Origin of the sequence: Mesorhizobium sp. M0514 (genome assembly GCF_040321145.1) — a bacterium.
Classification (GTDB): Bacteria; Pseudomonadota; Alphaproteobacteria; order Rhizobiales; family Rhizobiaceae; genus Mesorhizobium.
Genome location: NZ_JAMYQZ010000009.1, coordinates 1 through 55122, shown reverse-complemented (window position 1 = coordinate 55122; position 55122 = coordinate 1). Strand labels below are relative to the sequence as shown.

The following is a 55122-nucleotide window of genomic DNA, read 5'->3' as shown; positions in this document are numbered from 1 at the left end:
CGGTGCGGATCATTTCCATCATGGCGGGGTAGCGGTAGGCCTGCATGCCGTGGCTGCCGAGGATTTCCAGCTCGAAGGCGATCACCTTGTCCATGGGCACTTGCGGGCGGGCGTGTTCGCCCAGCATCAGGCCGACCTGCACATGGCGGCCGCGCCGGCGCAGGTTCGCGATCGAATTGAACGAGGTCGTGGAGTGGCCGAGCGCGTCCATCGACATATGCGCGCCGCCATTGGTGATCTGCTTGACCGCCTTGACCACGTTCGGCGTGGTCGAGGCGTTGATGGTCGCCACGGCGCCGATCTTTTTGGCGAAGTCCAGTTTCTCGTCGGTGAGGTCGATGGCGATGACATTGGCGCCCATGGAACTGGCGATCATGATCGCCGACAGGCCGACGCCGCCGCAGCCATGCACCGCCACCCATTCCCCCGGCGTCACCCGGCCCTGGTCGACAATGGCGCGAAACGAGGTGACGAAGCGGCAGCCGAGGCTGGCGGCGGTGGCGAACTCCATCTCCTCGGGCAGGCGTACGAGATTGGTGTCGGCATGCTCGATAGCGACATATTCGGCAAACGATCCCCATGCGGTGAATCCCGGCTGCGTCTGGTGTTCGCAGACCTGATGATTGCCCGAATTGCATTCGAAGCAGCGGCCGCAGCCGACGCAGAACGGCACGGTGACGCGCTCGCCGGCCTTCCAGCGGGTGACCTGCTTGCCGACGGCGACGACGATGCCGGCCAGTTCATGGCCCGGCACATGCGGCAGTGTGATACCATCGTCATGGCCCATCCAGCCATGCCAGTCGCTGCGGCAGAGCCCGGTCGCCTCGACCTTGATGACGACGCCGTCGGCGGCCGGTTTAGGATCCGGCACGGTCTGGATTCTCGGCGCTTCGCCGAATTTTTCGAAGACGACGGCTTTCATCGGCAACTCTCCGTGCTCTGCTCCGGCATTGTGAGCCTATTCGGCATCTATCTGATTCTCCGGCGCTGCCTTCTGAAAGGCCGGCAGCGCCATGCAGGCGGCGTGGATGCGCGAGATCTCGGGGTAGGGTGTCAGGTCGACTCCGAAGCGGGCGTTGCTGGCGATCTGGGCGACCAGGCAGATGTCGGCGAGGCCCGGTGCGTCGCCATGGCAAAATGTGCCGGTCTCATCCGATGAAGCCAGAATCTTTTCAAGCGGCTGGAACCCTTCGTTCACCCAGTGGCGAAACCAGTGGATGACATCCTGGTCGCCGGCGCCGAACAAAGTGCGCAGCGAGGTCAGCACGCGCAGATTGTTCACCGGGTGGATGTCGCAGGCGATCATCTGCGCCAGCATTCGCACGCGCGCCCGGCCGAGCGCGTCCTTCGGCAACAGCGGCGGTTCGGGATGGGTCTCGTCGAGATATTCGATGATCGCCAGCGACTGCGTCAAAAGCGTGCCGTCGCCCAGGATCAGCGCCGGCACCAGCCCCTGCGGATTGACCGCTAGGTAAGCCGGCTCCAGATGGTCGCCATGACGCAGATGATGCGGCACGTAATCGTAGGTCAGGCCCTTCATCTCGAGCGCAATGCGTGCGCGATAGGAGGTGGAGGAGCGATAATAGTTATGGAGGACCAGATCGCTCATCGGATTACGGCTTGTCGGTGGAATTTTGGCCGATGGGATCTTGGCCGATGGTGATCTCGATGGTGCCGATGCTGTCGACACCGCCGGTCACCGTCTGACCCGGCACTACCGCGCCGACGCCGGCCGGCGTGCCGGTGAAGATCAGGTCGCCCGGTTGTAGTACAACCGACTCGCTGCAAATCGAAACGATATCGGCAATCGGCCAGATCAGTTCGGCGAGGTCCCCATCCTGCTTCACCGCGCCGTCGACGGCGAGCCAGATGCGGCCCTTTTGCAGGTGGCCGGATTTGGCGGCTGATACCAACGGGCCGCAGGGCGCCGAGCGGTCGAAGGCCTTCGACCAGTCCCACGGCCGGGCTGCTTTCTTGGCCTCGTCCTGCAGGTCGCGGCGGGTGAGGTCGATACCGACGCCGTAGCCCCAGACATGGTCGAGCGCCTGCGCGCGAGGAATGCGGAAGCCGGCCTTGCCGACCGCCGCGACCAACTCGATCTCATGGTGCAGGTTCTTGGTCAGCGGCGGGTAGGGGATCGTGGTGCCGGAATCGACCACCGCATCGGCCGGCTTGGTGAAAAAGAAGGGCGGGTCGCGCTCGTCATTGCCGAGTTCGCGGGCGTGCGCGGCGTAGTTACGGCCGACGCAGAATATGCGGCGCACCGCAAAGCGCTCGGCCGAGCCTTCTATGGCGACCGATGGTGTTGCGGGCAGGGGAAGGACGAAGTCTGTCATGCGCGGGTCTCTGCTTGGGATCTTGACGGCACATTTGACCGATTTGAACCGCCGGGCAAGGCATCAGCGTCCGCAAAAGCATCGGCTGCGCCTTGATTGTCTGATAAAGTCGGCTTCGCCTCCGGGGGTTAAGATGGCGATAGACTATTTGCCAATAAGCTGCCCATACCAGCGGGAGTATCCTGCCCAGGGAGGACTGAAACGAACACCATGACCGCAGTGAACGATCGCGCCCGGTTTCTGATCATCGACGACCATCCGCTGTTTCGCGAGGCGCTGCACAGCGCCGTGCAGATGGCGTACCCGGAAGTCGACACGGTGGAGGCGCGCTCGATCGCCGAAGCGCTTGATCTCCTGGGTGGGATAAAACCGTTCGATCTGGCGCTGCTCGATCTCAACATGCCCGACGTTCATGGCTTCGACGGCTTGCTGCAGCTCAGGACCCGCCATCCGCGACTGCCGGTGGTTGTCGTCTCGGGCTATGAGGAGCCGAAGATCATTTCAGAGGCACTGTCCTATGGTGCGGCCGGCTTCATCCCGAAGTCAGCGCGCAAGAGCGATCTCGCCGCCGCCATCCGCTCGGTGATGGAAGGCGCGATCTATGTACCTGAAAACTATGAGGGACAGCCGCCGGACGCCGACAGCACAGACCGCGCCGACATGGTGCAGCGGCTGGCGAAACTGACGCCGCAGCAGCTGCGGGTGCTGCAGATGCTGCGCCAGGGCCTGCTCAACAAGCAGATCGCCTACGAGCTGCAGGTCGGCGAGACCACGGTGAAGGCGCATGTCTCGGAGATCCTGCGCAAGCTAAACGTCTACAGCCGCACGCAAGCGGTGATCGAGGTGTCGAAGCTGGACAATGCGGAGTTGTTCAGGGATCAGGCGGGGTTTTGATCTTACCCTCCCCCTTGTGGGGAGGGTCGATCCGCGAAGCGGAGCGGCGTGGGGGAGCTTGGCGCTGCACCCCGCCCCGGCGCTGCGCGCCGACCCTCCCCATCGAGGGGAGGGTATGGGGCTCAAGCCAGCAGATGCGCCAGCAGCGCCCTTAGCTGCGCCGGCTTTAGCGGCTTCCGCATCAGCTCTATGCCTGCGGCGCGGGCTGCCTTGGCGACGGCCTCCGATCCGTCGGCGGTGACGATCAGCGCCGGCACGGCGCGGCCGAGATAGTTGCGGACTTCGGCTATTGTTGCGGTGCCGAGGTCGCCGTCGTCGAGATGCTGGTCGGCAATGACGATGTCGGGCACCCAGTCGGTGTCGCCAAGCAGGCTGAGCGCATCCTCGGTCGAGGTCGCGGCGCGCACCAGGCACTGCCAGCGCTCGAGCAGGAAGGTCATCGCCTGCAACACGTCGGCGTCATTTTCGACCAGCAGGACCTTGGTGCCGAACAGGCCGTAGCCGCGCGGCCGCTCCATCTCGGCAAGGCTGGCGATGGCGTCGGCGCTGGCGCCGATGCCGACCGGCACGTCGATGTGGAAGATGGTGCCGCGCCCAACCCTCGAGGAGAACGTCACGGGATGACCGAGCGCGGCGGCCATGCGCCGCACGATGGCAAGGCCCAGGCCCAGCCCGCCGCCGGAGATCCCGGTGTCGGCTGGAATGGCGGAGCCGCGATGGAACTCCTCGAACACCGCCTCGCGCTGGTCGTCGGGAATGCCGCAGCCGGTGTCGGCGACATCGATGCGGATGGTATCGCCGCGATGCCTTGTGCCGACAAGCACGCCGCCCGAAGGGGTATAGCGCAGCGCATTGGACAGGATGTTCTGCAGGATGCGGCGCAAGAGCGTGCGGTCCGAACGCACCACGGCGCTGACCGGGCGGAACTTCAGCGCCAGCCCCTTCATCTCGGCCACCGGCAGGAAATCCGACCGGAGCGAGGAAAACAGCGTCTCCAGATTGACGTCGCCAATGTCGGGCCGGACCACGCCGGCGTCGAGCTTGGAAATGTCGAGCAGCGTGCGCAACAGGTCTTCCATCGTCTCCAGCGAGCGCTCGACCTGACGGACGAGTTTCTTGCCCTCGTCGCTGGTCTGCACTTCGGCCAGTGCCGAGACCGAGAGGTGGGCGGCGTTCAGCGGCTGCAGCACGTCATGGCTGGCGGCGGCCAGGAACCTGGTCTTGGACAGGTTTGCCAGCTCGGCGTTTTCCTTGGCGGCGCTGAGGTCGATGTTCGACTGTTCGAGCCGGCGCAAGGTCGAGTGCAGTTCCTCGGTGCGGATGCGCACCCGGTTTTCAAGTGAAATCGCGGTCTGGAACAGCGAGAAGGCATTGCCTTGCTGGTCCATCGAGCGCTCGACGCGGCTGACCAGAGCGGCGTTGATCTTCTTCAGCCTGTCGACGTCGTCGATGTCCCTGAGCGGCATGGGCTATTCCGCCGCCTGGCGTTCGCCGAAGGCGATGCCGGTGAAGGTTTGGTTCAGATGCATCGAGCGGTACTGTTCGCCATAGGTGCCGAAGCCGATGACATTGTTGACCCGGTAGAGCTCCGAAATGTCGCGGAACACCTGGCGGTTGCGCGCATCGAGCCGGCGCAGCACGCAATCGAAGCCGAGGATCATGTCGATGCCGCCGAGCCGCTCCTCGACGTCGCGCAGTGCGGCGCGCGTGGATTCCACCATGTCCTTGGGCTGGGCGATGGACAGCACGACGCCGTCGTCTATGGCGCAGAAGAATGACAGCGAGCCGTCGGGATGCATCTTCTGGATCGAGCGGCAGTAAAATTCGCCACCCACTTTCACCACCACCGGGTGCGAAGCGAAGCTCATCGGCGTCAGGTTCTGCGCAACGATGCCGACGGAGGCTGCATACTCCTCAGCCGCATTGGTGGCGTTGAATTCGCGCACGGTGCGGTGGTCCGGATCGGATGCCGTCACCACCAGCTTCTCGTCGGTGGGGATGAAATTGTCGGTCTTGAAGACATGGAACGGAATCTCGGTGGCGACCAGCACAATGATGGCGCTGTCTGACGCTACCTTGCCGTTCGAAATCAGCCTGGTGGTTTCGAATTTCAAATCGTCGCCCGCCGAACCGCCGATCAGCGGGATGTCGTCCAGCCCCCAATGGATGGCCGAGGTCACCGCTTCCTCTGCAAAGGACAGGCCGTCGATGAAGCAGAGCGCGAAAGTGCTTTTGGCATGGCAACTGCCAGTGCGTCCGCGCAGCAGGCGCCGCAAGGCCTCGACTTCATCAGTGATCCTGTCCATGCCCGACGAGGAGAGATTGTCGACCATGGTGCTGACCGCCGAAAACGACGCGGAGGGAAAGAGCAGCGCCAGCACATGGCCTTCCTCCAGGCCCTGGGGGGTAATCTCGCCGGCGGTCGAGCAGGCGGCGTAGGCCAGCGTCGGCGCGTGGGTCTTCAGCCCTTGCGAAAGGACGCTCGCGTCAAACAGGCTCTGGGAGAAGAACAGCAGGGCAAAGCCGGCATCGATGGCTGCGGCCTCGACGGCGACCGCGAGGGCGAACGCATCGGCGTCGGGCTCGTCGGTGGTGAGCGCCGACAGACCGGATGCATAGCTCGTCCGTGAACTGGCCAGAGGCTTCCTCCCGATATCCTCCGACGCTTCCTGCGCGCGCCCGTTTTCTGTCTCTCGGCGCGCTGGCGTCGAGGGCATTGTTGCCCCCTATTCGCTCTTTGGCAATGGGGCGGACAGGCCCATGATTTTCGTTTTCTCCATGACCGAAAGTACAATGAGCGCCGTGTGTTTTTTGCGCTTTGTGCAGTGTACCAATAGCTCATGGCCGAGCGCCAAAGCCGCATCGGCAGCATGACTACCAAGGTCATACCCAGGGAGGATGCATGTCGGACGTTTCGTTTGTCGTGAACGGAAAACGGATCAGCGGCGCTGCCGAGGACCGAACGCTACTGGTTCATTTCCTGCGCGAAAATCTTGGTCTCACCGGAACGCATGTCGGTTGTGACACCTCTCAATGCGGCGCCTGCGTCGTGCATGTCGACGGCAGGGCGGTGAAGTCCTGTTCGATGCTGGCCGTGCAGGCCTCCGGGTCGACCGTGGTGACGATCGAAGGACTTGCCAATGGCGGCGACCTGCATCCGATGCAGGCCGCGTTCAAGGAACATCATGGGCTGCAATGCGGCTTCTGCACGCCGGGCATGATCATGACGGCGACCGACATGATCGCGCGCCATCCCGAAGGCCTTGACGAGGCGACGGTGCGCGCCGAGCTCGAAGGCAACATCTGCCGCTGCACCGGCTACCACAACATCGTCAAGGCGATCCTCGCCGCATCGCAGACGATGGCGAAGGTGCCGAAGGGCAGGGCGAAACAGGCAGCGTAAGAAAGAAGCGAGTAGTGAATAGTGAATAGCGAGTAGTCGGTTTAGCCGAACCGCTCCGAGCACAATTCCCTACTCACTGTTCACTATTCGCTACTCACTATTCGCTATTCCGGAGGAATTCCTATGGGCATTGAAGGCATCGGCGCTCGGGTCGTGCGCAAGGAAGACAAACGGTTCATCACCGGCGCCGGCCGCTATGTCGACGACATGGTGGTTCCCGGCATGAAGCATGCCGCTTTCGTGCGCAGCCCGCACGCGCATGCTCAGATCAAGAAGATCGACGTCAGACGAGCGCAGGCGATGCCCGGCGTCATCGGCGTCTTGACCGGCAAGGAGCTCAAGGCCGACGGCATCGGCAACCTGATCTGCGGCTGGATGATCCATTCCAAGGACGGCTCGCCGATGAAGATGGGCGCGTGGTCGCCGCTGGCGGTCGACAAGGTGCGCTATGTCGGCGATGCGGTCGTCATCGTGGTGGCGGAAACCAAGGGCCAGGCCCGCGACGCGGCCGAAGCGGTCGAGATCACCTACAAGGAATTGAAGGCGGTGGTCGATGCCACCAAGGCGCTGCAAAAAGGTGCGCCGCAGGTCCATGCCGATGCCGAGGACAATCTGATCTTCGACTGGGAGATCGGCGACGCCAAGGCGACCGACGCGTCGATCCAGGCGGCGGCCCATGTCACCCGCATGAAGATCGTCAACAACCGGCTGGTTCCCAACGCCATGGAGCCGCGCGCGGCCCTTGGCCATTACGACAAAGCCGAGGACCATTTTACCTGCTGGACGACGTCGCAGAACCCGCATGTCGCGCGGCTGGTGATGAGCGCCTTCTACAATGTCGCACCGGAAAACAAGCTGCGCGTCATTGCGCCCGATGTCGGCGGCGGCTTCGGCTCGAAGATCTACATCTATCCCGAAGAGATCGTCTGCCTGTGGGCGTCGAAGAAGACCGGCGTGCCGGTCAAATGGGTTGCCGACCGCACCGAAAGCTTTCTCACCGACGCGCATGGCCGCGACCATGTCTCGACAGTCGAAATGGCGTTCGACAAGAACAACCGGATCACCGGCTTCAAGGTAGACACCATCGCCAATCTCGGCGCCTACATGTCCCTGTTCTCGTCTTGCGTGCCGACCTATCTCTACGCGACGCTGCTGTCGGGCCAGTACAATATTCCCGCAATCCACGCCAATGTGCGCACCGTCTACACCAACACGGCACCCGTCGATGCCTATCGTGGGGCAGGGCGGCCGGAAGCGACCTATTTGCTCGAACGCACAATGGAGACCGCCGCACGCGAACTCGGGGTCTCTCCGGCGGAGTTGCGGCGCATCAATTTCATCACCGAGTTTCCGCACCAGACGCCGGTCATCATGAATTATGACGCCGGCGATTACGGCGCTTCGCTCGATGCGGCGACAAAGGCGTCCGACTATGCCGGCTTTGCCGAACGCAAGGCTGCCGCCGCCAACCAGGGCAGGCTGCGCGGCATCGGCATGAGCTGTTACATCGAGGCCTGCGGCATCGCGCCGTCGGCGGCCGTCGGCTCGCTCGGCGCCGGCGTCGGCCTGTGGGAATCGGCCGAGGTGCGGGTCAATGCCGTCGGCACGATCGAGGTGCTGACCGGCTCGCACAGCCATGGCCAGGGCCATGAGACGACCTTCGCGCAACTCGTCAACCAGCGTTTTGGCGTGCCACTGGACTCAGTCTCGATCGTCCATGGCGACACCGACAAGGTGCAGATGGGTATGGGCACCTACGGTTCGCGCTCGGGCGCGGTCGGCATGTCGGCCATCGCCAAGGCGCTCGACAAGGTCGAGGCCAAGGCCAAGAAAATCGCCGCCCATCTGCTCGAAGCCGACGAGGGCGACATCGTCATCGAGAATGGCGAGGTGAAGGTTGCCGGCACCGACAAGAGCCTGCCCTGGTTCCAGGTGGCGCTTGCCGCCTACACCGCTCACAATCTGCCGGCAGGCATGGAGCCGGGACTGAAGGAAACCGCCTTCTACGATCCGGCGAACTTTACTTTCCCGGCGGGCTGCTACATCTGCGAGGTCGAGATCGATCCGGAAACCGGCACGACCGAGATCGTCCAGTTCGTTGCGGCGGACGATTTCGGCAACATCATCAACCCGATGATCGTCGAAGGCCAGGTCCATGGCGGCATCGCGCAAGGCATCGGCCAGGCGCTGCTGGAAGGCGCGCACTATGACGATAGCGGGCAGCTGCTGACGGCGAGCTACATGGACTACACCATGCCGCGCGCGGACGACCTGCCGTCATTCAAGGTGTCGACCTCGAACACGCCGTGTCCGAGCAATCCGCTTGGCATCAAGGGCTGTGGCGAGGCCGGCGCCATCGGCTCGCCGCCGGCGGTCATCAACGCCATCACCGACGCTTTGGGGATTGTGGACATCGCCATGCCGGCCTCGCCGTCGACGGTGTGGGCGGCGATTAGGGCGAAGAAATGAGTGAGTAGGGAGTAGTGAGTAGGGAATGGGCATTACCGGAGATGACAGCGTCCCTATTCCCTATTCCCTACTCACTACTGCCTAACCACTTCAGGGGAGGATCCCATGTACGCAGTCAACTACCACCGCGCCGCCTCGGTCGCCGACGCCGCCAAGCTGGTGAAGAGCGGCGACGCCAGGCTTTTGTCGGGCGGCATGACGCTGATCCCGGCGATGAAGACGCGGCTCGCCGCACCCTCCGACCTGGTCGACCTGTCGCGGATCAAGGAGCTGCAAGGCGTCAAGGTGTCGGGCAAGACCATCACCATCGGCGCCGCCACAACCCACTACGACGTCGCCAATGACGAGAAGCTGCGGAAGGCCTGTCCGGCGCTTGCGCACCTTGCGTCGCTGATCGGCGACCCGGCGGTGCGCCACAAGGGCACGATCGGCGGCTCGGTCGCCAACAACGATCCCGCCGCCGATTATCCGGCGGCGCTCTTGGCGCTGGGCGCCACCATCGTCACCAACAAGCGCGAGATTTCAGCCGCGAAATTCTTCACCGGCCTGTTCGAAACGGCGCTGAAGGAGGGCGAGATCATCACCGCGGTGAGTTTTACCGCGCCGGCCAAGGCTGCTTACGAAAAATTCCGCAACCCGGCCTCGCGCTATGCGATCGTCGGCGTGTTCGTGGCCAAGGGCAAAGACGGGGTCAGCGTTGCCGTTACCGGCGCCGGAGATGACGGTGTGTTCCGCTCGAAGGAGATCGAAGCCGCACTGGCGAAGAATTTTGCCACATCGGCGCTCGACGGCGTGAAAGTGCCGGCGAAGAATTTGATGACCGACCTCCACGCTTCGGCCGAATACCGCGCCAATTTGATCGCCGTGATGGCCAAGCGCGCGGTGAACGCCGCCAACGCTTGACATCATAAAGCTACTGACAAGGAAAGGGGCCATCGCGGCCCCTTTGTTCGTCTGCGGCGGGCTGTAACTGCCCAGTCCTTGCGGGTTCGCTGCCACGCGCAAATCCGTTGTTTAGGTAATTCCCGTGCAAGAACAGGCGCATACTTCCCAAGGGACTGCCCAGCCCCATTCTCGCACTTGCACAATCTGATATTGCACTGCAATATGTATAGCTAGGCGGAACACGGGGTGGATTCTGCGCGCGGCGGTGTGAGCTGCGCCAAGATCTTGCGTCGTAGAGGATCGGCATGGCCGACATCTCCGCAGCGTCTGTTGCCCTGCCGCGGGCCACAGCCGACAAAGCAGCCAGAGCAAGACTGGCCTATCTCGATGGCTGGCGCGGGCTTTCGATCGCACTGGTGCTGATCGGCCATTTCTTCCCCGTTCCCGGGATCAATCTCGGCGTGCTCGGCGTCGAGTTCTTCTTCGTGCTCTCAGGCCGGCTGATGGGCGAGATACTGTTCATCGAACGCTTTCCGCTGAAAAAATTCTTCAAGCGCCGCTTTTCGCGCATCTATCCCGCGCTGCTGGTGTTCGTGACATCAGCCATGATCGGGCTCTCCGGCACCTTTATCGCCTTCAAATGGAAGGCGGCGCTGACGGCGCTGACATTCACCTACAACTATGCCGGAATTCTCATCACCCGCGCCGGCGCGCTCGACCACATCTGGTCGCTATGCGTGGAAGAGCACGCCTACATCATCCTGGCGCTGATCAGCGTGGCGGTGACCGGGCGGGGCAATGTCGTGCGGCTGCTGGTGACGCTGTCGCTGCTGGCGATGGCCAATGGCGCCATTTCGTACTGGGTGCTCGGCATGGATTACGAGCACAGCTATTGGCGCACCGACGTGCATATCGCCTCGATCCTGCTGTCGGCATCGATCTGCCTGCTCAGGCACGATGACCGGCTGCCGGCATTCCTGAAGGGTCCCTATGTCAGTCTGGTGTCGGCGGCCGCCGCCATTCTGCTGTTCCTCGATCCGGTGCCGACGCCGGTCCACTATCTCCTGGCGGTGCCCTTGCTGGCGCTTGCCGTCAATACGCTGGACACCAGCAGCTGGCATCTGACCGGCCTGCTTTCATCCAGGCCGATGGTGATGATCGGGCTGTGGTCGTACTCGCTCTATCTCTGGCAACAGCCCTTCTACAAATTCGTCGCCGAGCAGGGCAGTGCGCCGATCCCGATGCTGGCGGCTGTCTTCGCCTGTGCATTATGCAGCTACTATCTGGTCGAGAAGCCCGCGCGGGCCTGGCTGAACCGGAATTGGTGAGGGCTACGGACTCCTAATCTTATGCCGCCGTGGCGATCTGCTTGCCGATCATCAGCCGGCGACCCATCAGCCGGCGATCTCCTTGAGGTAGTAGCGCACCGCCTTCTTGCCGCCATGGATCACCGCGTCACCGACCTCGGCAAAGCCAAGCGCCGCATGGAAGGCGTCCGAAGCCGGATTGGGCGGTTCGACATTGACCTCGCAGGTGACGATGCTGTGGCCCGCGCGTGCGACTTCCCCGAACAGATCCTCGTAGAGCCGGCGGGCATGGCCGCGGCCGCGCGCTTGCGCCGCGACGACGACGCGGTCGACATAGACGAAGCGTGGATAGCGCTCGCGGAACCAGAGGAAATTCGGGCTGTCGTAGGCCGCATTCTGGTCGAAGGTCATGATGAAGGCTTCGAGCGTGCCGATGCGCCTGACGTAAAACGCTTCGCCAAGCAGGAAAGACAGCCGTTCGGGCTCGAGCCATGACAGTTCGGCGGCGTGCTCATTGTTGAGTGCGAGGATGGCCGCTTCGTCCTGAGGCGAGACACGGCTGATCGGCGACGGCCCAGTCACGGCTTCGCTCATCATGCTCTGGCCGCCGCAATCGTCGCGGCAACCAGCGCCCCATCGGTGACTGTGGTGCGGTATTCGCGGTCCAGATCGCCGCCGCCCATGCCGACTTGCGGGTTGCGGTAGGCCATGGCGCTCGGTACGTCCTTGAGCGCGGCGAAATGCAGTTCCGTCAGCCCGGTTGATGCCAGCACCCCGGCGATGTTTTCGGGGTCCAGCGCGCCGCAGCCGAGGATGATGATGCGGCCGTCGGCCTGGCGGACGAGATCCGCCAACAGGCCGGCGCCTTCCACCGCGGTGTCCCTCTGGCCGCTGGTCAGCACGCGGCCGACCTTGCAGCGGATCAGCGCTTCCAGCGCCTCGGCCGGGTCGCGGGTCATGTCGAAGGCGCGGTGGCAGGTGACGGCGAGCGGACCGGCGGCATGGACCAGCGCGCCCATGCGGGTTTCATCGATGGTGCCGTCGGCATTGAGGCAACCGACAACGACGCCGGCGACGCCGAGGTCACGAAGCGCTGCGACATCGGCGAGCATCGAGCTGTATTCGGCCTCGCTGTAGAGGAAATCGCCGCCGCGCGGCCGCACGATGACATGGAAGGGAATTGTCGCGCTCTCGAGTGCGGCGCGCACCGTGCCGAGGCTGGGCGTGATGCCGCCTTCGACCAGGCTGGCGCAGAGCTCGACCCGGTCGGCGCCGGCGGCCTGCGCAGCCAGCAGTCCATCGATGCCTTCGACGCAGATTTCGATCAGGGGGCGAGCATTTCCGGCCAAGGGGCGATCCTTCATGATTGCATGACGGCCAGCCCTAGCATCGGCTCGGTTGGTGGGGAAGCCGGAACAGCCAGTCGCTGCTTGGGCCAGCCCGGCAACCCGGCCGATCCGCAATTACTGGCGCAGCACCGTGTTCTTGGCGCCTTGTTCGACCTGGTCGATGACCAGCAGCTTGACCGGGCCGTCGCCGATGTTGGTGGCCTGGTGCCACTGGCCGATCATCTCGATGATGAAATCGCCCGTCTTGTAGGTGTTGCTGTTGCCGGTCTCGACATTCGTCACTTTGAGTGTCCCGGCTTCGACATAGGCGTAGCGGGCAAACGGGTGCTTGTGCACCGGCAGAGTGGCACCGACCGCAATGTCATAGGTTGAAACCAGGACCTGGACATTTTTCTGCGGCAGCACGATCGGCTGGCCGGACGCCGTCTGGCTGCGATCGGCAAGCGGTGTGACGACAACCGGCGGGATGGTACTGTCCAGCGCCCGAGCGGGGTTTGCCGATAGCGCTGCCGCGAACAGCAGCATCGATGCCAGGATCTTTCGCATGGTTCCTCCAGGTTTTACCGCCACCGCGCGGCGCGACGCCAAAGTTCTAACTCTCGTCAGTTACTGGAGACACAACGTCATCCGCCGGTGCCGTCGTCCATCATCGTATTCGTGAGCGCTTCATAGATGTTGCTGCATACCTGAGACCGCGGACAGTGTTTTACGATGAATGCCGGCACGACAGTCAGTGCGGCGGCGATCAGGATTTGCAGGAAGAGAGGAGCAGGCTCGAAGCGTTTGCCAAACAAGGCTCGGCAAGCGAAGTAGAGACTTTGAGCCAGGCATGCCCAGACAAGGACATGCAACAGCGTGCTCGTTGCTCGGGCATAGGGCGTTATGTATCCGTCGGGAAAGCCGACCATGCCAAGGTCGACGAGCCACTGCAGAGCCAGAACGCAGGACAGGCATGCCCACAGAAAGAGCGCCACGCGGGTAACCAAAACTCTGCTGCGATCCACGCTCATATGCAATCGAAGCACAACTGCGCTCGGCCTTCCAGAGCGGCTGCTGCGTGGCTTGGAGTATCGCCTATTTAAGAGTGCGCAGCGTGATCGAATAGCGGTGCCCGGCGACCGGCGGAATGCTGTGCTCCCATTCGTGGCGCGCTGGGCCATTCATGAGATAGACAGATCTCGGCTGAACCTCAATCGTCTCGCGATTCCATTTCGAGCCGTTTTTGCGGCGCAGCCGAAAGCTGCAGGACGCCAGCAGCGAGACGCCGGCGACGAGATCGAAATGCGGCTTGTCGCGATGCCAACCTATGCCCGCGCCCGGCCGATACTCGTTGATGAGCACTTGGGCGAATTCCGTGGCCTGCCTGCCGGCAAAATCCGCGACCTTGTCGCGAAGCGGCAGCAGGAATTTCGGGATGGGCGGCGCTTCGACGACCTGGCGCCGGTCGTAGTCGTAGCGCCAGCCGAAGCCGGCGACCAGCCGGTTGGCAATATGGCCATGGAAATCGAACGGCTTGAAGGACAGTTCATTGAGGTGACGGACCAGTTCCGCCTCTTCGTCCGTTGTGATCAGGCTAGGCCGGTAAGAAAATCCTTCCGGCAACGCGTCGGCCGCGCCGAAGAGATCGCCCTGGCTGGCATATGCTGTTGTGCTGGATTTCGTCTGTGCCATCTGACGGAGAGATAGGAAGCCTCGCCGCCCGGGCAAGATTGTCGGCGTTGTGGTGCGCCTCCCTCTCGGAACCTCCGCATCGTTGCGGCATTACGCATGTTCGAAGCAGGATTTGGGGCGAAAGATTTGGGGACGAAGCAGGATTTTCGACATGCCGTCCACTGCCATTCGCAACACCCACTACGACCCGTCGACGAAAATCCTCTCGGTCTGGTTCGTCCCGAGCGGAGCCCGCTACGACTATGAAGAGGTCGAGCCCGAGACCTATGCGGCGTTCCGCGCCGCCTTCTCGAAGGGGCAATTTTTCAACGAGTTCATACGCGATCGCTACCGGTTTCACCTGGTTGAAGAAGGGCGCCGGCGCGTGACTGGATCCTGAAGGCGCTACCAGGAGTCGCAGCGCAGGGCTAGTTTTCGGGCTGAGAAGACCAGGGACCCAGGCAGCTATAGGCCCGCCAAGCGCGAGTGGAATGCCAAACGGGCCCGTATAGCCGCTCATCAAAGCCCTGTTCAACTCCTCAATTCGTGGTAAGGTGATTATACCAGTTAATAACATGACGATCGGCGCGGCCGTCGTTTAATGCGGGAGTAAGGATAGATGACGACGATTGCGCTGTTCGGTGCCGGCGGCAAAATGGGTTACCGCCTGTCGACCAATTTTCGCGGATCGCCCTACACGGTACGCCATGTCGAGGTCAGCGAGGCCGGCCGCGAGCGGCTGAAGACCGGACTGGGCTTCGACGCGGTCAGTGCCGATGCGGCGCTCGACGGGGCGGATATTGTCATCCTGGCCGTTCCCGACACGCATATCGGCAAGGTGGCGGCTGATATCGAGAGCAAACTGGCGCCAGGCACAATGGTGATAGTGCTCGATGCGGCCGCACCCTTCGCCGGCCATCTGCCCAACCGGCCGGACCTGACCTATTTCGTCACCCATCCCTGTCATCCGCCGATCTTCAACGACGAGACCGACATGGCGGCCAAGAAGGACTATTTTGGTGGCGTCAAGGCCAAGCAGCATATGGTCAGCGCGCTGATGCAGGGACCGGAAGCGGATTACGCCAAGGGCGAGGCGGTCGCGAAAATCATCTGGGCGCCGGTCATGCGCTCGCACCGTGTCACCGTCGAGCAGATGGCGCTGCTGGAGCCCGGTCTATCGGAGACGGTGTGCGCATCACTGCTTGTCGTCATGAAGGAAGCCGTCGACGAGGTCGTCGCGCGTGGCGTCGACCAACAGGCGGCGCTCGATTTCCTGCTCGGCCACATGAACGTGCTCGGCGCCGTCATTTTCGGCGAGACCAAGGGTGTGTTTTCCGACGCTTGCAACAAGGCGATCGAGTTCGGCAAGCCGGTGCTGATGCGCGACGACTGGAAGCGGGTGTTCGAGCCGGAAGAGATCGCCGCGAGCATTCGGCGCATTACCTGAGGCAGGCCGAGTCAGGCGCTGGCCGGAGTGCCTCGATCGCTCGACACACCCGCCATGACAGCCACATGTTTTTGCTCAGTGGCACATGTCACCTCAATTAGTGATTGACTCATCATACCAGTTGGCTTAGCTGTTGATGGCTTGGACAAGGGTTCGCGGGAAGTACGAAGCCTGGGCGAGTGGAGGGACGGCGGGGGAGCAGCGATCGTTTGGGAAGCCGGCACCGGCATTCAGCCTGAACCGATCGGCGGCCCGCGTTGCGCGACGAATTCGAGTGCAGAGGCCTTGATTGATCAAGGCAATTTTTCAAACGGGAGGACATCATGAAACTCACACGCAGAATGACACTTGCGGCTTTTGCCGGCATGCTGGCGCTTGGCACGGCGGCGCCCGCCTATGCGGCCGAGCTCATTGCCATCATCACGCCCTCGCACGACAATCCGTTCTTCAAGGCGGAAGCCGTCGGCGCCGAAGCCAAGGCCAAGGAACTCGGCTACGAAGCGCTTGTGCTCGTCCATGATGACGACGCCAACAAGCAGTCCGAATTGATCGACACGGCGATCGGTCGCGGCGCCAAGGCGATCATCCTCGACAATGCCGGCGCCGACGCCACCGTCGCTGCCGTGCAGAAGGCCAAGGACGCCGGTGTTCCGTCGTTCCTGATCGATCGCGAGATCAATGCCACCGGCGTCGCCGTGGCGCAGATCGTCTCCAACAACTACCAGGGCGCCCAGCTCGGCGCGCAGGAGTTCGTCAAGCTGATGGGCGAGAAGGGCAATTTCGTCGAACTGGTCGGCAAGGAATCCGACACCAATGCCGGCATTCGCTCGAAGGGCTATCATGACGTCATCGACGATTATCCGGATCTGAAGATGGTCGCCCAGCAATCGGCAAACTGGAGCCAGACGGAAGCCTATTCCAAGATGGAATCGATCCTGCAGGCCAACCCGGATATCAAGGGCGTCATCTCCGGCAATGACACGATGGCGATGGGCGCCTATGCGGCGCTGGTCGCGGCAAACCGCAAGGACGTCATCGTCGTCGGCTTCGACGGATCCAATGACGTGCGCGACTCCATCACCGCGGGCGGCATCAAGGCAACCGTCCTGCAGCCGGCCTATGCGCAGGCGCAGATGGCGGTCGAGCAGGCCAACGACTTCATCAAGAACAAGAAGTCGCCGGCCAAGGAAAAGCAGTTGATGGACTGCGTCCTGGTCAATGGCGACAATGCTGCCAAGCTGGAAACGTTTGCGCTGACCAACTGAGCCGGCGTGACATGAACAGCGAGGGGCGACCCAAGGGTCGTCCCTCGTCGCCATTTTCCGTGGGTACTGATCACCATGCTCAACAAGCCATCATGCTGAACAACAAGCCGACCTGGCCGATCCTTGCCGTGATACTCGGCATCAGCCTGACCGCATGTAAGATTTTGCCGACTCCCTCGGGGGATAGCGGCAACGGCTTCAATCCTGACAGGATGGTCGAGGAGATCTGGGCCGCGAAGGTCGTACCTTACCTCCAGCAGAAAGCCGGGCCGTTTGCCCAGGTCCACGCTCTGGCGAAAACCGATCCTGCTTCCGCCGGCGCCAAATATGGCAATCCGAACAAGCAGGCGAATTCGCCCTGGACCTTCGCGGTTCGCGTCGAGGGCAAGATCATCGCAGCCAACACGCAGTCGCGGGCCGCGACCATGGATATCGATGTGGACGGCGACGGCAAGGCCGATGCGCGGGTACAGATCGGACCGGCCATGCGCGGAACCGCGCTGCGCGACAGCCTCGATTTCATCCAGTTCAACGATTTTACCAACCAGATCGACTTCGCCCAGTTCGGCAAGGCGTTCAACGCCTATGCCGTCAAGGCCGTGCTTGCCAAACTGCCGCGTGACGCCTTGGAGGGCCGGACCGCCAAGGTCCTCGGCGCCTATACGCTCGAAAACGGCCAGGACCTGCCGCTGGTGACGCCGGCGGAGGCAGAAATCGGGCCGAAGCCATGAGCGCTGCGGTTGCTCACGATGTCATCCTGAAACTGGAGGACGTCTCCAAGGTGTATTCAGGCACCGTCGCGGTCAAGCGCGCGAATTTCGAGGTGCGCAAGGGCGCGGTCAATGTGCTGGTCGGCGAAAACGGCGCCGGCAAATCGACGCTGATGAAGATCATCGCCGGCGTCGAACAGCCGACGCTTGGCCGGATCCTCCTGGAAGGGGAGGAGGTCTCCTTCTCGTCATCGGGCGATGCGGTGAACCGCGGCATTGGCATGGTGTTCCAGGAGCTGAACCTGTTTGGCAATATGACCGTCGCCGAGAACATCTTCGCCACGCGCGAGATCACCAACCGGTTCCGCAAGATCGACCGCAAGGAGCAGGAGCGTCGCGCGGCGCAATTTCTCGAACGCCTGCAGGCCGGGATAAGGCCCGACATGCTGGTCGAGGATCTGCGCATCGGCCAGCAGCAGCTGGTCGAGATCGCCAAGGCGGTTTCGCTCGATGCGCGCATCCTGATCATGGACGAGCCGACCTCGGCGCTCAGTGCGGCGGAAGTCGAGATCCTGTTCAAGGTGATCGCCGACCTCAAGGCGCGCGGCGTGGCGATCGTCTACATCTCGCACCGGCTGGAAGAGCTGATCCGCATTGGCGACTACATCACGGTGCTGCGCGATGGACACATCACCGGCCAGGAAGAGATGAAAAACGTCGACACGCGGTGGATCGTGCGGCAGATGATCGGCTCCGACGCCAAGGATTTCGCCAAGGCCGACGGCCATGTTCCCGGCGGAGAGATATTCCGCGCCGAGGACATCTGCCTGCCGCGCGCGACCGGCGGACTGGCGGTCGATCACGTCTCGCTGTCGCTGCGCGCCGGCGAGATCCTCGGCATATACGGCCTGATGGGCGCCGGGCGGAGCGAGCTGTTCGACTGCATCATGGGCCGCCATGGCCAGGCTACCGGCGCGATCTTCATCGCCGGCAAAAAGGTCAAGGAGCGCGACACGACGCGGCGTATCCGGCGCGGGCTGGCGCTGATCCCCGAAGACCGCCAACGCGAAGGGCTGGTGTCGATCCTCTCCGTCGCCAGCAATCTGACACTGGCCAGCCTGTCGCGTTTTGTCCGCCTGTTTCACATTCGCGGCGGCCAAGAGAAGCAGGCGGTGACGCAGATGGTGCGGGAACTGGCGATCAAGGTCGCCGACCCGGCGCAGGAGGTCTCATCGCTGTCGGGCGGCAACCAGCAAAAGGTGGTAATCGGCAAGGCGCTGCTCACCGGGCCGAAGGTGCTGCTGATGGACGAGCCCAGCCGCGGCATCGATGTCGGCGCCAAGGCCGACGTCTTCCGCACCATGCGCAAACTGTCGCGCGATGGGCTCGGTATTCTGTTCGCCACCTCCGATCTCGATGAGGTGATGGCGCTGTCCGACCGGATCGCGGTGATGAGCAATGGAAAACTGACCGGCATGTTCGATCGCGCCGAGGCGACGGAGGCAGCCCTTGTCGCCGCCTCGGCACTTGGCCACGGACCGGCCCCGCACACGGAGAACCCATGACTGACATCCCGGCCAAGGCGGCTGTCTCCTCCGTTTCGAGCGGCTCGCTGCTGCTGACGCTGATGAAGGCGAGGACCTTCATCGCGCTGATCGCCGTCTTGATCTTCTTCTCGATCGCGGCGCCGAATTTCCTGTCGACCGCCAACCTGATCCTGATGTCGAAACATGTGGCGCTGAACGCCTTCCTCGCTATGGGCATGACCTTCGTCATCATCACCGGCGGCATCGACCTGTCGGTCGGCTCGATCGTCGGCTTGTGCGGCATGGTCGCCGGCTACCTCGTGCTGAACGGAATCGACCTGCAATTCGGCTACACAATCTATTTCAATGTCGTCGAGATCGCCCTGATCACGCTGGCGGTCGGCATATTGATCGGCGCCGTCAACGGATTGCTGATCACCAGGTTGAATGTCGCGCCGTTCATCGCCACGCTCGGCGTGCTCTATGTCGCGCGGGGCCTGGCGTTGCTGTCGTCGGACGGCCGCACCTTCCCCAACCTCGTCGGCAAGCCGGAGCTTGGCACCACCGGGTTTGGTTTCCTCGGCGCCGGGCGGCTGCTCGGCCTGCCGGTGGCGATCTGGATCCTGATCGTCGTTGCGCTGGCGGCGGCATATCTCGCCAAATACACGCCGCTCGGCCGCCACATCTTCGCCGTCGGCGGCAATGAACGGGCGTCGCGAATTTCGGGCGTTCGTGTCAACGTGGTGAAAATGTTCGTCTACATGTTCTCCGGCTTTTGCGCGGCGATCGTCGGTTTGATCATCTCGTCCGAACTGATGGCCTCGCACCCGGCAACGGGCGAAAGTTTCGAGCTCAACGCCATCGCGGCGGCAGTGCTCGGCGGCACCTCGATGTCAGGTGGGCGCGGCACGATCGGCGGCACCATTGTCGGCGCCTTCGTCATCGGCATTCTTTCGGACGGGTTGGTGATGATGGGCGTGAGTTCCTTCTGGCAGATGGTGATCAAGGGCCTTGTCATCATCGTCGCCGTCGTCGTCGACCAGGCGCAGCGCCGGCTGCAGAGCCGGGTGACGTTGATGCAGATGGCAAAGGCAGGCTGAGCATGGCGGAGTTGCGGGGAGGGCTCATCGGCTGCGGCTTCTTTGCCATCAACCAGATGCATGCCTGGCGCGACATTGAAGGCGCCGCGATGGTCGCCATTTGCGACCGCGACCCGGAGCGGCTGCGCATCATCGGCGACCAGTTCGGCATTGCGAAGCGCTACACCGACGCGGCAGAGATGTTTGCAAGCGAAAGCCTCGACTTCGTCGATATCGCCACTACCGTTCCCAGCCATCGTCCGCTGGTCGAGATGGCGGCGCTGCACCGTGTGCCGGTGATTTGCCAAAAGCCGTTCGCGCCGACGCTTGCCGACGCCAAGGCGATGGTGAGGGCCTGCGTGGAAGCCGGCGTACCGCTGATGGTGCATGAGAATTTTCGCTGGCAGTCGGCGATCCAGGCGGTGCGTGCCGTGCTCGACAGCGGCGAGATCGGCACGCCGTTCTTCGGGCGCATCTCCTTCCGCTCTGCCTATGACGTGTTTTCCGGCCAGCCCTATCTCGCCAAGGGAAAGCGCTTCATCATCGAGGACCTCGGTATCCACAGTCTCGACATCGCCCGTTTTCTACTGGGCGACGTGTCGACGATCACGACGCGAACCGCGCGCATCAACCCCGGCATCGCGGGCGAAGATGTCGCGACGATGCTGATGGACCACAAGAGCGGGGCGACGTCAGTGGTCGACTGTAGCTACGCGACGAAGCTCGCCACCGAACCGTTTCCCGAAACGCTGATCGAGATCGACGGCAGCGACGGCACGATCCGCTTGGCGCAGGGATATCGGCTCACCGTCACCGGCAGGAGCGGCACGAAGATCACCGACGTTTCGCCGCCCGTACTCGCCTGGGCATCGCGCCCATGGCACAACATCCAGGAGAGCGTCGTCGCCATCCAGCAGCACTGGGTCGACTGCCTGGCAAAGGGAACCGAGCCGGCGACCTCGGGCGCCGACAATCTCAAGACATTCGCGCTGGTCGAGGCGGCCTATCTGGGCGCCGCGAGCCACGAACCTGTCCACCTGGATGGCTTGCTGACATGACAGCCGACGCCTTCCTCCTATACGGCACACGCGTGGTCGAGGCCGAGCCGGTTAGGCTGAGTGCGGGCTTGCTCAGCGCCGACTTTGTCAACGGCAGCCTGCGCACCATCCGTTACGGCGGCATCGAAGTGCTGCGCGCCATCGCCTACATCGTGCGCGACCGCTACTGGGGCACCTATGAACCGGCGCTGACGGACCTTGCCGTCGATCAGGACGCCGACAGCTTCTCCGTCAGCTACTCCGCAACTTGCTTAGCACCGGGCGGAAGCCGGCTCGACTTTCGCGCTACGATCAAGGGCTCCGCCAACGGTCACCTAGTGTTCGACGTCAGCGCGGTCCCTGAAAGCGATTTCGAGACCAATCGCTGCGGTTTTTGCGTCCTGCATCCGATCGCCGGCCTCGCCGGCAGCCCGGTCACGGTCGAGCATACCGACGGCAGCGTGGTGGCGACGAAACTGCCGCTGTTGATCGATCCCTGGCAGCCTTTCAAGGATTTGCGCGCGATCACCCATGAAGTCCGGCCGGGCATTACTGCCGAATGCCGGATGGAGGGCGACACTTTCGAGATGGAGGACCAGCGTAACTGGTCGGACGCGTCCTACAAGACCTATGTGCGGCCACTGGCGCTGCCTTGGCCCTATGTACTGCCGGCCGGCCAAACTGTAAGCCAGACGGTCAGCCTGCGCATCACCGGCGAGGGGGGAATGCCGGCCGCAGCATCTGCCGCCGAACCGGTCAGCGTCGAACTCGGCGAGACCGGGCAGAGGCTGCCGGATCTCGGCGTGATCATCTACCCGGATGAGGTCGAAGCAGCGCTCGCAAATCTTTCGACATTGACCGAGCTCGGCCCGCAGCAACTTGTCTTCCACTACGATCCGACGCGCGGCCACGGTCTCGAAGCATTGCAGTCTTATGCAAGGCTCACCGCCGCCTATCCGGTGCAGACGACGCTGGAATGCGTCGTTGCCTGCGCGGGCGACCTCGATCCCGAGCTGTCAGGCGTTGCCGACATGGTGCGTCAAGCCGGGTTGAAGCTTTCGGCCATTGCCGTCTCGCCTTCGGTCGACCGGCAGTCGACACCGCCGGGCAGTGCGTGGCCGGACTGTCCGCCGCTCGAAGACGTCTATGACGCGGCGCGGCGCGCCTTTCCCGATATCCGGCTTGGCGGCGGCATGTTCAGCTATTTCACCGAGCTCAACCGCAAGCGCGTGCCGGGGGGCCTGCTCGATTTCGTCACTCACTGCACGTGCCCGATCGTGCACGCCGCCGACGATCTCAGCGTCATGCAGTCGCTGGAGGCGCTGCCCTCCATAACCGCGTCGGCGCGGGCGATCTTTGGGGAAAAGCCTTACCGCATCGGTCCATCGACGATCGCCATGCGCCAGAACCCCTATGGCGGCGCGACCAAGGGCAATCCCGGGGGACAGCGCATCACCATGGCCGATCGCGACCCTCGCCATGCCGGCCTGTTCGCAGCCGCATGGGCGATCGGCTATGCCGCGCGTGTCGCGCCGGCCGGGCTGGAACTGCTCACGCTGTCCGGCTTCGCCGGGCCCTTCGGCGTGCTGGCAGCATCCGGCGAACCCGTCGCGGAAGGATCGCCTCGGCCGATCTTCGATGCCATCAAGGGGCTTTGCGAACTGGCCGGCCTTGCCCATGTTGCGGCAAGGACGAGCGACGAGACCAAGGTGCTGGCGCTGGCCGGCCGCTCCGCTTCGGGCAAGACCGTGGCGTGGCTGGCGAACCTGACGGCGGACGACGTGACGGTCGACATCTCAGCGTTTGGCCGAGGCCAACTGGTGATGACCCCTTACGCGATCACGCGGATCAGCTGAAATCAGTTGCCGGAGTTCATCACATAAAGCGCGCGCGAGCGCTCGAGGTGCTTGATCATCGCCTTCTCGGCGCCGTCGGCATCCTTCTTCTCAATGCGGCCGATGATCTCTTCATGCTCGGTCAGCGTGAACTGTTCCTTGCCGGTCCAGATCAGCATTTCGGTGTGATATTCCTTCAGCCAACCGAGCATCGCCTCGCTGACGGCGATATAGATCGGGTTGCCCGAGATCGCCGCGATCTGGGTGTGAAACTTCATGTCGGCGGAGATGAAGGCTTCGGAATCGCCGCGAAAGCCACGCTGTTCGGCAATTGTGGCCCGCAGCTGCTCAACGTCCTCGGCAGTGGCGTTTTCGGCGGCTTCCCTGACCATACCGCGCTCGAAGAAGATGCGCGCCGTTTTCAGGTGTTCCAACGTGTCCTTCGACGACGACAGGATGATCTTGGCTGCGCCATCGACCTGCTTGATGATCGACTTGGCGGTCAGCTGGAGCACCTTGGCGCGTTCCCCATGCGAGATCGCGACGAGGCCCATATTGCTCAGCGCCTGCATCGCCTCGCGGATCGCGGGACGGCCGACCTCGAAGCGCTCCATCAACTCGCGCTCCGACGGCATGTCGTCGCCCGGCGTCAATTCTCCGCTGGTGATCAGGCGCTTCAGCCGCAAAAACACTTCGTCGGAAAGTTTGCGCCGGACGATCGGCTCCGAACGGTTCATCGTCGCGAATCACTCCCTTGACCTGTCTCTATCTAGCATTGCCACAGCCATTCCCGGAATGGCCGTCGCCCCGATCGGCCATAGCCGCAAGACAGGATATTGCTTGCAAAGCTTATGTACTCATTATACCAGATTCTGACGATCAAGGAACTCATTTCGAACCTCCGCGGCCTCAGACAACGAACCATGATCACGCTCACCTACCGCATCGAAACGTCAGGTAGCATCGAGGCGCTGGCGACCAAGATCGCCAGCGACCAGTCGACTGGAACCTTCGTCGCGCTGCCCGGTGAGACCGAGGAACTGAAAGCCCGGGTGGCCGCGCGTGTCCTGACCATTCGGCATTTGCCTGAGGCTGACAGGCCATCGCTTCCCGAGGCCGGTGACGGGCCGTTCAAGCGCGCGGATGTCGACATCGCCTTTCCATTCGATGCCATCGGGACCGACCTGTCGGCGCTGATGACGATTGCCATCGGCGGCGCCTATTCGATCAAGGGCCTGTCCGGCATTCGCGTCGTCGACATGAAATTGCCGGGGGAATTCAGTGGCGCCCATCCGGGTCCGCAGTTCGGCGTCGCCGGCAGCCGCAGGCTGACAGGTGTTGCGGACCGACCGATTATCGGCACCATCGTCAAGCCGGCGCTGGGGCTTCGGCCACACGAGACCGCCGCAATGGTGGGGGAGCTGATCGCCGCCGGCGTCGATTTCATCAAGGACGACGAGAAGCTGATGAGCCCGGCCTATTCGCCGCTGGCGGAGCGGGTGAAGGCAATCATGCCGCTGATCCTCGACCACGAGCAGAGGACCGGCAAGAAGGTGATGTATGCCTTCGGCATCTCGCATGCCGACCCGGACGAGATGATGCGCAACCACGATCTGGTGGCCAAGGCGGGCGGCAATTGCGCGGTGGTCAACATCAATTCGATAGGCTTCGGTGGCATGGCGTTTCTTAGAAAACGCTCCAGCCTGGTGCTGCATGCCCATCGCAACGGCTGGGACATTCTTACTCGCCATCCCGGCCTCGGCATGGACTTCAAGGTCTGGCAACAGTTCTGGCGGCTGCTCGGCGTCGACCAGTTCCAGATCAACGGCATCCAATCGAAATACTGGGAGCCGGACGCGTCTTTCGTCGAGTCCTTCAAGGCGGTGACGACGCCGATTTTTGCGCCTGAGGATTGCGCCTTGCCTGTGGCGGGCTCCGGCCAATGGGGCGGGCAAGCGCCCGAGACCTATGAACGGACCGGCCGCACGGTCGATCTGCTCTATCTGTGCGGCGGCGGCATCGTCAGCCATCCGGATGGACCGGGCGCCGGGGTGCGTGCCGTGCAGCAAGCCTGGCAGGCGGCGGTCGACGGCATTCCGCTGGCGGATTTCGCCTTGAGCCATCCGGAGCTGGCGCGGTCGATCGAAAAATTCGGCGACGGCAAAGCGGCCTGAAGCAATGCAAGACCTGCTTCTCAGCTATTATGGCGACGACCTCACCGGCTCGACCGACGTCATGGAAGCGCTCGAACTCGGCGGCGTCCCGACCGTGCTGTTCATGCGCCAGCCGGACGCGGCCATGGTTGAGCAGTTCAGCCATTGCCGCGCCATTGGCCTGGCCGGCACCAGCCGCAGCGAGACGCCGCAATGGATGGACACGCATCTCACCGACGCCTTCGCCTGGCTGAAGGCGCTGAATGCCCAAATCTGCCACTACAAGGTCTGCTCGACCTTCGATTCCAGCCCGGCGATCGGCAGCATCGGCCGGGCGATCGAGATCGGCCGCTCGGTCTTCGCGCAGGACAGCGTGCCGCTGCTGGTCGGGGCGCCGCAACTCAAGCGTTACACTGCCTTTGGTCATCTGTTCGCGGCCTATCGTGAGAAGTATTTCCGCATCGACCGCCATCCGGTGATGAGCCGCCACCCGACGACGCCGATGGATGAATCCGACCTGCTGGTCCATCTGTCGCGGCAGACGGAGCTCACATCGGGGCTGGTCGACCTCGCGACGTTGCAGTCGGTGTCGCGCTCGGAAGCCTTCGATCGCTTGCTCGCCGAGGGCACCGACATCGTACTTGTCGATGTCGACAGCCGCGAGACGCAGGCGCTTGCCGGCAAGGAGATATGGCGCGTCCGTAAACCGGGCGGTTTGTTCGTCGTCGGTTCGTCCGGGATCGAATATGCGCTGCTGGCGGAATGGGCGTCGAATGGGACAGTCAGAGCTGAGCCAGGATTTTCGCCGCCAGGTGCCGCCGACCGGATCGCGGTCGTCTCGGGCAGTTGTTCGCCGACGACCGAACGACAGATCCGGCACGCTTTGACCGACGGCTTCGACGGCATCGAGGTTGATCCCGTCGAACTGGTCTCCGAAGTTTCCGGAGATGCGATTGCACGCGCGGCGGCAGCCGGTCGCGCCAGTCTGGAAGCCGGGCGCAGCGTCGTTCTTTACACGGCCCTTGGACCCACGGCCGACAGGGGGGGCGAAATCGACCGCGAGGAAGGCGCCCGCCACAAGCTTGGTCGCGGCCTCGGCGAACTGCTTCGCGCGCTGACCATCGAGCAGAAGTTGCAGCGCGTGGTCATTGCCGGCGGCGATACGTCGAGCCACGCGCTCGGCGAGATGGGTGTCGATGCGCTGACGGTGCGAATGCCGCTGCCGGCATCGCCGGGCTCGCCGCTTTGCGTAGCTCACTCGCGCGTCAAGGCGATCGATGGGCTGGAGGTTGCGCTCAAGGGCGGGCAGGTCGGAACCGACCGCTATTTCAGCGCCATCCGCGACGGCCTTAGCAGCTGACAACGCGTCGCCCCAGCACCGCGAGATCCATCCGTGCCTCCACTGGCGCCGAAGCCTTTTGTCGCGTATGTTGACGTTAAGTTCACATAAAGATATGAGTTCTTTGTTGCGGCAAGGTGGTTTTGCCGTTTGTCCCCGTTGCTCAATCGGGGTTGTCGCCATGTGTTTCGCCCTTGCATCAGACTACAGGATCGCCCTGTAGCAATCGCCAATTGCTGAAGAGGCGGTGATCATGCCCAGCCTGCTCGGAATCGATAACGGCCTCACGGTCACCAAGGCGGTCATTTTTGATACGAACGGCACGCAATTGTCAGCGGCGCGCCGCCGGGTGCCGCAATCGATGCTCCACGCGCGCTGGGTGGAGCGCGACATGGCAGGCCTGTGGCAAGCAACCGCCGACGCCATCAAGGAGGCGATCGCGCTCTCCGGCAGGCCGGCGGAAGACATCAAGGCGGTGGCGGCGACCGCGCATGGCGATGGCCTCTATCTGCTCGATCATGATCGTCAGCCTTTGGGACCAGGCATCCTGTCGCTCGACAGCCGCGCCGGCGACATTGTCGACAGGTGGTTCGCCGGTACCGTTTTCACCGATGCGCTGGCGACGACAGGCCAGACGCCGCATGTTTCGGCGCCGTCGGCGCTGCTGGCATGGCTCAAGCAGAGCGATCCTGATCGCTATGGCCGCATCGGCCATGTGCTGGCCTGCAAGGACTGGCTGCGCTTTTGCCTGACCGGCACGATCGGCACCGACCGCACGGAGGCAAGCACCTCATTCACGGATTTTCGCACGCAAGCCTATGCGCCTGAAGCGCTGCGCATCTTCGGGTTGGAGGATCTGTTCGACGCGCTGCCGCCGGTGGCGCATTCGGCTGACATCGCCGGTCAAGTCACAGCCGATGCCGCCGAAAGGACCGGCCTTCGCAAGGGAACACCGGTCGCCTGCGGCCTGCACGACGTGGCCGCCTCGGCGCTTGGCATGGGCGGCCATGAAGACGGCGTGCTCGCCATCGTCGCCGGCACCTATTCCATCAATGAAGTCGTCTCTTCGCAACCGCGCGTCGACCGGCGTTGGTTCTGCCGCAACGCCATCGATGCGGGCCGTTGGAACAACATGTCGATCTCGCCGGCCTCGACCGCGAACTACGACTGGTTTCTCGACACGTTTTGCCGCGCGGAGCAGGACAGGACGGATGGCGGCTCCCTCCACGAATTGCTGGCGGGAGAGATCGACGCGGCGTTGAAGAAGCCTTCGACCATCCTGTTTCATCCCTATCTGTTCGGCTCTCCCTATGGCGATTTGGCCAGCGGCAGCTTTGTCGGCCTGCATGGCTGGCACAATCGCGGCGACATGCTGAAGGCGGTTCTGGAAGGCATCGCCTTCAATCACCGCACCCATGTCGAGGCCTTGCGCGACGGCTTTGCCGTCAGCGAGATCCGCCTGACCGGGGGCGGCTCGCGTAATCCTGCTTTCGTCCAGATGTTTGCCGACGTGCTGAACGCCCCGGTCACCGTCACCTCGACGGATGAGACCGCGGCCCTCGGTGCCGCGCTTTGCGCAGGTGCCGCGGTCGGCTTGTTCAAGACGCCGCAAGAGGGCGCCAGGCAGGTCGGCATGACGGAGCGGACGTATCAACCCGTGCCCGCCTCCAGTGCTGTGTTCAATGAGCGGTTTTCGCTCTACTGCCGCATAGCCGAGCAGCTGAAGTGGCATTGGCCTGATATCGAAAGGCTGGCGCGGCCGGGGGTAAACGCATGATCAAGGCCGACGAACGACGCGAAGAGATCGCCGATTATGTGATCAAGCTCGGCCAGGTGCGCATCGATGATCTGGTCGAGCATTTCGGCGTGTCGCGCATGACCATCCACCGGCATATCGACCGGCTGGCGCAGCAGGGCGTGCTGCGCAAGCTGCACGGTGCGGTGACGGTCCAGCCGTCCGGCCTCTACGAGAGCGCTTTCCGCTACCGGGTGACCGTCAATCGAGCCGAGAAGGATGCACTGGCGCGGGCGGCACTGGATTATATCGAGGCCGGCCAGGTGGTGATGCTGGACGATTCATCGACGGCAAACGCGGTCGCGACGCTGCTGCTCGACGTCAAGCCGCTGACCGTCATTTCCAACAGCGTCTCGACGGCGAGCCAATTGATCAATGTGGACGATATCGATTTCATCTGCCTCGGCGGCCAGTATCATCCCACGTACAATGCCTATATCGGCATCGTCTGCGAGAACGCCGTGGCGCAGTTGCGCTCCAATGTGCTGATCTGTTCGGCTTCGGCCGTCACCGGAACCGCTACTTTCATCCAGGATCCGAATGTCGTGCGGGTCAAGCAGGCGATGATGACCGCCTCCGTGAAGCGCATCCTTTTGGTCGACCACGCAAAGTTCGACCGGATCGCGCTGCATGTCTTCGACGATTTGACCAGTTTCGACGCCGTGCTGGTGACCGAGGGCCTCGGCGATGCGCAGGCGCAGAGCCTCGAGCGGGCCGGCGTGAAACTGCGCATCGTCAAGACGAAAGCGCCATGAGCCGAACAGACGGAGCAGGGGCGGACAATCCCGCCGGGCGTCTCGCCGCGGTGGCCGGGACCGGCGAGGTCGACGTCGTCATTCTTGGCGCCGGCATCAACGGGGCAGGGCTGTTTCGCGATCTGTGCGCGCAAGGTGTCAGCTGCCTGATCGTCGACAAGGCGGATTTCGGCTCGGGCACCAGTGCCGCGCCGTCGAGGCTCATCCACGGCGGCTTGAAATATCTCGAGACCGGCGAGTTCGGGCTGGTGGCGCAGTCGACGCTCGAACGCAATCTGCTTCTGCAAAACGCGCCGCACTATGTCAGCCCGCTGCCGACCGTCATCCCGATCTTCTCGTGGAGCAAGGGCATGCTCGCGGCGTTGCGAACGCTGCTCGGCTCGACCAGCGCGCCTCGCAGCCGCGGCGCCATGCTGATCAAGATCGGCTTGATGATCTACGATTTCTACGGTTCGCGAAACCAGGTCATGCCGCGCCACCGCATGGTCGGCCGGCGGCAGGCGCTTGGCGACATGCCAGCGCTCAATCCGGCGATCGTCGCCACCGGCACCTACTACGACGCCAAGATAAGTCACCCGGAACGGCTGGTGCTGGAACTGATCCTCGACGGCTTGCAGGCCCACGCGGCGTCTGCCGGTGCCAACTACACGGCGCTGGCGGCTTCAGCCAATGGCGTGCTCACCTTCCAGCCGGAAAACGGCAGTGCATTTTCGGTGCGGCCGAAGCTGGTGGTGAACGCCGCCGGTCCGTGGATCGACGACGTCAATGCGTTGCTTGGCGCGCCGTCGAAGATGATCGGCGGCACCAAGGGCTCGCATATCCTGTTGAAGCATGACGAACTGGTCAAAAGCCTGGCCGGGCGCATGCTCTATTTCGAGGCCGATGACGGCCGCATCTGCCTGGTCTACGACTATCTCGGCCTGGCGCTGGTCGGTTCGACCGACATCAAGGCCGACAATCCCGACGCGGTGCGCTGCGAACCCGAAGAAGTCGAGTATCTGCTCGACAGCGTGCGAACGCTTTTGCCGGGCATGGCGTTCGAGCGCGACCAGATCGTCTACGCCTATAGCGGCATCCGGCCGCTCCCGACATCTGAAGCCGCGACGCCCGGACTGATCAGCCGCGATCATTCGGCGCCGGTTGCCGAGCCGGACGGCGACAGGCCCTTTGCGGTAATCTCACTGGTCGGCGGCAAATGGACGACCTTCCGCGGCTTTGCCGAGGAAGTCACTGATACCGTACTCAAGCGCTTGCAGCGCAGCCGCAAGGTGACGACGCGAGCCATGCCGATCGGCGGCGGGAGGGATTTCCCGGCCAACGCCCCGGCCCGCGCGGACTGGCTGGCCGAGGCACAGCAGGCAACAGGCGCCGGGGAAGGGCGCCTTGATCAATTGCTGTCGCGCTACGGGACCAGAGCCGTTGAGATCGCCAGGCATGGGTCGGATGATGAGGGTCGTCTGCCGGACTCGGACGGCTACGGCAAGGCGGAAATCGACTACATCGTGCGCAACGAATTCGTCGAACATCTGGCCGATGTCGTTATGCGCCGCAGCACGTTGGCGATAGGCGGCTCGTTGACGAGCCGCGACCTGACGGAGATTGCCGCGATCGCCGGGCGGGCGTTGGGGTGGAGCACCGAGCGCCTCGCGCGGGAGGTCGAAGCCGCTGTTGTCGAGCTCGAGGGCAGGAACCTGATGCGGCTGGACTGATCGCTCCATCGCCGACACCTTAGCTTTTCCTGAGGCAATCCGATCGATTTGCCCTTGTTGCGCCGTGTGCATCAACCTTCCCATTTTGCACCCGGATTGGGATTTTGCCGGCGCCCTACGGGTTCATGCCGTCACCTGGATGAGGTAACACAAATTGACGTTAAATTAACACTGCCGTATGGTCGGATTATATGCTTACCTTCTAATAGGCCCGCGTTGGCTGCCGAACATCGGCTGAGGCAACCATCTGCGGAGGGATTGACAGCGATGCAAAGGTATGAAAATTTTTGCACACAAAGATAATATTATCACCTGGGGAGGGGATGGCTTGAATTCCGGCGAAAGCGCAAACCGCGACCATGAGTCCAGCCTCGCCACGCGGGCGGCCTGGCTGCACTATGCCGGTGGTCTGACCCAGGCCCAGGTGGCCAAGCGGCTTGGCCTGACCAGCCTCAAGGCGCATAGGCTGATCACCAAGGCCAACCAGGAAGGTCTGGTCAGGGTCTTCATCGACGGCGACGTCGCCGAATGCGTCGACCTGGAACAGCGCCTGATCGCCGCCTATGGGCTCCACTATTGCGAGGTGGTTCCCGATCTCGATCAGGACGAACTGCCGCTGAAGGGGCTGGGCATTGCAGGCGCCCAGTTCCTGAAGCGCGAAATCGATCGCGGCGAAGACATGCTGATCGGCGTCGGCCATGGCCGCACGCTTGCCGCCAGCGTCGAATATCTGACGCGCGCAACTGCTGCTCACATCCGTTTCGTCTCGCTGCTTGGCGGCGTGACGCGCAAATTCGCCGCCAACCCGCACGACGTCATGCATCGCCTGGCAGAGCGGACAGGCGCGCAGGCCTTTGTCATGCCGGTGCCTTTTGTCGCCAATACCGCCGAGGACCGTGAAGTGCTGCTTGGCCAACGCGGCATCAGCGATGTGTTCGCTCTCGCCAGCCGGTCCGACCTGATGTTCGTCGGAATAGGCACGGCCGAGCGGGAGGCGTCGCTGGTCGCCACCGGCATGATCGAGCCTTCCGAAATCGATGAGGTCAAGCGGGACGGCGGCGTTGGTGAATTGCTGGCGCATTTCTTCGACGACAAGGGGCGTCCGGTCGAAACGGCCCTGTCGGAAAGAATACTGGCGCTTCCGCGCGATCAGTTGAAGGGCCGCAGGATCGTTGCCGTCGCCGGCGGCAAGGTGAAGGTGCGCGCCATCAAGGCAGTACTCGAAAGCCGTTATCTCAGCGGCCTGATCACCGACGAATGCACTGCCCGCGCGCTGGTCAAGCTCGACGATGCAGCCGGGGCCGCGAAGCGCCGCGTGAACGGAGGAACTTCGAATGCGTGACAACGGAAAATCGCTGGTGGTTGCATCATGAGCGCGAAGGCTGCCACCGCCCGGCAAGCTTCGCCCGGCCTGCGCCGGGTCCTTGCCGGCGCCGCGGTTGTGGTTCTGCTCGGCGCCATGGCGCTCGACACGACGGTGATCAAGATCGGCTCTGCCGGCGATGTTCGCAACGCCGTGTTTTCGGCCGCCGACTATGGCAAGTCTGAATTTCCCAAGGTGCAGGCCGATGTCGAAGCGCGTGCCGCCGACGCCGCGACGGTGGCGACGGCGATCGCCAAGGACAGGGCGACGGCCGAAAAGGAATATGGCGTGCCGGCGGGAGTCGGTCCGGTCATCTCGGTCAAGTTCACCGGCGTCGTCGGCGAGGGAAAATCGGGCATCTACAAGGTCGCCGTCGACGGTTTGCCGGACACGTTGACTGTCCGCGTACAGACTGGGCCGGCGATCAACGGCACCGAGCTTCGCGACGCCACCGGCAAGATCACCTTTGGTCAGTTCACCAACCAGATCGAGTATCAGGACGCCGGCTCGGCGCTGAACAACGAGATGAAGAAGGAGGTGCTGGCGAAAGTCGATACCAGTGCCTTGACCGGCAAGACAATAGCGGTGGTCGGCGTCTTCAAGCTGGTCAATCCGAAGAGCTGGCTGGTCACACCGGTGAGGCTGGACGTCAAATGACAATGGCTGCCGGCACAGAACCCGCGACTGGCGATGCCGTGCTTTCGGCGCGCAATGTCGTCATGTCGTATGGCGGCGTCCACGCGCTCAAGGGCGTCAACTTCGACATCCATCGCGGCAAGGTCACCACCCTGTTCGGAGAGAATGGCGCCGGCAAATCGACGCTGATGAAGATCCTGTCCGGCGTGGTGACGCCGACATCCGGCGACATCGTGCTCGACGGCAATCTCGTCAGCTTTGCCTCGTCTTCGGACGCGCGCGATCGCGGCATTTCGATCATCCACCAGGAGCTCAGCCTGGCGCCGAATCTGAGCGTTCGCGACAACATCTTCATGGGCCGCGAACTGCGCACCAGAACCGGCCTCGACTTCGCCGAGGAGGCGCGCCAGGCGCGGGCGCTGATGGCCGACCTCGAAGAAGACATCGATCCGATGACCCTGGTCGAGGACCTGCGCCTGGGGCAGCAACAGATCGTCGAGATCGCACGCGCGCTGTCGGTCGACAGCCGCATCCTGATCATGGATGAGCCGACCTCCGCGCTCAGCGCGACCGAGGTGGAGGTTCTGTTCAAGGTGATCCGCGACCTGACCAGCCGCGGCGTCTCCATCGTCTACATCTCGCATCACCTCGAAGAGGCGCTGCAGATCACCGACTACGCCGTCGTGCTGCGTGACGGGGCGATCACGGCGACGGCCGAAGCCAAGGACATCGATCTCGAATGGATCGTCCGCAACATGGTGGGCGAGAATTTCGACCTCGGCTCGCCGCCGACCGGCCATGCGTTTGGTGAGGTCGCGCTGTCGATCGAGGATGTCAGCGTCACCGATGCTTCGGGTTCAGGCTATGTCGTCGATCATCTGTCGCTGGATGTCAAAGCGGGCGAGATCGTCTGCATCTATGGGCTGATGGGCGCGGGCCGCACGGAATTGCTGGAGGCCGTCGCCGGCCGTGTGCCCATGGCGGGCGGGCGGGCGCTGCTGGAGGGTGAGAACGTTTCGGGGCTGACCATTGCCCAGCGTATCGCCCGAGGTCTGGTTCTGGTCCCCGAGGATCGCCAGCGCGATGGCCTGGTTCAGACCATGACCGTCGGCCGCAATCTGTCGCTTGCCAGCATCGAGGCGTTCGCGAAAGGCCTGTTCCTCTCCCGGCCGAGGGAGCGCGCACTGATCGACGATTCGATCCGCAAGGTGACCATCAAGACCGCGGGCGGCAACGCCATGATCGGATCGCTGTCGGGCGGCAACCAGCAGAAGGTCGTCATCGGCAAGATGCTGACGACAAATCCCAAGGTCATCCTTCTCGACGAGCCGAGCCGCGGCATCGATGTCGGCGCCAAGGCCGAAGTCTTCCGCTTGCTCAGCGAGCGTGCCGCGCAAGGCCTGGCGGTGGTCTTCTCGACCTCGGAGGTCAATGAGTGCCTCAGCATCGCCCACCGCATCGTCGTCATGCGGCGCGGCAAGATTTCAGCCGAATTCGGCGCCAACGCCACCAAAGAGCAGATCATGGCCGCCTCCGGCGAAGCCGTGGTCGCCTGACCACAGAATTTCCGGAGCCCCGACCCATGAGCGATGTCAGCCAAGCCAGCAAACAGTCCAGTCCCAATGCGGGCGGCGAGGGCTTCGACGTGGCCAAGCTGCTGCTCGAAGGCCGGGCCTTCTTTGCCCTGATCGTCATCATCGTCGTCTTCTCGATCCTGTCGCCCTATTACCTTTCGGTGGCGAATTTCCTGACCATGGCCTCGCATGTCGCCATCTTCGGGATTCTCGCCGTCGGCATGCTGCTCGTCATCCTCAATGGCGGCATCGATCTGTCGGTGGGGTCGACGCTCGGGCTTGCCGGCGTCGTCGCCGGGTTTCTGATGCAGGGCGTGACGCTGACCTGGGTTGGCGTCGTTCTCTACCCGCCGGTCTGGGTGGTCGCGGTGCTGGCCTGTATGCTGGGTGCGGCCGTCGGGCTTATCAACGGCGTGCTGATCGCGCGGTTCAAGGTTCCGGCCTTCGTCGCCACGCTCGGCGTCATGTACATGGCGCGCGGCCTGGCGCTGCTGATGACCAGCGGCCTGACCTACAACAATCTCGGCGGCAAGCCGGAGTTGGGCAACACCGGTTTCGATGCTCTCGGCTTCAACCGCCTGTTCGGCGTGCCGACCGGCGTGGTGGTGCTGGCGGTCATCGCGCTGATCGGCAGCATCGTCCTGAACCGCACCGCCTTTGGACGCTGGCTCTACGCCTCGGGCGGCAATGAGCGCGCCGCCGAACTCTCCGGCGTTCCGGTCAAGACCGTGCAGATTTCGGTCTATGTGCTGTCGGGCATCTGCGCCGCCATTGCCGGCCTGATCCTGTCCTCGCAGCTGACCTCGGCCGGGCCGACCGCCGGCACCACCTACGAACTGACGGCCATTGCCGCCGTGGTCATCGGCGGCGCCGCACTCACCGGCGGGCGCGGCAACATTCGCGGCACCTTGCTCGGAGCCTTCGTCATCGGCTTCCTGTCCGATGGTCTGGTGATCATCGGCATCTCATCCTACTGGCAGACAGTGTTCACCGGCGCCGTCATCGTGCTCGCCGTGCTCCTCAATGCCGTTCAGTATCGCCGCCGTAGCAAGCTTCCAGCTTCGACGGGCGGCCAACCGACTTCTCAGAAACGGGGGAAGGCCGAACCGGCCAATCCTGCCCAAGGGAAGACTGCCAGCTGACTGGCAGCAAGACCGCGTAAAATCATTGGAGGAATGTACATGAAAATCGTGCTTAGAAGTTTGCTTGCCGCCGCGATGGTGGTCGGGTTTAGCGCAGCCGCATCGGCCGCAGGCCTGATCTCGATCATCGTCAACGATCCGGCCAACCCCTACTGGCTGACCGAAGGCAACGTCGCCAAGGCCGAAGCCGAAAAGCTTGGCTATACAGCCAACGTCGCCGCCCACAAGGGCGACACCAATACCGAAAGCAATCTGATCGACACCGCCATCACCAACAAGTCGGTGGCGATCATCCTCGACCCGGCCAATGCCGATGGTTCGGTCGGCGCGGTGAAGAAGGCGATTGCCGCCAACATCCCGGTTTTCCTCGTCAATGCCGAGATCAACCAGGAAGGTCTTGCCAAGGGCCAGCTCGTCTCCAACAACGCCCAGGGTGCGGCTCTCGGTGCCCAGCAGTGGGTGCAGGCGGTCGGTGAAAAGGGCAAGTATGTCGAACTGCTCGGCGCCCCGTCGGACAACAACGCGGCCACGCGCTCGAACGGCTACGCGACCGTGCTGAGCCAGTATCCGGATCTCGAAAAGGCCGCTTCGCAGGTCGCCAACTGGGATCGTACCCAGGGACACGACAAGATGCAGAGCATGCTGCAAGCCAATCCCGACATCATCGCCGTGATTAGCGGCAACGATGAAATGGCGCTTGGCGCGGTTGCGGCGCTGAAGGAAGCTGGCAAGCTCGCCGGCATCAAGGTCGGCGGCTTTGACGGTTCCCCGGATGCGGTTGCGGCCATCAAGTCCGGCGAACTGCAGTACACCGTGCTTCAGCCGGTGGCCATCTTCTCGGCCAAGGCCGTGCAGCAGGCCGACTCGTTCATCAAGACGGGCGCTACCGGCGCCACCAGCGAGAAGCAGCTGTTCGATTGCCTGCTCATCACCAAGGACAATGTGGACAAGTACACCGCACCCTTCGTGCTGTCGGAATAAAAACCTGCACAGGGGGTGTCCTTGCGGACACTCCCTGCCTTTTCCACGGCTCCAGACAACAAAGACTGCTCCTTGTGAATTGCCTTCATAACCATCCGGAACGTGCGGCATGAAAGACCTGCTGATCGGGATCGACGCGGGAACGTCCGTGATCAAATCGGTCGCTTTCGATCTGTCGGGGCGGCAGCTTGCCATGGCGTCGGTGGCCAACAGCTTCGTCACGCTGGAAGGCGGCGGCGCCGAGCAGGACCTTAATCAGACCTGGCGCGACATGGTGCTGACCGTTCTCGATCTGGCGACGAAAATTCCAGACCTCGCGCGGCGAACCGCGGCCGTCGCGGTCACCGGGCAGGGCGACGGCACCTGGCTGATCGATGGCGACGGCATGCCGGTCGGGCGCGCGTGGCTCTGGCTCGATGCCCGCGCCGGACATCTGGCGGACGAGATGCGCGGCGATCCCCGGGATCGCACGCGGTTCGAGATCACCGGCACCGGGCTCAACGCCTGCCAGCAGGGCGCTCAGCTCAGCTGGCTGAAGAAAAACAGCCCGGAAATCCTGGAGCGCGCCGCCACTGCCTTTCACTGCAAGGACTGGCTCTATTTCAAGATGACCGGCGAGCGCGCCACCGATCCTTCGGAGGGAACATTCACCTTCGGCGATTTCCGCGCGCGCAGCTATTCCGACGAGGTGCTCGACATTCTGGATCTGGCGTCGCACCGCCGCCTGCTGCCCCCCATGCTCGAAGGCACGACCGACCATCATCCGCTTTCTGCGTCGGCAGCAGGCGAGACCGGCCTGCTTGCGGGCACGCCGGTGGTGCTGGGCTACGTCGACATGGTCAGCACCGCGCTCGGCGCCGGCCTCTATGATCCAAGCGGCAATGTCGGCTGCACGGTCATCGGCTCGACCGGCATCCACACACGCCTGGCGCGCACTCCTGATGATGTCGTCCTTAACGACAATGCCTCCGGCTACACGATCGCCATGCCGGTTCCGGGCGCCTATGCGCAGCTGCAATCCAATATGGCGGCGACGCTCAACATCGACTGGCTGCTTGGCCTGGCGCGCGACGTGCTGACCGCCAGCGGCGCAAAACCTTCGCGCGACGAGCTGCTGAAAGCGCTCGATGTCTGGGTCGAAGGATCGGAACCGGGGTCGCTGGTCTATCAGCCTTATATCTCGCTTGCCGGCGAACGCGGCCCGTTCGTCGATCCAGACGCGCGCGCCGGCTTCATCGGGCTTTCCGCCAAGCACGGTTTTGGCGATCTGGCACGCGCGGTTCTTGAAGGATTGGCCTTCGCGGCCCGCGATTGCTACCAGGCAATGGGCAGCGTGCCCGGCGAAATCCGCCTGTCTGGCGGCGCCGCGCGCAGCCCGTCGCTGCGCGGTATCATCGCTGCGGCGACCCGCGCGCAAGTCAGGACCAGCAGCCGCCAAGAAGCAGGTGCTGCGGGTGCGGCGATGATGGCCGCGGTCGGGCTTGGCGTCTATCGTTCGATGGATGATTGCTGCACCGAATGGGTGACGCCGCTTCTGGGCGAATGCGACTCCTATGACGAGGCGCTTTCCCAAACCTACGATGCGCTGTTTCCATCCTTCGTCGCGGCGCGCCAGGCGCTGCGGCCGGTGTGGAAAGGCATGGCGCACCGCACAGGAGCTAAGTCTTGAGCGATGAAACGGATATTGTCGATCTCTTCGTGATCGGCGGTGGCGTCAACGGCGCCGGCATAGCGCGCGATGCCGCGGGTCGCGGGCTGTCGGTCATCCTGTGCGAGAAGGACGATCTGGCGCAAGGCACCAGCTCGCGTTCCGGCAAGCTGGTGCATGGGGGCCTGCGCTATCTCGAGTACTACGAGTTCCGGCTGGTGCGCGAGGCGCTGATCGAGCGCGAGGTGCTGCTTGAGGCGGCGCCGCACATCATCTGGCCGATGCGCTTCGTGCTGCCGCACAGCCCCGAAGACAGGCCGGCATGGCTGGTCCGGCTCGGGCTGTTTCTCTACGACCATCTTGGCGGCCGCAAGCGCCTGCCGGGAACGAGGACGCTGAATTTGAGAACCGCGCCGGAAGGAGCGCCGATCAAGGATGAATTCAAACGAGGCTTCGAATATTCGGACTGCTGGGTCGATGATGCACGGCTGGTGTTGCTCAATGCGCTCGACGCCAGTCAGCGTGGCGCAAAAGTCTTCACGCGCACGGCCTGTATTGCCGCCAGGCGCGAAGGCGGCCTGTGGTCGATCGACATGCAGGATGGCCGCACGGGTGCTGTGACGAGGGCCCGCGCACGCGGGTTGGTCAACGCGGCCGGGCCATGGGTGAATGACATCGTCAGCCGCGTCGCTGGACAGAATTCCACCCGCAACGTTCGCTTGGTGAAAGGAAGCCATATCGTCGTGCCGAAATTCTGGGAGGGACGGCAGGCCTATCTCATCCAGAACAACGACAAGCGGGTGATCTTCGTCAACCCGTATGAGAACGATCTGGCGCTGATCGGCACCACCGACATTCCTTATGAAGGTCGGCCCGAAGAAGTGGCCGCCGAGGCAAGCGAGATCAATTATCTGATCAAGGTGGTCAATCGCTACTTCAAGCGGCAGCTGACCGCGCAAGACGTGGTCTACAGTTTCTCAGGCGTGCGTCCGCTCTATGACGACAATGCCGACAACCCGAGCGCGGTGACGCGCGACTACATCTTCGAACTCGACGCCCCGAACGGTGGCGCGCCGCTGCTTTCTGTGTTCGGCGGCAAGATCACCACCTTCCGCAAACTGTCCGAACATGCGCTCGAAAAAATACAGCCCTTCTTTCCGACCATGAAGAAGGCCTGGACGGCCAAAATTCCCCTGCCGGGAGGCGACCTGCCCAACGCGGATTTCGAGCAGTTCCTGGGTGATCTGCACGCCGAGTTTTCGTGGCTTAGCCCGTCGCTGGTGAAGCACTATGCTCGAAGCTACGGCACGCGCACACGCGCTTTGCTGAAAGGGGTCAAAGACGAAGCGGATCTCGGCCGTCGTTTCGGCCCGGATTTCTACGAGCTCGAAGCTGTCTTCCTGTTCGAGACCGAATGGGCGATGACCGCCGCCGACGTTCTCGAGCGCCGGACCAAACACGGGCTGCATATCAATGCGGCCGAGCGGAAAACATTCGAAGACTGGTGCACAAAGACAATGGCGGCGGTGAACTGATGGCCTTCACGCTTTCGCTGAACACCAACCCGCTGGTCAATCGCTTCGCCGATCCCGACGATCTGATCGACGCCATTGCCTATGGCATCGGCATCCGCGACGTGCAGCTGACGCATGAATTCGTCAATCCGGGCTGGCCGGCGGCAACGATCGCCAAGTTCGTTCGCCTGTTCAACAGCGCCCTGGCGCGGACCGGCGTGCGGATCACTTCGGGTATGACCGGTCCCTATGGCCGGCTCAATCATTTCGGCCATCCGGACGCGGATGTGCGCCGCTATTATGTCGATTGGTTCAAGACCTTCGCCGACATCTCCGCCGAACTCGGCGCGTCGGGCATGGGCACGCAGTTCGCCATATTCACCTACAAGGATTTTGACGATCCGCAGCGGCGCGCGGCGCTTCTCGACATCGCGCTCGAATGCTGGCGCGAAGTGGCCGAGCACGCCAAGGCGGCGGGCCTGACCTACCTTTTCTGGGAACCGATGTCGGTCGGCCGCGAGTTTGGCCACACGATCGAAAGCTGCGTCGAATTGCAAGGCGCCGTCGATGCGGCCAAGCTGCCGATCCCGATGCAGATGATGGTCGACATCGACCATGGCGACGTGACCTCGCCCAATCCTGACGACACTGATCCCTATGCCTGGGCGAAAGCGTTCCCGTTGCAATCGCCGATCATCCACATCAAGCAATCGTCGATGAACAAGGGCGGGCACTGGCCGTTCACCGCCGCCTACAACAAGGATGGCCGCATCATCCCGCAGAAGCTGCTCGACGCCGTGCGGGCGGGTGGCGGAACCGACAATGAAATCTGCCTTGAACTTTCCTTCCGGGAGAGGGAACCGGTCGATCATCAGGTTATTGCAATGATCCGTGAGTCGGTGGATTTCTGGGCGCCTTACATCGACAGCGGCCGCGAAAGTCTCAAGCCTCGCGCTTGAGGCAAACCGCCGGCCCGAAGGCGGCGCAGACCCGGAAACACGCATCATTCGAATTTCGGATCGAAGGAGAGAAGAATGGCCCCATATTGGGTCGGCACGAGCTGGAAGATGAACAAGACGCTGGCGGAGGCGCTGCAGTTCGCCGAGGCATTGGCGGCGTTCGTGCCGGGCTTCGATCCGGCGATACAGCCTTTCGTCATTCCCCCCTTCACCGCGGTGCGGCAGGTCAAGGCGGCGCTCGCCAACACCCGCGTCAAGGTCGGCGCCCAGAACATGCATTGGGCCGATGCCGGTGCCTGGACGGGCGAGATTTCGCCGGTGATGCTGAGGGATTGTGGGCTCGACCTGATCGAACTCGGCCATAGCGAGCGCCGTGAGCATTTTGGCGAGACGGACAAGATCGTGGGACTGAAAACCGCAGCGGCAGTCAAGCACGGCTTCGTACCCTTGATTTGTGTCGGCGAGACGCTGGCCGAGCGCGAGGGCGGCCGCGCCGACGAAATCCTGACCGCGCAGGTTTTGGGCGCGCTGCAGGGTCTCGCAAACAATGAGTTGTCGGCAGAGATACTCTTTGCCTATGAACCGGTGTGGGCGATCGGCGAGAAAGGCATTCCGGCCAGCGCCGGCTATGCCGACAAGCAGCAGGCGCTGATCAAGCAGGTCGCAGCAACCCGGTTGCCGACCGCCCCGCTTGTGCTCTACGGCGGCAGCGTCAATCCCGGCAACGCGGCCGAACTGATCGGCCAGCCGCATATCGATGGGCTGTTCATCGGCCGCTCGGCATGGCAAGCGGAAGGCTATATCGACATTCTCAAAAAGGCGTCGGCCGCCATCGCGCGCTGATCACGAAAACGAAGGAGTTAATTGCCATGAAGATCGCACTCGGAGCCGACAGCGCCGGCAAGCCGCTGCTCGATGTCATCGCCAAGCATCTCGCCACCAAGCCAGAACTGCAGGTCGTCGATCTCAGCCAGGCCGGATTCTACGCCGATATTGCCGCTGCGGTCGGCCACGAAATTGTCGACGGCAATTACGACCGCGCCATCCTGTTTTGCGGCACCGGCATCGGCGTCAGCATCTCGGCCAACAAGGTGCCCGGAATCCGTGCCGCGCTAACCCACGACACCTATTCGGCGGAACGCGCTGCGAAATCCAACAATGCCCAGATCATCACCATGGGTGCGCGCGTCATCGGCCCCGAACTGGCCAAATCGATCGCCGACGCCTGGCTGGCCTCGGAGTTCGATCCGAACGGTCCCTCTGCCGCCAATGTGCAGGCTGTCGACAAGCTCGACGCGAAGCGCTGAGGATCCGCTCCCGACCTAGCCGGTCAAGGCGATCCGCATCGCCTCGATCACAGTTACGGCGGACGCCGCGCCTGGATCCATATGGCCAAGCGAGCGTTCACCGAGGCGGGAGGCCCGGCCCTTGGTGGCGATCATCGTCTTGGTCGCCTCCGCGCCGGCCTTTGCCGCCTCGGCTGCGGCCGCAAGGCTTCCGGCCAGCCCCTTGCCGGCGGCCAGTGCCTCGCCCGCAGCCGTTGCGGCCGGCGCCCACGCATCGATCATCGTCTTTTCGCCAGGCTCGGCCTTGCCGCGATCCTGAATGCCTCTGGCCATCGCTTGGAACATAGCGACCGCGTCGGCGTCGTCGAGCGTCGCCTTGCCCTTGACGGCGGCCGCGCCGCGCATGAACGCGGTGGCATAGAGCGGACCCGAGGATGCGCCGACTGCGTTCAGGAACGACTTCGCCGCGGTGTTCAGCAAGATGGTCGGATCGGTGGCGCCGGTATCCAATGCCGCGACGGCATCGCGTGCCGCGGCAAATCCAAGCTCCATCGCAATGCCGTGGTCGGCATCGCCGATCACCCCGTCAAGCGCGCACAACCGGTCCCGGTCGGCCGACATGGCGTCGGCGATTGCCGCGAACATCGCGGCAAGCCGCGTGGTGTCGATTGTCGTCATCTCTTGCTCCTTGCCGTCCCCAGTTTACCCGGCGCGAAACATGGCGCAGTCGCAAGGGTGGTCGAGCATCGTCTGCAACTCGTCGTCGAGGTGGTGCAGCGTGATCGAAGCGCCGGCCATTTCGAGCGAGGTGCAGTAATTGCCGACCCAGCTTGCGTGAATGGATACACCGATATCGTCAAGCCTCTGCTTCACCCGCCGGTTCATGATGTAGAGTTCCATCAGCGGTGTCGAACCCAGCGAATTGACCAGCACGGCGACTTTCTCGCCGCGTGCCGGCGCCATCTCGGAGAGAATCCTGTCCAGCATTTCGTCGGTGATCTCGTCGGCTGTTTTGAGTTTTCCGCGTGCGATGCCGGGTTCGCCATGGATGCCCATGCCGATCTCCATCTCGTCGGGTCCGATCTCGAAATTCGGCCGGCGGGTTTGCGGCAACGAACAGGGCGCCAATGCGACGCCCATGGTAAAGGTGTGGTCGTTGGCTTTCCCGGCAATGCGTTCGCATTCATCGAAAGACAACATGCGGTCGCAGGCGGCGCCTGTCGCCTTGAAGATGAAGAAGTTCCCTGCGACACCGCGCCGCTTGTGCCTGTCGCCAACGGGCGCGGAAGCGACGTCGTCGGTGCTCAGCACCGTACGCACCTCGATGTCGTCCATCGCGGCCATCTCGGCCGCCATGTCGAAATTCATGACGTCGCCGGCATAGTTGCCGTACATGAACAGCACACCGGCGCCGCCGCTCGCCGCCTTGGCGCATTCGAGGATCGGGTCGGGCGGCGGAGAGGCGAAGACATTGCCGATCGCCGCCGCGTCGGCCAGCCCCTTGCCGACGAAGCCGAGAAAACTCGGCTCGTGGCCCGAGCCGCCACCAATGACGAGGCCTACCTTGCCTTGGCGCGGTCCATCGCGGGCGATGATCGAGCGCGGGCTTCCGTCAACGGCTTTGAGATGGCGGGGATGCGCAGCCAGGATGCCTTCCAGCATCTCGTCGACGGCGCGATTGCCGTCATTGATGATCTTCTTGGTTTGCACCAACGTCCTCCCGATTTGGTATTTTCATAGATGATACCGGGCGTTATCAGGCTGCCTTCGGGCGAGGGCAGGGGCGCGATGCCCGCCAAACTGCCTCGATCGGCTTCGTAGCTGTTACCAGCCGTTCTGGCAGAAGCTCAGCGGACCGAAGTGCGCGGACAATGGCGCTGTAGTGTACAAGATCGCACCACGGCTTAGAAAAGGCGGTGGCTCCCCGGGGCCGGATTCGAACCAGAGACCAACCGGTTAACAGCCGCTCTCGGGATAGCCCACCAGCGCCATATCCCGGTTGTTCCACTCCTGAAAAACCCCTTGTTTCATAACGATTTCAGCTTTCCTGTTGCACATTAGAGCACACAGGGCAACATAGGCAGCAGTTGCATCCTGTTGCCCCGACGTTGCCCCGGAGAGCCCTAATGCCCCGCGAGACCCTGACCGACAACCGCCTGAAGGCTTTGAAGCCGGCTGCTCCTGGCAAGCGATACGTGATCATGGATGCCCAAGTCCCGAGCATGGGCGTCCGCGTAACCGACAAGGAGCCGTCCAACGGTTCAAAGCTTAAGGCCGGACAAGTCAGCTTTGTCTACATCGCCCGTTTCGGTGTTGCAACTCAGCCAGCCCGCCGCGCGCTGGGAGAGTACGACGTCATGTCGCTTGAAGCGGCACGCACCAAGGCGAGGCAGTGGGCAGCGCTCATTGATCGCGGCATTGACCCGAAGGTCCAGGCTGACGAGGAGCGGCAGGCGGCGGCGAGGGCAGCGACAGAGAGCCGTGACCGGTCTTTCGAAACCATCCTTGAACGGTTCATCAAAGCCCGGCGCCGCGATGGCATCCGCTAGGCCGACGAGGACGAGCGCGACCTCAACCGGGAATGCCTGCCGAAGTGGAAGGGCAGGGACGTCGCCACCCTCACCAATGCCGACATCATGGAAGTGGTCGAACCGATCTATGCGCGCGGCGCGCAGCGGCAGGCGCTCAACATCGCCCAGAAGATCGGGACGTTCTTCGGCTGGTGTGTCGATGACGACCTGATCACCGCCTCACCCTTCCGGGCAAAGAAGGTGCGCACCACCATCGGCGAGAAGGGATCAAGGGACCGCGTCCTGACCGATGCTGAGATTGGGGCGCTCTGGACTGCCACGGCCGCTGGCGACGTCTACAGCGCCGTCTATCGGCTGCTGCTGCTGACCGGCCAGCGCCTCAACGATATCGCCCAGGCGTCATGGACCGAAGTCGACGTTGATCGCAAGACGCTGACTGTGCCGGCGGCGCGCTTCAAGTCCGGCCGCGATCACGTTGTGCCTCTCACTGACGAAGCGCTTGGCATCATCGCCAAGTTGCCGCGGTTAAAGAAATGCAACTGGCTTTGCTCGCTCGACGGCGCGGGACCGGTGACGATCGGCCATAAGGTCAAGCTGCGGATTGACGCCGCCATGCTCGCAGCGCTTCGGAAAGACGATCAAGAGGCCAAGCTGCCGGCGTGGGTCAATCATGACATCCGCCGGACGGTTCGCACCCGGCTGTCCGAGCTCGACGTGATGGACGAGGTTGCCGAGGCTGTCATCGGGCATGTGCCTACGGCGCTGGTCAGGACGTACAACCAGTCTGACCGCCTCAAGGTGAAGCGAGACGCCCTGACGCGCTGGGAGGGCGCCCTTCTGGCGCTGACGGGCCGCGAGACGGCCAGCAATGTCGTTGCTATGAAGGTGGGCAAATGACGATCAAGGGTGTGATTTCCGGCACGACCATTTCGCAGCGCCAGGTCGACAAGCTGTCAGAACTGCTTGCCTCAAGCGGTTTCATCCCTCCCGACGATGACTGGTTGCTGGTGCGTCTGCAGGACATTGTTTTCCGCTACGAGGAATTGGCGGAACGTCTCGACCCCAAACTTGTGGCCGAGCGCACTTCCCGATTCGCTGAATATCGCGAAGCGATTATCACGACGGACAGGCTCCTCGACGTGTGGGCGGACGGGATGACCTCCCCGGCTCAACCCTGAGATCGTGACCAATCAGGGAGTTTGGGACGAGACGCCCGTTCGGCATTTCAATTCAGACGAGGAACTGGCTTCGGCTCTGATGCCGCCGGAGTTTTCCCAAGCTGATATCGACGTCGCCAAGCGCGTCCATGCACATCTTGCCGAGCTTTTTGACAGTGTGCACCGCAGCTATCTTGAGGGCCGACGGGTGACCAACGAACATCGTGAGAGGATTGCGACGGTACAGGGTTTTGTGCGGCTATGGTGCCAAGCGATGAAAATTCCCCAATCGGACATCAGAATATCGGCCAGCACCGGCAGCCCCGCTATGAATTCATAGAGGCTGGCGTGTCGATGGTCCTTGGCACTCCGATGGAGCGAGAGACTATCGAGAAGCAGGTGATCGCATATCGGAAAAAGATCAAAGAGAGTCAGCACTGACGTTTGCCACCGTCGGCCAGGCCTAATACGACGCGTCAATTTAAACGCCAAGAAACACTACATTTAGGTGTATCCGTCCGGAAGAAAATGCATATCTTAGGAGGCCTTCGTAAGCAACGTAAGGCACTCCAATGCAAACTCTTATCGCCTTCAGTGAACTCCCCTCCAAGGGGATCGTGTACTCTCGAAATTACATCGACCGCATGATCAAGGAGCACCGGTTTCCTAAGCCGGTGTTCCTTTCGCCCCGTCGGCGCGCCTTTGTCGAGGCTGAGTTAGATGCTTGGGTGAAGGCCCGCGTCGACCAGCGAGACGCGGTGACCTAATGACCACTGATCACGAACATAGCGCTGCTATCGATGAGGCTGCAGCCTGGCTGCGATCTGACAGCCGGGAGCGCATCAGCCGGCCAATTATCCCCCATCTGAAGCAGGCGTTCGGCCTGACCGCTGCTGAAGCGATCGAAGCGATCAGGGAAGCGAACCTGCGGCGGGCCCGCGCCACATGAGCGAAATTACGCCTAGCCGTAAAACTGGCCGACCGAAGGGCTACATCGCCAACTACCAGCCGCAGACCAAGACGCTGGCGCTGCTCGATGCGGTCGACATGGTTCTCACCGAATACCGGGAACACTGGCCGCTCACGATCCGCCATGTCTTTTATCGGCTGGTCGGCGCCTACGGTTATCCGAAGGATGAGTCGTTTTACTCGAAGCTGATCGACCATATCGGCAACGCGCGCCGCGGCCGGGTGATCCCGTTCAATGCGATCCGCGACGATGGCGTGGTCACGCACCGCATGGACCATTTTGACGACCAGAACCATTTCCTGCGCCATGTGCGGGTGCTTGGCGAAAACTACCATCGGAACATGCTCGCCAATCAAAACCTGCACGTCGAGGTCTGGTGCGAGGCCGCCGGCATGCTGTCGCAACTCTTCAAGGTCAGCCGAGAATTCTCGGTGCAAGCCTATTCCTCAGGCGGCTTCGACAGTCTCACCGCGAAGAAGGATCTGGCCGATCGAATATGCGAGATCGCAAAGCCGACGGTGATCCTGCACCTGGGCGACTATGACCCGAGCGGCAAATCTGTGACAGTCGACCTCAAGCGCATCGCCCTGACTGCTGACCAAATGTTTCGCTATTCGCTGCCTACCGCCGCCCAAGAAGACCGACAGCCGCACCGCGCGATGGGAGGGTGAGACATGCCAACTCGAGGCGCTGTCGCCCGACAACATCGCTCATATCTTGCGGTCACATATCATCGACCTGTTCGACGTTCACCAGTTCCATGAAGACCGCGATATACAGGCACGCGAGCGGCTGTTGATCACTGCAGCCTTGCCGGCCCCGAGGGGGGATGCGTGACCGTCCAGCCCAGCCCATTCATCCCCGGCGCCGACGCCAGCAATCCGCGGTGGACCGGCTAGCGGAAGAAGATCCAGCGCAGCGCTGCCATCCACATGAGGTGGGGATCCACGTTCAAGGAATGCGAGGAGGCTTTCGCCGACTGGCACCACTGCGCCCTGCAAATCGTTCACGCCGAGAACATCAGCTTTCGGTTGCTGGCCTTCGTCCGACAGCACCTCAACATGAAGGCCGGGACCATCAGCGGCACGAATTTCGAATTTGCCAAGATGGGAGGAGGCTGCTCAATCAAAACGACATCCCGCGAGATAGGCCTGTACGAGCGGCTCGGCCTGTTCATCGTGAGCCGGTGGCGGCACAAAATCCCGGGTGGTGGCATCAACGAAGTGCGGACGCTTCGGTTGGCGCTGCCGACGCCCTTCAATCAAAATTTTACAGCGAGAGGTGAGGAGCCATGAGGACCACAGTGGTCCCGCATGCCGGCGCTGGTCTCCTGGACCACAGTGGTCCCGCATGGACCTTTCCCGCACCCCTCCGCAGGCGAGACCACAGTGGTCCCGCTAATACAGCCATCTTGCTCGGGTGACGCATGACACAACTCGACCTTTTCAAGCAGCCAGCAAGGAAGACCGGCCAGATAGTGGCATTCCCCGCCGATCGCCGCGCCGTCCTTATCCGCGCCACCGCCCACGAACTCTGCACCCTCCACTATATCGCCGGCCGCAAGTTCTGGAGCGAGCACGTCAAAGGCCTGCGAGCCCAGCTTCGCGCTGTCGGTATTCCCTGCCGCCAAGTCGATATGGAAATCCGTCGATACTCGGCAGCCGTTGCCAGCACTATCGACCATTCCATGCCCAATCATGGAGCGCCGCCGCCAACGGCAGCATAACCGTCCGCGAAGCGGAACGAGTGGGGGTGTGGGGCCTCAGGCCCCGCGTCTTCCTGTCAGCGCTAAACGCCGCGCGCGCGAGGCTCCTCATTGCCCCTGTTTGCATTGAAACTGAGTTCTGAGAAAACCGCCCAATGCTCCTGCTCGGAACGCGACTTTTTCTCACCCGCTGCTAAGCGTCAAAAAAGAGCGCACACTAGCGCCCATCCGGCTTCAAACCGGTTGTTCGCACGCGTGAAACCCTTGCAAACCAGCCATTCTTGCCGCATCGTCTGCGTCGATAATTCATCTGGGGCAAGGCAAAGGCAACGAAAGTGCCCCGCTCAAGCGCCTGACATCGCCCGCAAGTATGGCGGCCTTGCTCAAGGCATGCTGGACCGCCGCGCGCGCGAGTGGCGCCGCCGGCAGGAGCTTGTCGACATGTTCGCCCAGGCGCTCGGCGGTGCTGACACACTGACCCCAGTGAAGGGCAAAATTCGGAGCGTCGACGCGATTTCGAAGGCGATCCGGGAGAACCCGGAACGTGCCATCCGGTTTGCAAGGCTGCCGGGGAAAACCTCGACGCCTGGTTCCCGATGAGCCCGAAATAGACGCTAGAAGACGCTCTGCGGACGCACGGCCTGATCAACTAGTCCAGGCCGACCCTGCGCCGGATGCGTGTTGCCAGCAGGCTAACCAGTTCCCGCGTGGGGATGGTGTCTCTGGCGGCCGGCACCTTGACGATTTCCCGCTCGATCTTCACCGGCTGGATTTCGCGATAATCCGGCCCGACTTCGGCATCGAATTCCGCGTGATGCCGCAGAGCGAGCTTGATGCGGACGGCGTTTAGGGCGTCGTTGGAAAGCGCCGCATGGGTGTCGCTGCGGCGCAGCTGCACCACGAACTCCGAACCGATATTCTCTTCGATGAAGGCGATCTTAAAGTTGACAAGCTTGAGCGCGTTCAACTCGAAAATCGCCAGCTCGAACATCGCCGGCGTGAAGAACCATGCGTGGTTGTCGACATAGGGCCTGCTGTCGGACATGTCGCCTTTAAGGTCGCCCTGATATTCCTTCCATGCCGCTTCAAGGCTGTGGGCGTAGCCGAGCGGCGAGTGATCGCCTTTGATCCACGCCGACTTTCCGCCGCGTGTCGCCGCCGAGCATCGCCCCTCAAACAGCGCTTCCGGTGAATGCCTGATGCGGCCTTCCCGGTAGGCGGTGAGAATTTCGCGCAGGCTGGTGGGAGACTTGAGCAGGTCGAAGCATTTTCGCATATCGGGAACGGCCAGCGAAATGATGCCGTCCGGCTTCAACAGGCGGGAGCATTGCTGCAGGAAGCGAATAAGGTCCGGCGTATGTTCGATCACGTGGCTGGCGATGAGGCAATCAAAACCATCCGGCCGGACGGCCAGGGCGGCTTCGTCCAAGGGCTGGCCGGTCCAGACGATGTCGACATTTTCAATCTCGTCAACCTTGTTGCGGATGACTTCGGCCGTGTGACCACGGGCCATCTCGCGCAAAGCATCGCCGTCCTGGAAGTCCACTATTGTCGTATCCCAGCCGTCCGCCCTCGGAGCGATCGGGCTGAAGAACGGCCCGATTTCAATTATCGACATGCTGGTTTTGTCGATATTTCTCCGCAACTGTTCGAGACGGTCCAAAGTTGTTTCCTCCGCAAAGTAATACCCCGCCCGGCCGTCTGATATTTGCTCGCGCGCGCTTCGTCCAGCCCGCCAGTTGGCGGAAAGGAACTCGCATGGCTGTTTCTCGCGAGAAGCAAAGCCTTGACCTCGTGCTGGTGCACGAACGCGGCTACTCCAACCATCCTGCCGACGGCCCGACCATGAAGGGCGTGACCCAGCGTGTTTATGACGGCTACCGCAAGCGCAAGGGCCTTGCGCTTGCGGTATAGCAAGACGCCGGCAGCGGTTGGCGCAGCCGGGTGATGTCGTCGAACCGAAAGTCAAACGGCAGTTCCGCTCCACTCTCCAATCGGAGAAATTGGCTACAGTGCCGTCCTCTTTGATTGCGTGGCCTTCCACGCTGCCGTTGAAAGACAGTTAAAAGAAGGGCATGAGGAGCGCTGCCAAAGCTAGTTAGATTGGATGAGTCCTATGGCGCAGAGCATTCTCGATAAGACATTGGCAGGGGCCCAGAAGGATCAGGAGACGGTTCGATCCGGCGAGCCGATCGGCAAGGTCCCCGACGGCGTGACGTTTCACGACATGACCGCTCACCTCGACGACAGGGGAAGCGTCACCGAGGTCTACGACCCTCGCTGGAATTGGCATCCCGATCCGCTTGTTTTTTGCTACATGTTTACCATACGACCGAGAACGGTGAAGGGTTGGGCGCTGCATAAGCTTCACGAGGATCGATACTTCGTTGTCGATGGCGAGATGGAGGTCGTCCTGTATGACCCAAGGCCCGAGTCGAGCACCTGCGGACAGGTATTTCGGATTGTTCTGTCTTCAGCCCGGCCACGCCTGATGAACATCCCCAGATTCGTCTGGCACGCGGACCACAACATCGGCGCGAGGGACGTTAGAGCAATCAATTTTCCTACAATGCAATATGACCACGCCAATCCCGACAAATACCGGCTGCCGCTGGATACCGATTTGATCCCGGTCGACTTTGGCGGCCTCAAGGGATGGTAGACGACGCTCCGCCGCTCTTCAGCGTTCTGATGCCGACCCATAATCGTCCCGACTCTCTTGCCTATGCGATCCAGTCGGTGCTGGCGCAGACGGAGCAATCGTTCGAGCTTCTGGTCGTTGGCGACGGTGCAGCACCGGAGACCGAAGCGGTCGTGAAAAGCTTTTCCGACCCGCGCATTCGTTGGTTTGATTTCCCCAAGGCGCCTCACTTTGGCTATGCCAATCGAAATCTGGCGCTTCGATCGTCACGCGGGGAATTGATAGCCTTCGCCGCCGACGATGACCTGATGATGCCGGATCATCTTGCACTCATGCGCGGCCAGTTCGTCGATCCGTCGGTGGCACTTGTCTACGGCCAGGTCCTCTGGGTCTCGACCGACGGCATTTGCGGTCCTGATCTTACCAACCTGTTTTTTCCCGAAGAGCGGCGCCAATTCATGGCGAGAGGGAACACGATAGCGGCCTCAGGCGTCGTATATCGCGCCAGCGCTCTTGCAGAGCGGACGGTGTGGCCAGAAGATGTGAACGGAGCGGGAGACTGGGAGATCTGGCGTCGGATCGTGCTCACAAAGGGCTTCGCCGCCGTGCGCTACCTTCGCCTTCCTACGTGCCTGCATTTCTCCGCTAAGTGGAAAAACCTCAGAGACTCCGGATTCGCGAGGCTGACGGGCTTCATCAAAGCGTGTGAGACGTCGATCTGGTTTCCGGCGCCGCTACGGGTCGCCATTCCGACAGGACACCTGGAACAAAAGGTCTTCTGGGACATCATGTGTGTCGATCCCGATGGCTGGACCGCGCTCATTCGGGAAGCCGCAGCCGACGCCGTGAACCGACTTGCGCTCGACCGTCTCGAAAACCTGGCTACACCCGACTCGCCGCCCACACCACCTCCTCCCCCCGCTGCCCCAGATGACGGCCGAGCCGAGGCGCTTGCGGTAGAAGTACAGGCTCTCGCGATTGAAAGGGACGCTATGAAGATGGAGATGGAGGCGCTCAAGCGCTCGAAGAGTTGGCGTTGGACTGCCCCTTTAAGGCAATTGCGAAGGCATATCGGCCGATAGGAGCCGGCGCCAAAGGGCATGAAGCGGCCGGATAATCCTATTCGTCCCCGTCGCCGAGGTACGCCTTCACACGTCCGAAATCGCGGTACATTCCGCCGTCCGGGTGTTTCTTCTCATGCCAGGTGATCGCCCAATAGCCGGTGTCCTGAAGACCCTCCATGACCATCACCCGATCGCGGTCGGTCGGGAAATGCTCCTTGAGAAGATCGTTGACGGCATTCAAGCCGCCGTCTCGGTAGGCTTGCAGATATACATCATCGACCATGGGATAATTCCCCTTTTCGCGGACTGTTGCTACCGACAGGGATGTTGCAGCCGGTGCTCTAGCAAGAGGGTTAAGACCTCTTCGGTTTTGTCCCGCCGGTGCTTCTCTGCCAAAGCGACTCTATCATTGCTAGGCCCCAGCGGCATCGATATCAGGAGGTCGGTGAGTTGCGGGTTGCACTCGAAGAGGATTGCCCTGGCCAGTAGGTCGGCCGGCTCGCAGAGGCCTTTGAACCGGTCGATCCCGGCGCCAGGGCGGGCTTCGAACGCCTCCCGCTTAGTAGTTTCGGCGCCCGCGGTGCAGGTCGTCGCACCCATCACCAACGACAAAGCATCGCTTTCATGGCTGAAGCATCGCGCGCAAGCTGCGCCCCCGCAAGGGCGTGCTTGAATTTTTAAGGATGTCGGCGCATCATCATCGGCGGAGCGTGAGAACTCCCGCGGATGGCCCTGCCGGGCTATTTGCACCCAGAGCGTTGGCGGGGCGATCCCTGCAAGGATTGATATTGCCAACGGGTAGAACGAGCCGACTTAGCCGTCGGAGCGAACGGCAGCACTATGCGGGGAGAGCGGCGGCTATACAAGACCCGAAAGGGAAAGGCCGTTCGCGCATGGTCTCTGGCCATGTTCTCACCCTCCCGGCGCCAGTGCTGTCCATTGGCAACCGGCCGTGAGAAGCCGAAACCAGAGAGCCTACATCATGACCATCCATCAACCTGAAATGCGCCGTGGCAATCGCCACCTCGATCGAGCGGCTGATTGACCTGCTCGACGCCATGAGCCCGGATCCTGACCTCGAGGAAAGCCTCGGATGGGGATATGGCAGCCAACTGGAGTTGCACGCCCAGGACGGCGAGCGCGAGGAGGAGAACGAGCACGGCGGCGACATCAACGACGAGCCGCACGACGATAACGAGTATGAGCAAGACGCCGTAGACTGTGACTGGCCCGGCTTCATATGGGGCGGCGGGGAAGGCGGCGGCCGAGCGCACGAAGGTGCTTGAACCGTAACAATGTTACATTTGGCCCGCTGCCTCACGGTGGCGGGCCTTTTAGGCGCGCCGGCTTACTGCGACTGTCTTGACCGGTCCCCACATTCCGCCTGTAAAACTTTCAGAATCGGCGATCTGCAACATGTTCGGCCGGTCTCTTCTATATTTTTCTCCGAACCAACCTTCATACTCGATCTGGATTGGGAACTCGGCCTGGGCAATCCAAAAGCTCTGACGCGGATCTCTATGGGTTAGACCAAAGGAACATGAGGTCCTAGCACCGTTCTGGAGGAGACGGATCACGCTGGAAGGCTCGAAACAAGCCAACCATCGACCCTTGTTCTCGTCATTGGCGCCGGCGCCGAACGCCGCCCGCAGCGCTGCCTGATCGGTAACAAGGAGCCTTATGTTCTTTGCAGGGATCGATCCGGAGTTAAGGATGACCAGGTCATACGCGATCCCTTCAGTGCCGCCGTGGTGCGTCTCAACCATTGCCGTTACAATCGGCCGAAACTGACGGTACCAAAAGAAGATGGAAAAACCTAAGGCCACCACCGAGACAACCAGTGCAACGGCTGGACTGCAAGATTGAGCAAGTCTGCGTATACGCCCATTATTGCCCCTTTTCCGTAACCTCAACAGTAGCAAGAACCAATTCACCCGCATCGCCGCTGCCTTTCCCTGGCGGGCGGGTGTATCATTTCGTACCCGAAACGCTTGCGCCTATTTCTTTTTCCCGCCACTGCTGGTGGTGGGCGTCACCTTCGGCCCGCCGCCGCCAGAAACCGGCTTATACCCGCCCTGCACATTGCTTTTGGTCGGGGAGTAGCCCTTCTTGACGGCAGCCTGTTGTACCGTCTTGGTCGTCCCTTTCTTGTCAGTCATTTCCTTCCTCCGTTCGATCAATGTCTAAGAACTCAAGGGTGCTCACCTCTGATGCCTGGACCCAAAGGCCATTTGGCATTGGCACCCAGCTGCCGCCTCTGCCCCGACTGAAAATTTGCTCGACGTAAATGTCGCGGTCGTTGTCGGAGGAAGCGAACGACCGGCGCCCGTAATATCCATGGAAGACAGTGCCGTCTTTCAACGTGATGATGAGCCAATGCTCGGTCCGCTGGGCAAACTTCCAGTCCCATGCGGTCGGCATGCTGTGGACGACCTCAAGGTTCAGTTTCTCACAAATTTTTCCATACCATCCCTTTTGGTGCCCTAGTCCGAGTAGAAGGCCGATGGCCATGGGCACGATGATGATCAGGCCGGCCCATCCAATCCAGACCCACCACGGCGCTGAGTCCTTATGAATGCCTAGGGCGAACAGCGGCAGGACCGCCGCATAATAAATGACGGTCACTACCAAGTAGGAGAGCAGGGCTTCGGTATGAGAGGGGGTGCGTCCAGTGAGGAATTGTGCACGCACGTAGAGAATGAGCAAACCCGGGACGAGCAGGGCGAGGCCATTGGCGACCTTAGACAGGTCTTCCACCTCGAACCCCATTGTCGCGAATCACTCCTGTTTGTCGGGCGGCGGACTTTCGCGCGCGAAATTGCAGGAGTTCAATGAGCCTTCGTGATTAATCACAGGGAAGATTGTTGCCCCAATTGTTGCCCTGGATCTTGGGTTGCCAAATCGGCCGAGCCGCTAACTTTCAGTAAGTGTTTGGTGCCCTTCCCGAGAGATGGGTGACAGTTCATTCCGGAGACATGGGTTACACTTTCGGCCCTTTGCAAGGAGAG

The 55122-nt window shown here is 62.4% G+C and carries 60 protein-coding genes (1 of these 60 only partly in view); 42 read left to right on the top strand and 18 right to left on the bottom strand.

Going from position 1 to position 55122, the window contains the following annotated elements:
* The 3 genes in view from NKI61_RS06325 to NKI61_RS06315 are tightly spaced (at most 36 nt apart) and all read right to left on the bottom strand, a layout consistent with a single transcriptional unit that may run on beyond the window.
* Nucleotides 1-922 carry the 5' portion of a zinc-dependent alcohol dehydrogenase family protein gene (locus tag NKI61_RS06325; protein ID WP_352839037.1) on the bottom strand. It extends 119 nt beyond the left edge of the window, so the window shows 922 of its 1041 coding nt (coding positions 1-922); the start codon lies at nt 920-922; its stop codon lies off the left edge, out of view.
* 36 nt (nt 923-958) lie between these two features.
* Nucleotides 959-1609 carry a maleylacetoacetate isomerase gene (maiA, locus tag NKI61_RS06320; RefSeq protein WP_023688172.1) on the bottom strand — a complete coding sequence of 217 codons (651 nt, stop codon included), beginning with the start codon at nt 1607-1609 and terminating at the stop codon, nt 959-961.
* 4 nt (nt 1610-1613) lie between these two features.
* Complete coding sequence (locus NKI61_RS06315; RefSeq protein ID WP_352839036.1) at nt 1614-2336, bottom strand: fumarylacetoacetate hydrolase family protein; 723 nt, start codon at nt 2334-2336, stop codon at nt 1614-1616.
* Nucleotides 2337-2546: 210 nt separating this feature from the next.
* Here NKI61_RS06315 and NKI61_RS06310 point away from each other — a divergent pair, with 210 nt between their 5' ends.
* Nucleotides 2547-3230, top strand: coding sequence for a response regulator (locus NKI61_RS06310; RefSeq protein WP_023730729.1), 684 nt, complete (start codon nt 2547-2549; stop codon nt 3228-3230).
* A gap of 122 nt (nt 3231-3352) precedes the next feature.
* On the opposite strand, the gene NKI61_RS06305 is transcribed toward NKI61_RS06310, so the two are convergent.
* Complete coding sequence (locus tag NKI61_RS06305; protein ID WP_352839035.1) at nt 3353-4696, bottom strand: hybrid sensor histidine kinase/response regulator; 1344 nt, start codon at nt 4694-4696, stop codon at nt 3353-3355.
* A 3-nt stretch (nt 4697-4699) separates the two neighbouring features.
* Nucleotides 4700-5947: an FIST N-terminal domain-containing protein gene (locus tag NKI61_RS06300; RefSeq protein ID WP_352839034.1), complete on the bottom strand. Its 1248-nt coding sequence runs from the start codon at nt 5945-5947 to the stop codon at nt 4700-4702.
* A gap of 185 nt (nt 5948-6132) precedes the next feature.
* Here NKI61_RS06300 and NKI61_RS06295 point away from each other — a divergent pair, with 185 nt between their 5' ends.
* The 4 genes from NKI61_RS06295 (at nt 6133) to NKI61_RS06280 (ending at nt 11315) form a co-directional block, all read left to right on the top strand.
* Nucleotides 6133-6633, top strand: coding sequence for a (2Fe-2S)-binding protein (locus tag NKI61_RS06295; RefSeq protein WP_023725653.1), 501 nt, complete (start codon nt 6133-6135; stop codon nt 6631-6633).
* A 123-nt stretch (nt 6634-6756) separates the two neighbouring features.
* A complete protein-coding gene (locus tag NKI61_RS06290) occupies nt 6757-9102 on the top strand; it encodes a xanthine dehydrogenase family protein molybdopterin-binding subunit (protein WP_352839033.1) in 2346 nt (781 codons plus the stop codon).
* 105 nt (nt 9103-9207) lie between these two features.
* A complete protein-coding gene (locus tag NKI61_RS06285) occupies nt 9208-10005 on the top strand; it encodes an FAD binding domain-containing protein (RefSeq protein WP_352514114.1) in 798 nt (265 codons plus the stop codon).
* A gap of 287 nt (nt 10006-10292) precedes the next feature.
* Nucleotides 10293-11315 carry an acyltransferase family protein gene (locus NKI61_RS06280; RefSeq protein ID WP_352514113.1) on the top strand — a complete coding sequence of 341 codons (1023 nt, stop codon included), beginning with the start codon at nt 10293-10295 and terminating at the stop codon, nt 11313-11315.
* A 66-nt stretch (nt 11316-11381) separates the two neighbouring features.
* Here NKI61_RS06280 and NKI61_RS06275 read toward each other — a convergent pair whose 3' ends face one another.
* The 5 genes from NKI61_RS06275 to NKI61_RS06255 form a co-directional block, all read right to left on the bottom strand.
* A complete protein-coding gene (locus NKI61_RS06275) occupies nt 11382-11888 on the bottom strand; it encodes a GNAT family N-acetyltransferase (RefSeq protein WP_023741532.1) in 507 nt (168 codons plus the stop codon).
* Nucleotides 11888-12658 (bottom strand): copper homeostasis protein CutC, encoded by a 771-nt coding sequence (locus tag NKI61_RS06270; protein ID WP_031246097.1) that lies wholly within the window; start codon nt 12656-12658, stop codon nt 11888-11890. The genes NKI61_RS06275 and NKI61_RS06270 overlap by 1 nt, the downstream gene beginning before the upstream one ends.
* Nucleotides 12659-12757: 99 nt before the next feature.
* A complete protein-coding gene (locus NKI61_RS06265; protein ID WP_023681708.1) occupies nt 12758-13189 on the bottom strand; it encodes a cupin domain-containing protein in 432 nt (143 codons plus the stop codon).
* 77 nt (nt 13190-13266) lie between these two features.
* Nucleotides 13267-13653: a hypothetical protein gene (locus NKI61_RS06260; RefSeq protein ID WP_023691071.1), complete on the bottom strand. Its 387-nt coding sequence runs from the start codon at nt 13651-13653 to the stop codon at nt 13267-13269.
* 64 nt (nt 13654-13717) lie between these two features.
* On the bottom strand, nt 13718-14314 hold the full coding sequence (locus NKI61_RS06255; protein WP_031246096.1) for an alpha-ketoglutarate-dependent dioxygenase AlkB: 597 nt from the start codon (nt 14312-14314) through the stop codon (nt 13718-13720).
* 151 nt (nt 14315-14465) lie between these two features.
* On the opposite strand from NKI61_RS06255, the gene NKI61_RS06250 reads away from it, so the two are divergent.
* The 8 genes from NKI61_RS06250 (at nt 14466) to apnL (ending at nt 23213) form a co-directional block, all read left to right on the top strand.
* Nucleotides 14466-14693, top strand: a complete 228-nt coding sequence (locus NKI61_RS06250; protein WP_023681706.1) for a KTSC domain-containing protein — start codon at nt 14466-14468, stop codon at nt 14691-14693.
* 219 nt (nt 14694-14912) lie between these two features.
* On the top strand, nt 14913-15740 hold the full coding sequence (locus NKI61_RS06245) for a phosphogluconate dehydrogenase C-terminal domain-containing protein (protein ID WP_023688186.1): 828 nt from the start codon (nt 14913-14915) through the stop codon (nt 15738-15740).
* A gap of 323 nt (nt 15741-16063) precedes the next feature.
* A complete protein-coding gene (locus NKI61_RS06240; protein WP_023741529.1) occupies nt 16064-17005 on the top strand; it encodes a D-ribose ABC transporter substrate-binding protein in 942 nt (313 codons plus the stop codon).
* Between the two features lie 92 nt (nt 17006-17097).
* Nucleotides 17098-17736, top strand: coding sequence for a DUF2291 family protein (locus NKI61_RS06235; RefSeq protein WP_023741528.1), 639 nt, complete (start codon nt 17098-17100; stop codon nt 17734-17736).
* Nucleotides 17733-19280, top strand: a complete 1548-nt coding sequence (locus tag NKI61_RS06230; RefSeq protein ID WP_023741527.1) for a sugar ABC transporter ATP-binding protein — start codon at nt 17733-17735, stop codon at nt 19278-19280. The genes NKI61_RS06235 and NKI61_RS06230 overlap by 4 nt, the downstream gene beginning before the upstream one ends.
* Nucleotides 19277-20341 (top strand): ABC transporter permease, encoded by a 1065-nt coding sequence (locus NKI61_RS06225; RefSeq protein WP_023741526.1) that lies wholly within the window; start codon nt 19277-19279, stop codon nt 20339-20341. Before NKI61_RS06230 ends, NKI61_RS06225 begins: the two co-directional genes overlap by 4 nt.
* Nucleotides 20342-20343: 2 nt before the next feature.
* Nucleotides 20344-21378, top strand: coding sequence for a Gfo/Idh/MocA family protein (locus NKI61_RS06220; protein WP_023681700.1), 1035 nt, complete (start codon nt 20344-20346; stop codon nt 21376-21378).
* Nucleotides 21375-23213: a D-apionate lactonase gene (gene apnL, locus NKI61_RS06215; protein WP_352514112.1), complete on the top strand. Its 1839-nt coding sequence runs from the start codon at nt 21375-21377 to the stop codon at nt 23211-23213. The genes NKI61_RS06220 and apnL overlap by 4 nt, the downstream gene beginning before the upstream one ends.
* Before the next feature lie 2 nt (nt 23214-23215).
* Here apnL and NKI61_RS06210 read toward each other — a convergent pair whose 3' ends face one another.
* Nucleotides 23216-23929, bottom strand: a complete 714-nt coding sequence (locus tag NKI61_RS06210) for a transcriptional regulator NanR (RefSeq protein WP_023672607.1) — start codon at nt 23927-23929, stop codon at nt 23216-23218.
* A 186-nt stretch (nt 23930-24115) separates the two neighbouring features.
* On the opposite strand from NKI61_RS06210, the gene oiaX reads away from it, so the two are divergent.
* The 15 genes from oiaX to derI all read left to right on the top strand — a co-directional run bounded on the left by oiaX (nt 24116) and on the right by derI (nt 42067).
* Nucleotides 24116-25366 (top strand): 3-oxo-isoapionate-4-phosphate decarboxylase OiaX, encoded by a 1251-nt coding sequence (gene oiaX / locus NKI61_RS06205; RefSeq protein ID WP_023701694.1) that lies wholly within the window; start codon nt 24116-24118, stop codon nt 25364-25366.
* A 4-nt stretch (nt 25367-25370) separates the two neighbouring features.
* Entirely contained in the window at nt 25371-26705 is a 1335-nt protein-coding gene (locus tag NKI61_RS06200) for a four-carbon acid sugar kinase family protein (protein WP_352839032.1), read from the top strand.
* 232 nt (nt 26706-26937) lie between these two features.
* Entirely contained in the window at nt 26938-28461 is a 1524-nt protein-coding gene (locus NKI61_RS06195) for an FGGY-family carbohydrate kinase (protein ID WP_352839031.1), read from the top strand.
* Nucleotides 28458-29234: a DeoR/GlpR family DNA-binding transcription regulator gene (locus NKI61_RS06190; RefSeq protein ID WP_352839030.1), complete on the top strand. Its 777-nt coding sequence runs from the start codon at nt 28458-28460 to the stop codon at nt 29232-29234. The genes NKI61_RS06195 and NKI61_RS06190 overlap by 4 nt, the downstream gene beginning before the upstream one ends.
* The gene (locus tag NKI61_RS06185; RefSeq protein ID WP_352839029.1) at nt 29231-30943 is read left to right on the top strand and encodes a glycerol-3-phosphate dehydrogenase/oxidase; all 1713 of its coding nucleotides are present in this window, start codon (nt 29231-29233) and stop codon (nt 30941-30943) included. The genes NKI61_RS06190 and NKI61_RS06185 overlap by 4 nt, the downstream gene beginning before the upstream one ends.
* A gap of 277 nt (nt 30944-31220) precedes the next feature.
* Entirely contained in the window at nt 31221-32285 is a 1065-nt protein-coding gene (locus NKI61_RS06180; protein ID WP_352839028.1) for a sugar-binding transcriptional regulator, read from the top strand.
* Nucleotides 32286-32312: 27 nt separating this feature from the next.
* The gene (locus NKI61_RS06175; RefSeq protein ID WP_352839027.1) at nt 32313-32963 is read left to right on the top strand and encodes a DUF2291 family protein; all 651 of its coding nucleotides are present in this window, start codon (nt 32313-32315) and stop codon (nt 32961-32963) included.
* Nucleotides 32960-34498: a sugar ABC transporter ATP-binding protein gene (locus tag NKI61_RS06170; protein WP_352839026.1), complete on the top strand. Its 1539-nt coding sequence runs from the start codon at nt 32960-32962 to the stop codon at nt 34496-34498. Before NKI61_RS06175 ends, NKI61_RS06170 begins: the two co-directional genes overlap by 4 nt.
* Nucleotides 34499-34524: 26 nt before the next feature.
* On the top strand, nt 34525-35658 hold the full coding sequence (locus NKI61_RS06165) for an ABC transporter permease (protein ID WP_023739040.1): 1134 nt from the start codon (nt 34525-34527) through the stop codon (nt 35656-35658).
* A gap of 39 nt (nt 35659-35697) precedes the next feature.
* Nucleotides 35698-36639 carry a D-ribose ABC transporter substrate-binding protein gene (locus NKI61_RS06160; protein WP_081726801.1) on the top strand — a complete coding sequence of 314 codons (942 nt, stop codon included), beginning with the start codon at nt 35698-35700 and terminating at the stop codon, nt 36637-36639.
* A gap of 109 nt (nt 36640-36748) precedes the next feature.
* Nucleotides 36749-38308 carry an FGGY-family carbohydrate kinase gene (locus NKI61_RS06155; protein WP_352839025.1) on the top strand — a complete coding sequence of 520 codons (1560 nt, stop codon included), beginning with the start codon at nt 36749-36751 and terminating at the stop codon, nt 38306-38308.
* Nucleotides 38305-39822, top strand: coding sequence for a glycerol-3-phosphate dehydrogenase (locus tag NKI61_RS06150; RefSeq protein WP_352839024.1), 1518 nt, complete (start codon nt 38305-38307; stop codon nt 39820-39822). Before NKI61_RS06155 ends, NKI61_RS06150 begins: the two co-directional genes overlap by 4 nt.
* Nucleotides 39822-40760 (top strand): sugar phosphate isomerase/epimerase family protein, encoded by a 939-nt coding sequence (locus tag NKI61_RS06145; protein ID WP_023753375.1) that lies wholly within the window; start codon nt 39822-39824, stop codon nt 40758-40760. The genes NKI61_RS06150 and NKI61_RS06145 overlap by 1 nt, the downstream gene beginning before the upstream one ends.
* A gap of 75 nt (nt 40761-40835) precedes the next feature.
* Entirely contained in the window at nt 40836-41603 is a 768-nt protein-coding gene (locus tag NKI61_RS06140; RefSeq protein WP_352839023.1) for a triose-phosphate isomerase, read from the top strand.
* A 26-nt stretch (nt 41604-41629) separates the two neighbouring features.
* Nucleotides 41630-42067, top strand: coding sequence for a D-erythrulose-4-phosphate isomerase (gene derI / locus NKI61_RS06135; RefSeq protein ID WP_023672592.1), 438 nt, complete (start codon nt 41630-41632; stop codon nt 42065-42067).
* Between the two features lie 15 nt (nt 42068-42082).
* Here the strand turns inward: derI and dhaL are convergent, their stop codons facing one another.
* Together dhaL and NKI61_RS06125 are read right to left on the bottom strand one after the other, a co-directional pair.
* Nucleotides 42083-42724 (bottom strand): dihydroxyacetone kinase subunit DhaL, encoded by a 642-nt coding sequence (dhaL, locus tag NKI61_RS06130; RefSeq protein WP_352652039.1) that lies wholly within the window; start codon nt 42722-42724, stop codon nt 42083-42085.
* Nucleotides 42725-42748: 24 nt separating this feature from the next.
* The gene (locus NKI61_RS06125; RefSeq protein WP_352652040.1) at nt 42749-43756 is read right to left on the bottom strand and encodes a dihydroxyacetone kinase subunit DhaK; all 1008 of its coding nucleotides are present in this window, start codon (nt 43754-43756) and stop codon (nt 42749-42751) included.
* 416 nt (nt 43757-44172) lie between these two features.
* Here NKI61_RS06125 and NKI61_RS06120 point away from each other — a divergent pair, with 416 nt between their 5' ends.
* The 10 genes from NKI61_RS06120 to NKI61_RS06075 all read left to right on the top strand — a co-directional run bounded on the left by NKI61_RS06120 (nt 44173) and on the right by NKI61_RS06075 (nt 49009).
* Entirely contained in the window at nt 44173-44595 is a 423-nt protein-coding gene (locus NKI61_RS06120) for an Arm DNA-binding domain-containing protein (RefSeq protein ID WP_352839022.1), read from the top strand.
* 87 nt (nt 44596-44682) lie between these two features.
* Nucleotides 44683-45474: a site-specific integrase gene (locus NKI61_RS06115; RefSeq protein ID WP_352839021.1), complete on the top strand. Its 792-nt coding sequence runs from the start codon at nt 44683-44685 to the stop codon at nt 45472-45474.
* Entirely contained in the window at nt 45471-45755 is a 285-nt protein-coding gene (locus NKI61_RS06110) for a hypothetical protein (protein ID WP_352839020.1), read from the top strand. Before NKI61_RS06115 ends, NKI61_RS06110 begins: the two co-directional genes overlap by 4 nt.
* Nucleotides 45756-45759: 4 nt before the next feature.
* The gene (locus NKI61_RS06105) at nt 45760-46074 is read left to right on the top strand and encodes a hypothetical protein (protein WP_352839019.1); all 315 of its coding nucleotides are present in this window, start codon (nt 45760-45762) and stop codon (nt 46072-46074) included.
* Nucleotides 46075-46306: 232 nt separating this feature from the next.
* Nucleotides 46307-46501, top strand: a complete 195-nt coding sequence (locus NKI61_RS06100; protein WP_352839018.1) for a helix-turn-helix transcriptional regulator — start codon at nt 46307-46309, stop codon at nt 46499-46501.
* Entirely contained in the window at nt 46501-46683 is a 183-nt protein-coding gene (locus NKI61_RS06095) for a hypothetical protein (protein WP_031197728.1), read from the top strand. The genes NKI61_RS06100 and NKI61_RS06095 overlap by 1 nt, the downstream gene beginning before the upstream one ends.
* Nucleotides 46684-46781: 98 nt before the next feature.
* The gene (locus NKI61_RS06090; RefSeq protein ID WP_352839017.1) at nt 46782-47375 is read left to right on the top strand and encodes a hypothetical protein; all 594 of its coding nucleotides are present in this window, start codon (nt 46782-46784) and stop codon (nt 47373-47375) included.
* Nucleotides 47376-47636: 261 nt separating this feature from the next.
* On the top strand, nt 47637-47999 hold the full coding sequence (locus NKI61_RS06085; RefSeq protein ID WP_352839016.1) for a hypothetical protein: 363 nt from the start codon (nt 47637-47639) through the stop codon (nt 47997-47999).
* A gap of 131 nt (nt 48000-48130) precedes the next feature.
* A complete protein-coding gene (locus NKI61_RS06080; RefSeq protein WP_023681677.1) occupies nt 48131-48430 on the top strand; it encodes a DUF6074 family protein in 300 nt (99 codons plus the stop codon).
* A 369-nt stretch (nt 48431-48799) separates the two neighbouring features.
* Complete coding sequence (locus NKI61_RS06075) at nt 48800-49009, top strand: hypothetical protein (protein ID WP_352839015.1); 210 nt, start codon at nt 48800-48802, stop codon at nt 49007-49009.
* Nucleotides 49010-49058: 49 nt separating this feature from the next.
* Here the strand turns inward: NKI61_RS06075 and NKI61_RS06070 are convergent, their stop codons facing one another.
* Nucleotides 49059-50072 carry a class I SAM-dependent methyltransferase gene (locus NKI61_RS06070; RefSeq protein WP_352839014.1) on the bottom strand — a complete coding sequence of 338 codons (1014 nt, stop codon included), beginning with the start codon at nt 50070-50072 and terminating at the stop codon, nt 49059-49061.
* A gap of 95 nt (nt 50073-50167) precedes the next feature.
* Between NKI61_RS06070 and NKI61_RS06065 the strand changes: the two genes are divergently transcribed.
* From NKI61_RS06065 to NKI61_RS06055, 3 genes are all read left to right on the top strand, one after another.
* The gene (locus tag NKI61_RS06065; RefSeq protein WP_023739029.1) at nt 50168-50323 is read left to right on the top strand and encodes a glycosyl hydrolase 108 family protein; all 156 of its coding nucleotides are present in this window, start codon (nt 50168-50170) and stop codon (nt 50321-50323) included.
* Between the two features lie 202 nt (nt 50324-50525).
* Entirely contained in the window at nt 50526-51071 is a 546-nt protein-coding gene (locus NKI61_RS06060; RefSeq protein WP_352839013.1) for a cupin domain-containing protein, read from the top strand.
* Nucleotides 51065-52132, top strand: a complete 1068-nt coding sequence (locus NKI61_RS06055; RefSeq protein WP_023681671.1) for a glycosyltransferase family 2 protein — start codon at nt 51065-51067, stop codon at nt 52130-52132. Before NKI61_RS06060 ends, NKI61_RS06055 begins: the two co-directional genes overlap by 7 nt.
* A 37-nt stretch (nt 52133-52169) precedes the next feature.
* On the opposite strand, the gene NKI61_RS06050 is transcribed toward NKI61_RS06055, so the two are convergent.
* Nucleotides 52170-52397, bottom strand: coding sequence for a hypothetical protein (locus tag NKI61_RS06050; protein WP_023739028.1), 228 nt, complete (start codon nt 52395-52397; stop codon nt 52170-52172).
* A gap of 727 nt (nt 52398-53124) precedes the next feature.
* Here NKI61_RS06050 and NKI61_RS06045 point away from each other — a divergent pair.
* Nucleotides 53125-53400: a hypothetical protein gene (locus NKI61_RS06045; RefSeq protein ID WP_023739026.1), complete on the top strand. Its 276-nt coding sequence runs from the start codon at nt 53125-53127 to the stop codon at nt 53398-53400.
* 48 nt (nt 53401-53448) lie between these two features.
* On the opposite strand, the gene NKI61_RS06040 is transcribed toward NKI61_RS06045, so the two are convergent.
* From NKI61_RS06040 to NKI61_RS06030, 3 genes are read right to left on the bottom strand one after another with little or no spacing between them, the layout of a single operon-like run.
* On the bottom strand, nt 53449-54054 hold the full coding sequence (locus NKI61_RS06040; RefSeq protein WP_502899852.1) for a DUF8453 domain-containing protein: 606 nt from the start codon (nt 54052-54054) through the stop codon (nt 53449-53451).
* 57 nt (nt 54055-54111) lie between these two features.
* Nucleotides 54112-54273 carry a hypothetical protein gene (locus NKI61_RS06035; protein WP_352839011.1) on the bottom strand — a complete coding sequence of 54 codons (162 nt, stop codon included), beginning with the start codon at nt 54271-54273 and terminating at the stop codon, nt 54112-54114.
* Entirely contained in the window at nt 54266-54883 is a 618-nt protein-coding gene (locus NKI61_RS06030) for a DUF6338 family protein (protein WP_352839010.1), read from the bottom strand. The genes NKI61_RS06035 and NKI61_RS06030 overlap by 8 nt, the downstream gene beginning before the upstream one ends.
* Nucleotides 54884-55122 lie beyond the last annotated feature (239 nt).

Coding starts and splice junctions, on each gene's coding strand:
- NKI61_RS06315 (WP_352839036.1), bottom strand. CDS start 2,336: ATGACAGACTTCGTCCTTCCCCTGCCCGCAACACCATCGGTCGCCATA.
- NKI61_RS06200 (WP_352839032.1), top strand. CDS start 25,371: ATGCAAGACCTGCTTCTCAGCTATTATGGCGACGACCTCACCGGCTCG.
- NKI61_RS06265 (WP_023681708.1), bottom strand. CDS start 13,189: ATGCGAAAGATCCTGGCATCGATGCTGCTGTTCGCGGCAGCGCTATCG.
- NKI61_RS06170 (WP_352839026.1), top strand. CDS start 32,960: ATGACAATGGCTGCCGGCACAGAACCCGCGACTGGCGATGCCGTGCTT.
- NKI61_RS06035 (WP_352839011.1), bottom strand. CDS start 54,273: ATGACTGACAAGAAAGGGACGACCAAGACGGTACAACAGGCTGCCGTC.
- NKI61_RS06235 (WP_023741528.1), top strand. CDS start 17,098: ATGCTGAACAACAAGCCGACCTGGCCGATCCTTGCCGTGATACTCGGC.
- NKI61_RS06090 (WP_352839017.1), top strand. CDS start 46,782: ATGGTTCTCACCGAATACCGGGAACACTGGCCGCTCACGATCCGCCAT.
- NKI61_RS06255 (WP_031246096.1), bottom strand. CDS start 14,314: ATGGCACAGACGAAATCCAGCACAACAGCATATGCCAGCCAGGGCGAT.
- oiaX (WP_023701694.1), top strand. CDS start 24,116: ATGATCACGCTCACCTACCGCATCGAAACGTCAGGTAGCATCGAGGCG.
- NKI61_RS06050 (WP_023739028.1), bottom strand. CDS start 52,397: ATGGTCGATGATGTATATCTGCAAGCCTACCGAGACGGCGGCTTGAAT.
- NKI61_RS06300 (WP_352839034.1), bottom strand. CDS start 5,947: ATGCCCTCGACGCCAGCGCGCCGAGAGACAGAAAACGGGCGCGCGCAG.
- NKI61_RS06100 (WP_352839018.1), top strand. CDS start 46,307: ATGCAAACTCTTATCGCCTTCAGTGAACTCCCCTCCAAGGGGATCGTG.
- NKI61_RS06210 (WP_023672607.1), bottom strand. CDS start 23,929: ATGAACCGTTCGGAGCCGATCGTCCGGCGCAAACTTTCCGACGAAGTG.
- NKI61_RS06230 (WP_023741527.1), top strand. CDS start 17,733: ATGAGCGCTGCGGTTGCTCACGATGTCATCCTGAAACTGGAGGACGTC.
- NKI61_RS06080 (WP_023681677.1), top strand. CDS start 48,131: ATGACACAACTCGACCTTTTCAAGCAGCCAGCAAGGAAGACCGGCCAG.
- dhaL (WP_352652039.1), bottom strand. CDS start 42,724: ATGACGACAATCGACACCACGCGGCTTGCCGCGATGTTCGCGGCAATC.
- NKI61_RS06085 (WP_352839016.1), top strand. CDS start 47,637: ATGAGGTGGGGATCCACGTTCAAGGAATGCGAGGAGGCTTTCGCCGAC.
- NKI61_RS06275 (WP_023741532.1), bottom strand. CDS start 11,888: ATGAGCGAAGCCGTGACTGGGCCGTCGCCGATCAGCCGTGTCTCGCCT.
- NKI61_RS06280 (WP_352514113.1), top strand. CDS start 10,293: ATGGCCGACATCTCCGCAGCGTCTGTTGCCCTGCCGCGGGCCACAGCC.
- NKI61_RS06285 (WP_352514114.1), top strand. CDS start 9,208: ATGTACGCAGTCAACTACCACCGCGCCGCCTCGGTCGCCGACGCCGCC.
- NKI61_RS06290 (WP_352839033.1), top strand. CDS start 6,757: ATGGGCATTGAAGGCATCGGCGCTCGGGTCGTGCGCAAGGAAGACAAA.
- NKI61_RS06260 (WP_023691071.1), bottom strand. CDS start 13,653: ATGAGCGTGGATCGCAGCAGAGTTTTGGTTACCCGCGTGGCGCTCTTT.
- derI (WP_023672592.1), top strand. CDS start 41,630: ATGAAGATCGCACTCGGAGCCGACAGCGCCGGCAAGCCGCTGCTCGAT.
- NKI61_RS06120 (WP_352839022.1), top strand. CDS start 44,173: ATGCCCCGCGAGACCCTGACCGACAACCGCCTGAAGGCTTTGAAGCCG.
- NKI61_RS06310 (WP_023730729.1), top strand. CDS start 2,547: ATGACCGCAGTGAACGATCGCGCCCGGTTTCTGATCATCGACGACCAT.
- NKI61_RS06195 (WP_352839031.1), top strand. CDS start 26,938: ATGCCCAGCCTGCTCGGAATCGATAACGGCCTCACGGTCACCAAGGCG.
- NKI61_RS06245 (WP_023688186.1), top strand. CDS start 14,913: ATGACGACGATTGCGCTGTTCGGTGCCGGCGGCAAAATGGGTTACCGC.
- NKI61_RS06180 (WP_352839028.1), top strand. CDS start 31,221: ATGAAAATTTTTGCACACAAAGATAATATTATCACCTGGGGAGGGGAT.
- NKI61_RS06110 (WP_352839020.1), top strand. CDS start 45,471: ATGACGATCAAGGGTGTGATTTCCGGCACGACCATTTCGCAGCGCCAG.
- NKI61_RS06145 (WP_023753375.1), top strand. CDS start 39,822: ATGGCCTTCACGCTTTCGCTGAACACCAACCCGCTGGTCAATCGCTTC.
- apnL (WP_352514112.1), top strand. CDS start 21,375: ATGACAGCCGACGCCTTCCTCCTATACGGCACACGCGTGGTCGAGGCC.
- NKI61_RS06175 (WP_352839027.1), top strand. CDS start 32,313: ATGAGCGCGAAGGCTGCCACCGCCCGGCAAGCTTCGCCCGGCCTGCGC.
- NKI61_RS06250 (WP_023681706.1), top strand. CDS start 14,466: ATGCCGTCCACTGCCATTCGCAACACCCACTACGACCCGTCGACGAAA.
- NKI61_RS06140 (WP_352839023.1), top strand. CDS start 40,836: ATGGCCCCATATTGGGTCGGCACGAGCTGGAAGATGAACAAGACGCTG.
- NKI61_RS06165 (WP_023739040.1), top strand. CDS start 34,525: ATGAGCGATGTCAGCCAAGCCAGCAAACAGTCCAGTCCCAATGCGGGC.
- NKI61_RS06305 (WP_352839035.1), bottom strand. CDS start 4,696: ATGCCGCTCAGGGACATCGACGACGTCGACAGGCTGAAGAAGATCAAC.
- NKI61_RS06240 (WP_023741529.1), top strand. CDS start 16,064: ATGAAACTCACACGCAGAATGACACTTGCGGCTTTTGCCGGCATGCTG.
- NKI61_RS06160 (WP_081726801.1), top strand. CDS start 35,698: ATGAAAATCGTGCTTAGAAGTTTGCTTGCCGCCGCGATGGTGGTCGGG.
- NKI61_RS06220 (WP_023681700.1), top strand. CDS start 20,344: ATGGCGGAGTTGCGGGGAGGGCTCATCGGCTGCGGCTTCTTTGCCATC.
- NKI61_RS06155 (WP_352839025.1), top strand. CDS start 36,749: ATGAAAGACCTGCTGATCGGGATCGACGCGGGAACGTCCGTGATCAAA.
- maiA (WP_023688172.1), bottom strand. CDS start 1,609: ATGAGCGATCTGGTCCTCCATAACTATTATCGCTCCTCCACCTCCTAT.
- NKI61_RS06225 (WP_023741526.1), top strand. CDS start 19,277: ATGACTGACATCCCGGCCAAGGCGGCTGTCTCCTCCGTTTCGAGCGGC.
- NKI61_RS06190 (WP_352839030.1), top strand. CDS start 28,458: ATGATCAAGGCCGACGAACGACGCGAAGAGATCGCCGATTATGTGATC.
- NKI61_RS06095 (WP_031197728.1), top strand. CDS start 46,501: ATGACCACTGATCACGAACATAGCGCTGCTATCGATGAGGCTGCAGCC.
- NKI61_RS06040 (WP_502899852.1), bottom strand. CDS start 54,054: ATGCGGGTGAATTGGTTCTTGCTACTGTTGAGGTTACGGAAAAGGGGC.
- NKI61_RS06115 (WP_352839021.1), top strand. CDS start 44,683: ATGGAAGTGGTCGAACCGATCTATGCGCGCGGCGCGCAGCGGCAGGCG.
- NKI61_RS06075 (WP_352839015.1), top strand. CDS start 48,800: ATGCTGGACCGCCGCGCGCGCGAGTGGCGCCGCCGGCAGGAGCTTGTC.
- NKI61_RS06030 (WP_352839010.1), bottom strand. CDS start 54,883: ATGGGGTTCGAGGTGGAAGACCTGTCTAAGGTCGCCAATGGCCTCGCC.
- NKI61_RS06295 (WP_023725653.1), top strand. CDS start 6,133: ATGTCGGACGTTTCGTTTGTCGTGAACGGAAAACGGATCAGCGGCGCT.
- NKI61_RS06270 (WP_031246097.1), bottom strand. CDS start 12,658: ATGAAGGATCGCCCCTTGGCCGGAAATGCTCGCCCCCTGATCGAAATC.
- NKI61_RS06060 (WP_352839013.1), top strand. CDS start 50,526: ATGGCGCAGAGCATTCTCGATAAGACATTGGCAGGGGCCCAGAAGGAT.
- NKI61_RS06055 (WP_023681671.1), top strand. CDS start 51,065: ATGGTAGACGACGCTCCGCCGCTCTTCAGCGTTCTGATGCCGACCCAT.
- NKI61_RS06065 (WP_023739029.1), top strand. CDS start 50,168: ATGGCTGTTTCTCGCGAGAAGCAAAGCCTTGACCTCGTGCTGGTGCAC.
- NKI61_RS06185 (WP_352839029.1), top strand. CDS start 29,231: ATGAGCCGAACAGACGGAGCAGGGGCGGACAATCCCGCCGGGCGTCTC.